Annotated in this window: 58 protein-coding genes; 38 read left to right on the top strand and 20 right to left on the bottom strand. The window is 69.5% G+C overall.

All coding sequences use genetic code 11. From position 1 onward, the window contains the following. A partial coding sequence (locus Aph01nite_RS42170; protein WP_204041896.1) for a glycoside hydrolase family 38 N-terminal domain-containing protein occupies positions 1-3236 on the bottom strand: 3236 nt, incomplete at its 3' end. Positions 3237-3356: 120 nt separating this feature from the next. On the opposite strand from Aph01nite_RS42170, the gene Aph01nite_RS17180 reads away from it, so the two are divergent. Next, a complete protein-coding gene (locus Aph01nite_RS17180) occupies positions 3357-5633 on the top strand; it encodes a glycoside hydrolase family 3 N-terminal domain-containing protein (RefSeq protein ID WP_204041895.1) in 2277 nt (758 codons plus the stop codon). 13 nt (positions 5634-5646) lie between these two features. On the opposite strand, the gene Aph01nite_RS17175 is transcribed toward Aph01nite_RS17180, so the two are convergent. Then, the gene (locus tag Aph01nite_RS17175; protein ID WP_204041894.1) at positions 5647-8577 is read right to left on the bottom strand and encodes an NACHT domain-containing protein; all 2931 of its coding nucleotides are present in this window, start codon (positions 8575-8577) and stop codon (positions 5647-5649) included. A gap of 197 nt (positions 8578-8774) precedes the next feature. Here Aph01nite_RS17175 and Aph01nite_RS17170 point away from each other — a divergent pair, with 197 nt between their 5' ends. Further along, the gene (locus tag Aph01nite_RS17170; RefSeq protein ID WP_204041893.1) at positions 8775-9407 is read left to right on the top strand and encodes a DUF6518 family protein; all 633 of its coding nucleotides are present in this window, start codon (positions 8775-8777) and stop codon (positions 9405-9407) included. A 4-nt stretch (positions 9408-9411) separates the two neighbouring features. Here the strand turns inward: Aph01nite_RS17170 and Aph01nite_RS17165 are convergent, their stop codons facing one another. Continuing rightward, positions 9412-9822 (bottom strand): PH domain-containing protein, encoded by a 411-nt coding sequence (locus Aph01nite_RS17165; RefSeq protein ID WP_204041892.1) that lies wholly within the window; start codon positions 9820-9822, stop codon positions 9412-9414. A gap of 124 nt (positions 9823-9946) precedes the next feature. Between Aph01nite_RS17165 and Aph01nite_RS17160 the strand changes: the two genes are divergently transcribed. The 3 genes from Aph01nite_RS17160 to Aph01nite_RS17150 all read left to right on the top strand — a co-directional run bounded on the left by Aph01nite_RS17160 (position 9947) and on the right by Aph01nite_RS17150 (position 12192). After that, positions 9947-10087, top strand: coding sequence for a hypothetical protein (locus Aph01nite_RS17160; RefSeq protein WP_204041891.1), 141 nt, complete (start codon positions 9947-9949; stop codon positions 10085-10087). Between the two features lie 72 nt (positions 10088-10159). Then, positions 10160-10750, top strand: coding sequence for a VOC family protein (locus Aph01nite_RS17155; RefSeq protein ID WP_204041890.1), 591 nt, complete (start codon positions 10160-10162; stop codon positions 10748-10750). A gap of 17 nt (positions 10751-10767) precedes the next feature. Next, positions 10768-12192 (top strand): AMP-binding protein, encoded by a 1425-nt coding sequence (locus Aph01nite_RS17150; protein WP_204041889.1) that lies wholly within the window; start codon positions 10768-10770, stop codon positions 12190-12192. A gap of 54 nt (positions 12193-12246) precedes the next feature. Here Aph01nite_RS17150 and Aph01nite_RS17145 read toward each other — a convergent pair whose 3' ends face one another. From Aph01nite_RS17145 to Aph01nite_RS17135, 3 genes are read right to left on the bottom strand one after another with little or no spacing between them, the layout of a single operon-like run. Further along, positions 12247-13011: a MerR family transcriptional regulator gene (locus Aph01nite_RS17145; protein ID WP_204041888.1), complete on the bottom strand. Its 765-nt coding sequence runs from the start codon at positions 13009-13011 to the stop codon at positions 12247-12249. A gap of 20 nt (positions 13012-13031) precedes the next feature. Next, positions 13032-13793 (bottom strand): ABC transporter permease, encoded by a 762-nt coding sequence (locus Aph01nite_RS17140; protein ID WP_204041887.1) that lies wholly within the window; start codon positions 13791-13793, stop codon positions 13032-13034. Between the two features lie 10 nt (positions 13794-13803). Beyond that, positions 13804-14634: an ABC transporter ATP-binding protein gene (locus Aph01nite_RS17135; RefSeq protein ID WP_275419247.1), complete on the bottom strand. Its 831-nt coding sequence runs from the start codon at positions 14632-14634 to the stop codon at positions 13804-13806. Between the two features lie 191 nt (positions 14635-14825). On the opposite strand from Aph01nite_RS17135, the gene Aph01nite_RS17130 reads away from it, so the two are divergent. Together Aph01nite_RS17130 and Aph01nite_RS17125 are read left to right on the top strand one after the other, a co-directional pair. Further along, the gene (locus Aph01nite_RS17130; RefSeq protein ID WP_204041886.1) at positions 14826-15869 is read left to right on the top strand and encodes an NmrA family NAD(P)-binding protein; all 1044 of its coding nucleotides are present in this window, start codon (positions 14826-14828) and stop codon (positions 15867-15869) included. A gap of 133 nt (positions 15870-16002) precedes the next feature. Next, positions 16003-16593 carry an HD domain-containing protein gene (locus Aph01nite_RS17125; RefSeq protein WP_204041885.1) on the top strand — a complete coding sequence of 197 codons (591 nt, stop codon included), beginning with the start codon at positions 16003-16005 and terminating at the stop codon, positions 16591-16593. 62 nt (positions 16594-16655) lie between these two features. Here the strand turns inward: Aph01nite_RS17125 and Aph01nite_RS17120 are convergent, their stop codons facing one another. The 10 genes from Aph01nite_RS17120 to Aph01nite_RS17075 form a co-directional block, all read right to left on the bottom strand. Continuing rightward, positions 16656-17459, bottom strand: a complete 804-nt coding sequence (locus Aph01nite_RS17120; RefSeq protein ID WP_204041884.1) for a glutamate ABC transporter substrate-binding protein — start codon at positions 17457-17459, stop codon at positions 16656-16658. Positions 17460-17472: 13 nt separating this feature from the next. After that, positions 17473-18885 (bottom strand): GlnX family signal transduction membrane protein, encoded by a 1413-nt coding sequence (locus Aph01nite_RS17115; protein ID WP_239161760.1) that lies wholly within the window; start codon positions 18883-18885, stop codon positions 17473-17475. 1 nt (position 18886) lies between these two features. Then, positions 18887-19531 carry an FHA domain-containing protein gene (locus Aph01nite_RS17110; RefSeq protein ID WP_204041883.1) on the bottom strand — a complete coding sequence of 215 codons (645 nt, stop codon included), beginning with the start codon at positions 19529-19531 and terminating at the stop codon, positions 18887-18889. Positions 19532-19533: 2 nt separating this feature from the next. Beyond that, complete coding sequence (locus Aph01nite_RS17105) at positions 19534-20823, bottom strand: vWA domain-containing protein (protein WP_204041882.1); 1290 nt, start codon at positions 20821-20823, stop codon at positions 19534-19536. Beyond that, positions 20820-21731: a PP2C family protein-serine/threonine phosphatase gene (locus tag Aph01nite_RS17100; protein ID WP_239161759.1), complete on the bottom strand. Its 912-nt coding sequence runs from the start codon at positions 21729-21731 to the stop codon at positions 20820-20822. Before Aph01nite_RS17100 ends, Aph01nite_RS17105 begins: the two co-directional genes overlap by 4 nt. Continuing rightward, positions 21728-23929, bottom strand: a complete 2202-nt coding sequence (locus tag Aph01nite_RS17095) for a serine/threonine-protein kinase (protein WP_204041880.1) — start codon at positions 23927-23929, stop codon at positions 21728-21730. The genes Aph01nite_RS17100 and Aph01nite_RS17095 overlap by 4 nt, the downstream gene beginning before the upstream one ends. Further along, positions 23926-25089 carry a hypothetical protein gene (locus tag Aph01nite_RS17090; RefSeq protein ID WP_204041879.1) on the bottom strand — a complete coding sequence of 388 codons (1164 nt, stop codon included), beginning with the start codon at positions 25087-25089 and terminating at the stop codon, positions 23926-23928. The genes Aph01nite_RS17095 and Aph01nite_RS17090 overlap by 4 nt, the downstream gene beginning before the upstream one ends. Before the next feature lie 594 nt (positions 25090-25683). Next, positions 25684-26175, bottom strand: coding sequence for a hypothetical protein (locus Aph01nite_RS17085; protein ID WP_204041878.1), 492 nt, complete (start codon positions 26173-26175; stop codon positions 25684-25686). Positions 26176-26379: 204 nt separating this feature from the next. Further along, a complete protein-coding gene (locus Aph01nite_RS17080) occupies positions 26380-27663 on the bottom strand; it encodes a tyrosine-type recombinase/integrase (RefSeq protein ID WP_204041877.1) in 1284 nt (427 codons plus the stop codon). 55 nt (positions 27664-27718) lie between these two features. Then, positions 27719-28444: a helix-turn-helix transcriptional regulator gene (locus Aph01nite_RS17075; protein WP_204041876.1), complete on the bottom strand. Its 726-nt coding sequence runs from the start codon at positions 28442-28444 to the stop codon at positions 27719-27721. A gap of 214 nt (positions 28445-28658) precedes the next feature. Here Aph01nite_RS17075 and Aph01nite_RS17070 point away from each other — a divergent pair, with 214 nt between their 5' ends. From Aph01nite_RS17070 to Aph01nite_RS17000, 15 genes are all read left to right on the top strand, one after another. Continuing rightward, positions 28659-28937: a helix-turn-helix transcriptional regulator gene (locus Aph01nite_RS17070; protein WP_204041875.1), complete on the top strand. Its 279-nt coding sequence runs from the start codon at positions 28659-28661 to the stop codon at positions 28935-28937. Between the two features lie 306 nt (positions 28938-29243). After that, complete coding sequence (locus Aph01nite_RS17065) at positions 29244-29528, top strand: hypothetical protein (RefSeq protein WP_204041874.1); 285 nt, start codon at positions 29244-29246, stop codon at positions 29526-29528. Beyond that, a complete protein-coding gene (locus tag Aph01nite_RS17060) occupies positions 29515-30024 on the top strand; it encodes a hypothetical protein (RefSeq protein ID WP_204041873.1) in 510 nt (169 codons plus the stop codon). Before Aph01nite_RS17065 ends, Aph01nite_RS17060 begins: the two co-directional genes overlap by 14 nt. Then, positions 30024-30887, top strand: coding sequence for a bifunctional DNA primase/polymerase (locus Aph01nite_RS17055; RefSeq protein WP_204041872.1), 864 nt, complete (start codon positions 30024-30026; stop codon positions 30885-30887). Before Aph01nite_RS17060 ends, Aph01nite_RS17055 begins: the two co-directional genes overlap by 1 nt. Beyond that, entirely contained in the window at positions 30887-32551 is a 1665-nt protein-coding gene (locus tag Aph01nite_RS17050; RefSeq protein ID WP_204041871.1) for an AICE element replication initiation protein, read from the top strand. The genes Aph01nite_RS17055 and Aph01nite_RS17050 overlap by 1 nt, the downstream gene beginning before the upstream one ends. A gap of 12 nt (positions 32552-32563) precedes the next feature. Next, positions 32564-33001: a hypothetical protein gene (locus tag Aph01nite_RS17045; protein WP_204041870.1), complete on the top strand. Its 438-nt coding sequence runs from the start codon at positions 32564-32566 to the stop codon at positions 32999-33001. Between the two features lie 32 nt (positions 33002-33033). Continuing rightward, positions 33034-33648: a hypothetical protein gene (locus Aph01nite_RS17040; RefSeq protein ID WP_204041869.1), complete on the top strand. Its 615-nt coding sequence runs from the start codon at positions 33034-33036 to the stop codon at positions 33646-33648. 190 nt (positions 33649-33838) lie between these two features. After that, positions 33839-34372 (top strand): hypothetical protein, encoded by a 534-nt coding sequence (locus Aph01nite_RS17035; RefSeq protein WP_204041868.1) that lies wholly within the window; start codon positions 33839-33841, stop codon positions 34370-34372. Positions 34373-34438: 66 nt separating this feature from the next. Then, positions 34439-34990, top strand: coding sequence for a hypothetical protein (locus tag Aph01nite_RS17030; protein ID WP_204041867.1), 552 nt, complete (start codon positions 34439-34441; stop codon positions 34988-34990). An 83-nt stretch (positions 34991-35073) separates the two neighbouring features. Continuing rightward, on the top strand, positions 35074-35214 hold the full coding sequence (locus Aph01nite_RS17025; protein WP_204041866.1) for a hypothetical protein: 141 nt from the start codon (positions 35074-35076) through the stop codon (positions 35212-35214). A 77-nt stretch (positions 35215-35291) separates the two neighbouring features. Then, a complete protein-coding gene (locus Aph01nite_RS17020; protein ID WP_204041865.1) occupies positions 35292-35594 on the top strand; it encodes a hypothetical protein in 303 nt (100 codons plus the stop codon). 81 nt (positions 35595-35675) lie between these two features. Next, positions 35676-38873 (top strand): phage tail protein, encoded by a 3198-nt coding sequence (locus Aph01nite_RS17015; protein ID WP_204041864.1) that lies wholly within the window; start codon positions 35676-35678, stop codon positions 38871-38873. 375 nt (positions 38874-39248) lie between these two features. After that, positions 39249-39437: a hypothetical protein gene (locus Aph01nite_RS17010; RefSeq protein WP_204041863.1), complete on the top strand. Its 189-nt coding sequence runs from the start codon at positions 39249-39251 to the stop codon at positions 39435-39437. A 704-nt stretch (positions 39438-40141) separates the two neighbouring features. After that, positions 40142-40480, top strand: a complete 339-nt coding sequence (locus Aph01nite_RS17005) for a PadR family transcriptional regulator (RefSeq protein ID WP_239161758.1) — start codon at positions 40142-40144, stop codon at positions 40478-40480. Beyond that, positions 40473-40694 (top strand): hypothetical protein, encoded by a 222-nt coding sequence (locus tag Aph01nite_RS17000; protein ID WP_204041862.1) that lies wholly within the window; start codon positions 40473-40475, stop codon positions 40692-40694. Before Aph01nite_RS17005 ends, Aph01nite_RS17000 begins: the two co-directional genes overlap by 8 nt. Here Aph01nite_RS17000 and Aph01nite_RS16995 read toward each other — a convergent pair. Next, positions 40687-40953, bottom strand: a complete 267-nt coding sequence (locus Aph01nite_RS16995; protein ID WP_239161757.1) for a transposase family protein — start codon at positions 40951-40953, stop codon at positions 40687-40689. The two genes, Aph01nite_RS17000 and Aph01nite_RS16995, sit on opposite strands and share 8 nt — an antisense overlap. 71 nt (positions 40954-41024) lie before the next feature. On the opposite strand from Aph01nite_RS16995, the gene Aph01nite_RS16990 reads away from it, so the two are divergent. Then, entirely contained in the window at positions 41025-41258 is a 234-nt protein-coding gene (locus tag Aph01nite_RS16990; RefSeq protein WP_204041861.1) for a hypothetical protein, read from the top strand. A gap of 206 nt (positions 41259-41464) precedes the next feature. On the opposite strand, the gene Aph01nite_RS16985 is transcribed toward Aph01nite_RS16990, so the two are convergent. Next, a complete protein-coding gene (locus Aph01nite_RS16985) occupies positions 41465-41908 on the bottom strand; it encodes a hypothetical protein (protein ID WP_204041860.1) in 444 nt (147 codons plus the stop codon). A 150-nt stretch (positions 41909-42058) separates the two neighbouring features. Between Aph01nite_RS16985 and Aph01nite_RS16980 the strand changes: the two genes are divergently transcribed. Next, the gene (locus Aph01nite_RS16980; RefSeq protein WP_239161756.1) at positions 42059-42559 is read left to right on the top strand and encodes a hypothetical protein; all 501 of its coding nucleotides are present in this window, start codon (positions 42059-42061) and stop codon (positions 42557-42559) included. Positions 42560-42576: 17 nt separating this feature from the next. Here Aph01nite_RS16980 and Aph01nite_RS16975 read toward each other — a convergent pair whose 3' ends face one another. Further along, entirely contained in the window at positions 42577-43905 is a 1329-nt protein-coding gene (locus Aph01nite_RS16975; RefSeq protein WP_507762532.1) for a helix-turn-helix domain-containing protein, read from the bottom strand. 502 nt (positions 43906-44407) lie between these two features. Here Aph01nite_RS16975 and Aph01nite_RS16970 point away from each other — a divergent pair. From Aph01nite_RS16970 to Aph01nite_RS16905, 14 genes are all read left to right on the top strand, one after another. Beyond that, entirely contained in the window at positions 44408-44779 is a 372-nt protein-coding gene (locus Aph01nite_RS16970; protein ID WP_204041858.1) for a DUF6011 domain-containing protein, read from the top strand. After that, a complete protein-coding gene (locus Aph01nite_RS16965; RefSeq protein WP_204041857.1) occupies positions 44776-45174 on the top strand; it encodes a hypothetical protein in 399 nt (132 codons plus the stop codon). The genes Aph01nite_RS16970 and Aph01nite_RS16965 overlap by 4 nt, the downstream gene beginning before the upstream one ends. Beyond that, entirely contained in the window at positions 45171-45398 is a 228-nt protein-coding gene (locus tag Aph01nite_RS16960) for a hypothetical protein (protein ID WP_204041856.1), read from the top strand. The genes Aph01nite_RS16965 and Aph01nite_RS16960 overlap by 4 nt, the downstream gene beginning before the upstream one ends. Beyond that, the gene (locus Aph01nite_RS16955; RefSeq protein ID WP_204041855.1) at positions 45395-45679 is read left to right on the top strand and encodes a hypothetical protein; all 285 of its coding nucleotides are present in this window, start codon (positions 45395-45397) and stop codon (positions 45677-45679) included. The genes Aph01nite_RS16960 and Aph01nite_RS16955 overlap by 4 nt, the downstream gene beginning before the upstream one ends. Then, a complete protein-coding gene (locus Aph01nite_RS16950) occupies positions 45676-45951 on the top strand; it encodes a hypothetical protein (protein ID WP_204041854.1) in 276 nt (91 codons plus the stop codon). Before Aph01nite_RS16955 ends, Aph01nite_RS16950 begins: the two co-directional genes overlap by 4 nt. Beyond that, complete coding sequence (locus Aph01nite_RS16945) at positions 45948-46256, top strand: hypothetical protein (protein ID WP_204041853.1); 309 nt, start codon at positions 45948-45950, stop codon at positions 46254-46256. The genes Aph01nite_RS16950 and Aph01nite_RS16945 overlap by 4 nt, the downstream gene beginning before the upstream one ends. Further along, on the top strand, positions 46256-46459 hold the full coding sequence (locus Aph01nite_RS16940; protein WP_204041852.1) for a hypothetical protein: 204 nt from the start codon (positions 46256-46258) through the stop codon (positions 46457-46459). Before Aph01nite_RS16945 ends, Aph01nite_RS16940 begins: the two co-directional genes overlap by 1 nt. After that, entirely contained in the window at positions 46456-46797 is a 342-nt protein-coding gene (locus Aph01nite_RS16935) for a hypothetical protein (RefSeq protein WP_204041851.1), read from the top strand. The genes Aph01nite_RS16940 and Aph01nite_RS16935 overlap by 4 nt, the downstream gene beginning before the upstream one ends. Beyond that, positions 46794-47702 carry a DUF2637 domain-containing protein gene (locus tag Aph01nite_RS16930; RefSeq protein WP_204041850.1) on the top strand — a complete coding sequence of 303 codons (909 nt, stop codon included), beginning with the start codon at positions 46794-46796 and terminating at the stop codon, positions 47700-47702. The genes Aph01nite_RS16935 and Aph01nite_RS16930 overlap by 4 nt, the downstream gene beginning before the upstream one ends. Then, the gene (locus tag Aph01nite_RS16925; RefSeq protein WP_204041849.1) at positions 47702-47953 is read left to right on the top strand and encodes a hypothetical protein; all 252 of its coding nucleotides are present in this window, start codon (positions 47702-47704) and stop codon (positions 47951-47953) included. The genes Aph01nite_RS16930 and Aph01nite_RS16925 overlap by 1 nt, the downstream gene beginning before the upstream one ends. Then, positions 47950-48135, top strand: a complete 186-nt coding sequence (locus Aph01nite_RS16920) for a hypothetical protein (RefSeq protein WP_204041848.1) — start codon at positions 47950-47952, stop codon at positions 48133-48135. The genes Aph01nite_RS16925 and Aph01nite_RS16920 overlap by 4 nt, the downstream gene beginning before the upstream one ends. After that, positions 48132-48527, top strand: a complete 396-nt coding sequence (locus tag Aph01nite_RS16915) for a TraA-like protein (RefSeq protein WP_204041847.1) — start codon at positions 48132-48134, stop codon at positions 48525-48527. The genes Aph01nite_RS16920 and Aph01nite_RS16915 overlap by 4 nt, the downstream gene beginning before the upstream one ends. Then, positions 48527-50788 (top strand): DNA translocase FtsK, encoded by a 2262-nt coding sequence (locus Aph01nite_RS16910; protein ID WP_204041846.1) that lies wholly within the window; start codon positions 48527-48529, stop codon positions 50786-50788. Before Aph01nite_RS16915 ends, Aph01nite_RS16910 begins: the two co-directional genes overlap by 1 nt. A gap of 215 nt (positions 50789-51003) precedes the next feature. Continuing rightward, complete coding sequence (locus tag Aph01nite_RS16905) at positions 51004-51243, top strand: hypothetical protein (protein ID WP_204041845.1); 240 nt, start codon at positions 51004-51006, stop codon at positions 51241-51243. Between the two features lie 49 nt (positions 51244-51292). Here the strand turns inward: Aph01nite_RS16905 and Aph01nite_RS16900 are convergent, their stop codons facing one another. After that, complete coding sequence (locus Aph01nite_RS16900) at positions 51293-52687, bottom strand: AlbA family DNA-binding domain-containing protein (RefSeq protein ID WP_204041844.1); 1395 nt, start codon at positions 52685-52687, stop codon at positions 51293-51295. Positions 52688-52834: the final 147 nt, after the last annotated feature.

Raw genomic sequence — 52834 nt, 5'->3', positions numbered from 1 at the left:
AGTGAAAATGTGATCTTCGCGGACGTGTCGCGGTCGCCGGGGGCATCCTCCGGGCGATGCACGCCCTCCTCCTCGCCCGGGGAGGTTGTGATCTTCGCGGAGGCTGTGCGGCCGTGGGCTTCGTAGAGGCGGAGGGTGATGCCTGGGACTTGGGTGGGGATGCGGCCGGAGGCCAGGGGGTTGCCGGTGGCCTTCAGGGCGGTGAGGACGACGCCGGGGGCGGTGGACAGGAAGGAGTGGGAGCGGGCGGGGCCGGTCGGGGTGGTGGCGACGGGGAGGAGGGGGTGGTTGGTGTCGTGGGCGTGGTGGACGAGGGCGGTGTCGCGCCAGTCGCCGTCCCCGGCGACGAGGGTGTAGTCGAAGGTGTGGGTCCAGTGCTGGAGCTGGAAGTTGGAGCCGTCGGGGGTGGTGCGGCGGGGTGGGTCGATCCAGATTCCGGAGGGCCAGCCGGTGCAGGAGCGCATGAGCGACATGTGCATCGTGCCTTCCGAGTCCACGGCGAACCCGGGGATGCCCCGGTTTATCAGGGCGACGGTGTAGTCGTCGTGGTCGTCAGGGTCGGCTTCGCCGGGGGTTTCGATCACCGCGTCGGCGAGGTCGTCGATGAGGGCGTCGATGGCGTCGGGGCCGTTGACGATGAGGACGGGGAGCGCGTGCGGGTCCGAGAGGTCGGCGCCGGGGGTCCAGACCTTGTGCAGGGGTTCGGCGGCGGGGATCCAGAGGCGGGTCCAGCCCTCCGCCGGGGGCTCCCGGTCGGCGAGTACGGCGGCGACGAAGGGGTTCGTCGCGGGGGTGCCGAGGGCGATCCGTACGTCGGGCAGGTTGGAGTCGACGGCCAGGTTGCCGTAGCGGGGGCCGGAGCCGGTGGAGCACGTGGCGGTGACGCCTTGGCGTACCAGGGCGGCGGAGAGGGCGCGGAGCCGGTCGGCGGGGGTGTCGGCGGCGGCGATGATCTCGGCCACGCCGATGGGCCGGGAGCCGGCGCGGCAGGTGCTGGAGAGGGCGAACCAGTTGTGGGCGGGGTTGTCGAGCGTCCAGGGATGCTCGGCGGAGTCCACGTCGATGAGGGCGAAGCCGCGGCCGACGACGGCGTTGCCGACCTCGCTGACGGGCAGGGCGCCGGGCACGCGTACCGGCCAGCGGAGCCGTACGAGCTGGTCGGAGCCGTCGAAGTCGGTGTGGGTGACCATATCGACGCGGGGCAGGCCGTCCCAGAGGGTGATCTCCTGCCGGTAGGTCAGCGGCCCGGTCCGGCCGGTGACGAGGATGCGGCGGCCGATCGCGCACTCCGCCACGGCGACCTCGGCGACGGTCTCCGCCGAGCCGGTCGAGGTGCCCTTCGGGACCAGGTGCCAGGGGCCTTCGTGGAAGGAGGGGTGGGCGGGGTACTCGTCGTACACGACGAGTTCGTTGCCGACGCGGCCGGGACGGAGCAGTTCGCGGCCGCGCACCCGCAGGCTGGAGACGCAGCCGCCGCGGCCGGGGTCGACTTCGACGGCGTGGGTGGCGTTCGCGATGCCGTGGCCGTCGCGCGCGGTCCAGCCGACCGGCGTGCCGCCCGGGGCGAAGGAGAAGGTGCGGTAGCCGAGGGCGGGCACGTCGCGCGCCAGGAAGACGACGTCGACCTCGCGCAGGCTGCCGTCGTCGTGGTGTTCGGGGTTCTCCAGCAGGACGTCGCCGGCCAGGCCGTACCAGCCGGGAGGGAGGGTGAGGCGGGCGCGGACCAGGTCGGTGCGCGGCCAGGAGGAGGGGTTCCAGACGACGACGCCGTCCAGGCCGGCGCTGAGCGCGCGCAGCGAGCGGTCCAGCACGTTCCAGGACAGGTCGTGGGCCTCGCGCCAGCCGGTGAGCAGGTCCAGGTAGACCTGGTCGGACTCGGAGCCGGTGATCGCGTCGTGGTGCGCGCCGTAGACCAGCTGCCGCCAGGCTTTGTCGAGTTCCGCGTACGGGTAGGGGGCGCCCGCCGTGACGGACGCGAGGGTGGCGAACTTCTCGGCGTCCGCGAGCAGGACCTCGGCGTGCCGCTGGGCCTGCTTGGTGTCGATGAACGACACGTCCTTGCCGGTGTAGACGGGGTTCATGTCGCGGGTCTGCGGGGTGGGGGCGGGGAGCTCGCTCCGTACGGCCGCGAAGAACTCCTTCGGGAGACCGCAGACGACGCGCGGCGAGACGTAGCGGGCGTTCCAGTCCCGCTGGATGTCCATGATCCACCGGTTCGGCGGGGTGTAGTCGGTGCCGACGGGCAGCAGCACGTTGCGGGTGGCGGCGACCGTCTTGAGCCGCAGGAACAGCCGGTAGACCGCGTCCTCGGCCAGCCGGAGGGAGGCGGCCGAGTCCATCCACCAGCCCGCGCTGTAGTGGCCGGGCATGTAGTGCGTCAGCACGCCCCGGCCGGACGGCGAGACCCACTCGAACTCGGCCGGGAACTGCATCCGGGCCGGATCGCCGCCGCCCAGCATCGGCCCCCACTGGTGGAACGGCCCGCGCGCCCACGAGCTGGACGTCAGCCCGGCGTCCGCGGCCAGGCCGGGGAACTGCGGGTCGTGCCCGAAGGCGTCCAGCTGCCAGGCGGTCCGCGGGTCGCCGCCGAGCACGTCCCGCTGGAAGCCGATGCCGTGCACGAGGTTGCGGATCGTCGACTCGGCGCTGGTCAGGTTGGTGTTGGGCTCGTTGTAGGTGCCGCCCATGATCTCGACCCGCCCGTCCCCGACGAGCTGCCGCAGATACGCCCGGTGCTCCGGATGCGCGTCCCAGAACGGCTTGAGATAGTCCACCTCGGCCAGCACGAACTTGTACTCCGGCTCCCGCCTCGCGGTCGCCAGGTGCAGCTTGACCAGCTCGAACCCGGCGTGCTGGAACGCCGACCTGGTCGCCTGCGCGGCCTCCCCCGCGTGGTCCCAGGTCGCCGTGTACGCGGCCTGGGTGTTCCACCACACCGGGTCGTAGTGGAAATGCGACACCATCCACACCGTCCACCCCGGCTCGGCCACCACCAGTTCGCCCGCCGCCTCCGCGTCCCCGGCGGTGACCGTGATCGGCACCCGCGCCCCCGGCGGATGCGCGCACTCCACCGGCACCTCGGCCGTCTCCCCCTCCCCCGTACGGCTCTCGCCCGCCACCCCCGGCCCCGCCACCCGCACCAGGGCACCGGGCACGACCTCCTCGAACGTGATCCGCACGATCTGCCGCGGGCCCTCGGTGAACAGCTCGGTCGACTCCACCTCGACGATGCGCATTACCCGATCATGCCTTGAAACTTTCCGGGAAAGCAGCAGGTCACCGGGAGCGGAATGCACCCCTTCATTGACCCCTAACTACCGCGTTCGTACGTTCCTCGGGATATCTAGGGAGGATCCATGACATTCCGCCTCGCGCGCCTGAGCTTGGCCGGCGTGCTCCTGGGTGCGGCGCTGACCGTCGTCCCCAGCCGGGTGGCGACGGCGGCGGCGCTGCCGTACCAGGACCCGAGCCTGCCGGTGGCGACCCGGGTGAACGACCTGCTGTCCAGGATGACGCTGGACGACAAGGCCGGCCAGATGACCCAGGCCGACCGGGCCGCCATCAACCCCGTGTCGGACGTGCTCACCTACCGGCTGGGCTCGATCCTGTCCGGCGGCGGCTCCGCGCCCTCGCCCAACAACGCCACGTCCTGGGCGGACATGTACGACAACTTCCAGCGGCAGGCCCTGGGCACGCTCCTGGCCATCCCGATGATCTACGGCATCGACGCGGTGCACGGGCACAACAACGTGGTCGGGGCGACGATCTTCCCGCACAACATCGGCCTCGGCGCGTCCAGGGACGCCGACCTGGTCCAGCGCATCGGCCAGGCCACCGCCGAAGAGGTCGCCGGGACCGGCATCGACTGGACGTTCGCGCCCTGCCTGTGCGTGGCGCGCAACGACCGCTGGGGCCGCACGTACGAGTCCTTCGGCGAGGAACCCGCCCTCGTCACCCCCATGACGTCCGTTATCACGGGCTTGCAGGGCAAGGGGATCCTCGCCACCGCCAAGCACTACCTCGGCGACGGCGGCACCACCGGCGGCGACGACCAGGGCAACACCCAGGTCACCGAGGCCGAACTGCGCGCCGTCCACCTGCCGCCGTTCCAGGCGGCCGTGCAGCGCGGCGTCGGCTCGGTGATGGTCTCCTACAGCAGCTGGAACGGCCAGAAACTGCACGGCCACCGCTACCTGCTCACCGACGTCCTCAAGACCGAACTCGGCTTCAGCGGCTTCATCGTCTCCGACTGGGCCGGCGTCGACCAGATCGAGGGCGGCACCGGCTTCACCGCCTCCGAGGTCACTGCGGCCGTCAACGCCGGCATCGACATGGTCATGGTCCCCAACGACTACCGCCGCTTCATCACCCTGCTCAAGCAGGAGGTCACCGCCGGCCGCATCCCCATGTCCCGCATCGACGACGCCAACCGCCGCATCCTCACCAAGAAGTTCGAGTACGGCCTCTTCGAACGCCCGCTGGCCGACCGCACCCTCACCGGCACCGTGGGCAACGCCGCGCACCGCGCCCTGGGCCGGGAGGCGGTACGCAAGTCCCAGGTCCTGCTCAAGAACCAGGGCGGCGTCCTGCCGCTGGCCAAGACCGGCGGGAAGATCTTCGTGGCGGGCAAGAGCGCGGACAACATCGGCAACCAGAGCGGCGGCTGGACGATCTCCTGGCAGGGCGCCTCGGGGAACACGACCCCGGGGACGACCATCCTGCAGGGCATCAGGGACGCGGTCGGGTCGGGGACGCAGATCGTCTACAACCAGACCGGGACGGGCATCGACTCGACCTTCCGGGCCGCGATCGCGGTGGTCGGCGAGACGCCGTACGCGGAGGGCGCGGGTGACCGTACGGGGGCCATGGGCCTGGACAGCACCGACCTGACCACGTTGCAGCGGCTCCAGGCGTCCGGGGTGCCGGTGATCGTGGTCCTCGTCTCCGGGCGGCCGATGGAGATCTCCTCGCAGCTGGCGAACTGGCGAGCCCTCGTCGCGGCCTGGTTGCCGGGCACCGAGGGGCGCGGCGTGGCGGACGTGCTCTTCGGCGACTACGCGCCGACCGGCAGGCTCCCGATGACGTGGATGAACACGGCAAGCCAGCAGCCGATCAACCCCGGCGACGGCAAAACCCCCCTCTTCGCCCAAGGCTTCGGCCTCACCTACAACGGCCCCTCCCCCTCCCCTTCTCCGTCGCCTTCCCCTTCCCCGTCACCTTCCCCGTCCCCCTCGCCGTCTCCGTCTCCCTCTCCATCGCCTTCCCCTTCCCCATCGCCTTCGCCGTCACCGTCTCCCAGCCCCTCCCCCTCCACCGGCTGCTCGGTGACATATCGCGCGAATTCCTGGAATACCGGATTCACGGCTGAGGTGACGATCACCAACAGATCCAGCACCACGATCAACGGCTGGACCCTGCTCTGGACGTTCCCCGGCAACCAGCAGGTCACCAACGCCTGGAACGCCACCGTCACCCAGTCCGGCCAGCAGGTCACCGCCCGCAACGTCGACCACAACCGCACCATCAACGCCAACGGCGGCACCGCCGCCTTCGGCTTCCAGGCCGGCTACTCCGGCACCAACACCAACCCCACCACCTTCACCCTGAACGGCACCACCTGCACCGTGGCCTGACCAGCGGGAACTTCTACACTGCTCCGCCGGACTGCGTGCGGAGGTGGCGGTCGCGTGTGAAATCGACCGCCCCCTCCGCCCACCGGCGGAACAGCACCGCGAAATGCGCGCCGACCCGAAGGGCAGGCAGCTCGCGGCCCTGCTGGAAGCGACCCCGCAGGTACGGGACGAAGTCACGCAGCCAGCCGGCCTCCTCGGCGAGGTCGATGAGCGAGGCGATCTCGCCCATCTCCAGCTCGGCCCAGGTGAACAGGACGATCCCGAGCCCTGCCCGGCTCTCGTCCGACTGCGGCGCCAGACGGCCGCGGGCGAGATCGGGGAGGTAGCGGTGGCTGAAGGTGTCCATGTGGGACACGCTCGCGTCGGTCCACGGCGGCTCGCCCAGTCCTGTCGTCACGGCGGCCAATTCGGCCAGCATGGAGTCCACCGCGTCCCACCAGCCGTCGCCGTCGTACCTCGTGGGGCCGCCGAGCAACTCCGATGCCACCGGCCGGTGCCGGGAGGTGCCCAGGCCGGTCTCCAAGCGATAAGTGATACGCGGTGAGGAACGGAACAAGGGGGCCAGGTCGGGGCCGTGCCAGTCGTGGAACCGGGCCAAGCCGATGCGGCGGGTGAGGAGGGCTTCGACCGCGATGTCCTCCGCCTGGGGTGCCATCGCCTCGATGGCGTCGCCGTACGCGCGCCGGTGCCGGTCGGCGAGGGCGATGGACGCATCCCACGCGAGCCCATCGCGGTTGCCTGTCGCGTCAAGCGCCTCCCTGAGGTACAACGCGAGGCGCAGCGCACCCAGTCGCGGTCCCTCCTCGCTGAGGATCCGGTCGGCGAGAGCGCCGGAGATCTCGCGGCTCAGGAAAGCCCGGTTCTCCCCGGCGGTGTACATCAGCCACCCCAGGGGCGCGAGGCGGACGGCGCCGTCCTCGCCGGGCCGCAGGGCGATCTCGATCGCGCGCCCCACCAGGGTCCGCAGCTGGCGTTGCGGCACGGAGGTGTACCCGGGGGCCCGGCAGAGGAAGGTGAGCAGGTTCTCGCGCTCGTCGTCGGACAGCCGCCGGTCGCGGAGGAGTTCGGCCACGATCCGTTCTGCGCCCTTCCGGGCGGTCCTGTCCTTGATCTGTACGGCCAGCTGGGCGACGACGTCCCATTCCCTGCGGGCGATCCGCGGGACGAGCCGGCGGGCGAGCGTCACCGGCGAGTCGTACCTGCCGGCGATCTCCGCCGCGGCGTAGTACTCCATGAACGTCCGGTGGGTGAAGGCGTACAGGTCCGCGCCGTGGCGGTCGACGCCGACGCTGCTGAACACCCAGGCCCGGCCCCGGCAGAACTCGATGATCTCCTCGGCGGCCGCCAGCGCCTCGTCGGCGTCCTCCATGCCGCGGCCGAGCAGGAACCGCCGGGTGCTGGCGACCAGGGCCCGCCGCGACACGGCCGGCGACCCGTCGCTCCTGGTGTGGAGCCAGTACGCCAGGTGGCGCAGCAGCGCGTCGACCTGCGCCCATGCCCGGACGGACGTGTGGATCCTGCGGCGGGCGTCCCAGCGGCGCGAGAACAGGGTCGTGCACTGCTCGTACACTTCGGGCCGGGTGTAGGGGATGGATCCCTGGCCCCGGTACAGGATGCACATCAGCGCCAGCATCAACGGGTTGGACCGCAGGTCCGGCACCGAGACGGTGGCCGTCATGAAGTCCTCGGCCGCCGCCTCGGCCGTGTCCGCCTGTTCGAGCGCGAACCACTTCCTGACGTACTCCTCCGTCTCCTCCGGGCCGAAGCCGCTGATCCGGTAGGTCGTGAACATCTTCTGGTCCAGCCGGGCCTGCGCGTAGCCGACGACGCGGGAGGTGACCATCACCGCGGTCAGCGGGAACTCGGTGGAGAAGCGCTCCAGCATCGAGGCGACGTCGGCCCGGCGGGCGCTGTCGGTGAGTTCGTCCAGCCCATCGAAGATCACAATCGCCTGGCCGGTGAGCAGGAGCCGTTCGACCAGGTCGGCGGGTGGGCGGCAGCTGTGGAAGACCTCCAGGACGTACTCGATGTGAGCGATGATCGACCGCGTCGGCGGGTAGGCGGCGGCGTACTCGTGCAGCGAGACGTAGAAGGGTGTGCGAGTGCCCTCACGCGAGGCGTGCAGGTGCATCAGCGCGTGCGACGTGCTCGTCTTGCCGCCGCCGGGGTCCCCCAGCAGGACCGTGCGATCCACGGCCCGCGCGAAGGATTCCAGATCGACGGGGTCCGCCGGCTCGTCCTCGTCCGTCTCCACCGCGGGCGCCGGGACGATCCGCGGCGTCACATAGATGTCGGCCAGCGGGACGCGCTGCCGCCGGTCGAAGTCGGGGGGTTCGATGCTGCCGTGGTAGTCGGCGGCCTGGCGGCGGTACCGGCGCAGGAACAGTTCCTCGGCGGCGGGGTCCGCGCGCCCGCTGACGGCGGCGGCGTGCCGTTCGAGGGCGGTCGTCGTGGCGTGCAGGCGGGCCAGGTGCGCGTCCTGGCGGACCGCCTGGAACAGATCGGGCTCGTCGGCGGCCAGCCGTTCCGCGAGATCACGGATCATGGCGTCGAACTGGTCGAACACGGCGTCGGCGGCCTGCTCCCCACCGCCGGTCTCCTGGGTGATGATCGCCGAGAAGGTCCGCCGGATCTTGCCGATGTCGCCGTCCGGGGCGCCGACCAGCCGCGCCGCGACCAGTTCGTGGACCACGGCGCGCACGTGGAGGCTGCCGATCGCCTCGGTGATCTCCGCGGCGGTCTCGGCCGTGAGCCCGGCGACGCCGCGGGAGAGTTCGCGCGCCAGCGGCCGACCCACACGCGGCGTGAACGCGGCGATGACCTCGTCCCGCCTCTCCTTGCGCGAGCGCGCGCCGCCCCACACGGCGGTGGCGATCCGCCGTCCCGCCGTGGTCGCCACCTCCGCCACCACGCCTGCCATGACCTCGGCCAGGACCTCGAGCATGCGCCTCCCCGTGATCGAGTCGTGGCCCTCATGAAAACCCAGACCGGAACCGGTGTCATGACGAACTGATGACCGACTATGGGCGGCACCCCGGGCTTCCGCGCGCTTGACCCGGGAGCCGGAAGGTCGCCCGGCATCGGGTAGTCTTCGCGCCTCGGAAGGGCAATGCGCAGGTCAATCGAAGCTGGAGTCACATCTTGGACGCGAGTGCGCTCGCCCCCGCGCGGAACGCGTGGACGTGGGCGATCCCGACGGCGCTGGCCGCAGGGCTGCTGCTGGGGGTGCTCACCAATCTCGCCCAGGGGTGGCTGCCCGGCGCCTGGAATCAGATCGCGAACTCCGGTGCCGTGTGGTCGGTGGCCGCGTTCGCCGCCGGGGCGCTGCTGGCCGGGCGGGTCGCCTTGCCGGTGGCGGCTTTCGGGGGACTGTGCGCCGAGGCGGGCCTGGTGGCCGGGTACTACGGCTACGCGGAGTTCGGGCGGGACGGCATGGGCAGCCTGGTGTTCCCGCTGGTGTGGCTGGGGATCGCGTTCGTCGCGGGGCCGATCTTCGGGGTCGCCGGGGTGTGGTGGCGGAGGGGAACCGCCGCGTGGCAGCGGGTGGGCGCGCTCGGGGCGCTGGCGGGGGTGTTCGGGATGGAGGGCATCCACTACGCGTGGGTTCTGGGTTACGCCGCGCAGGCGTGGGCCTGTCTGGGCGTTCTCCTGGTCGTTCCGCTGCTCATGGCCCGTACGCACAAGGAACGGGGGCTGGCGCTTCTGGCGGCGGTGCCTTTCTCGCTGCTGGCGTACGCGGCGGTGATGGTGCCGTTGCGGTTCGTGTCCGGGTGAGGGCTCAGGGGCGCATGCGCATCAGGGTCTCGGCGACGGGGACGACCGGTTCGCCGAGGTCGAACTTGCTGAACAGGTGGACGTCGTCGCCGGTGTCCAGTTCGAGGAGTTCCATCCGGGTGCCGTAGCGGGCGCGGGAGTCGACGCGGATGCGTTCGATCTGGGGCCACGGGATGTGCCGGCGCCCGGAGAAGCCGGTGACGACGGTGACGCCGCGGGAGTCGGCGGAGAGCCGTACCCGGGCGAGAAGGTCACGGGCGGCGAGGAAGGCGAAACCGAGGGCGGCCACGCCGGCCAGGAAGAGGCCGCGGCCGTCCGCGGTCAGGGCCAGAACGGCGAGCAGCAGGGCGCCGGCGGCCTTGAGCACGATGATCACCGGAGCGACGCGCCATTCGCGCGGCGGTAGATCAACCATGGGGAGAGCCTATCCGCACACCGCCTGACCTTCCGATTTGAGGTGCGAAGGCGGATATTTAGGGTATAGGGAAACCCACGCGCGCTGCCCCGCGCGCGTCACGATATGCACCGCCGGAGGGTCGATGAGCAGGCAGATCGGCAATGCGTTCCAGACCCCCACGCTCGTCGAGCTGGAGGCGCGCGTCCGGGGTCTCGAAACCCAGGTGGCTCATCTCACGGAGATGCTGGAGGCGCTGACCGAGGAGGGTCCCGCCCCCAATTGACCCACCCATTTGGTTGAAATTTCTACGGGTTCGAGGCTCCCCAGATCGGCTACGGGGGCGTAGCGTCGAGGCATGGCTGCGACACCTGACACCATGCACTGGCGTGGCGTGCATCACCTGGCCCTGGTCACCCCGGACATGGACGCCACCGTGCGGTTCTGGCACGGGGTCCTGGACGCGCGACTGGTGACCACACTCGCCACCCCGGACTTCCGCCACTACTTCTTCGAGGTGGCGCCCGGCAACACGATCGCCTTCTTCGAGTTCACCGGGAAGGATCTGGACACCTACGCGAAACCGGCGGGCGTGCCGTACGAGAAGGCGTCGCAGTTCGATCACCTCTCCCTGCACCTCGTGGACGAGGCCGCGCTGGAGCGCATGCGGGACCGGCTGAAGGCGCACGGCTGCGAGGTCACCGACGTGATCGACCACGGCTTCCTGCGGTCGATCTACTTCAGCGACCCGAACGGGATCGCGCTGGAGGCGTCCTGGTGGACGGTCGATCCGACCGGCAGGCCGGTGGACTACAGCGATCCCGCGCTGTTCGCCGACCCCGACCCGGTTCCGGCCGTGGTCGAGCTGCGCGAGAACGGCGTGCTGGACCACACGGTCCCGACCGTGCTGGTCGACGCGATCATCGAGGACATCCGGCGGTCGTCGTAGGAACCGTCCCCGGGCTGTTGCGGGCGGCGGCGGACCGCGACCCCGAGGGCGTCTGGCTGCGTACTGACGCGGGGACCCTCACGTTCGCGGCGGCGGCCGGCCAGGTGGCCGGGGTCGCCGCCGCGCTGCGCGCCGCCGGGGTGAGGCGTGGCGATCTCGTGCTGGTCACCGGGCGTAACACCCCGGCGTACCTGCTGTGCTGGCTGGCGCTGACGTCGATGGGCGCGGTCGCCGTGTACGTCAACCCGGCGAGCACCGCGGCCGAGCTGGCCGGACTGGTCGCGCAGACGCGGCCCCGGATGATCGTCAGCGACGATCCCTGGGAGCTGGGCGTGCCCCGGGTCGGCGTCGGCGAGCTGGCCGGCGGGAGCGAGGAGCTGCGGGTCGAGGCGAAGCCGGACGATCTGGCCACGCTGATCCCGACCTCCGGGACCACCGGCCGGTCCAAACTGGTCATGCAGACCCACCGGGCGTACGCGCTGGCCGGGGAGGGTTTCCCGTTCTGGATGGGCCTGACCCGCGAGGACCGGTTGATGACCTCGCTGCCGCTGTTCCACATCAACGCCCCGGCGTACTCGGTGCTCGGGTCGCTGGCCTGCGGCGCGGGCCTGATCCTGCTGGAGCGCTTCTCGGCGAGCGGTTTCCTGGACGCGGCCCGCCGCCACGGCGCGACCGAGTTCAACGCGATCGGCGCCATGCTGGAGATCCTGATGCGGCGGCCGGAACAGCCCGGCGACGCCGGCACGCCGCTGCGGCTCTGCTACACCGGCCCGGCCCCCGCCCGGGAACGGCAACTGGAGATCGAAAGCCGCTTCGGCCTGCGCATCGTCGTCGGCTACGCCCTGTCGGAGTCCCCCTACGGCCTCATCTGGCCGCGCGGCTCCCGCCCGTACGGGACCCTCGGCACGGTGCGGCAGCATCCGTCGGGCACGATCAACCACGCCCGGGTGGAGGACGGCGAGCTGCTGCTGCGCAATCCCGCGGTGACGCCCGGCTACTGGGAGATGCCCGAGGAGACCGCCGAGGTCCTCACCGAGGACGGCTGGCTGCGCACCGGCGACCTGGTGACCGTGGACGAGGACGGCGTCTACACCTTCGTCTCCCGCCGCAAGGAGGTCCTGCGCCGCCGCGGCGAGAACCTCTCCCCCCTGGAGGTCGAGGAGGTCCTGACGGCCCACCCGGACGTCCTCGAATGCGCGGTCGTCGGCGTCCCCTCCGACCTGTCCGAGGAAGAGGTGAAAGCGTTCATCGTCCCGGCCAACGGAACCCCCGACTTCCCCGCCCTGCACGCCTGGGCGTCCGAACACCTGGCCGCCTTCAAGGTCCCCCGCTTCTGGCAGGCCGTCCCGTCGCTTCCCCGCACACCCACCTCCCGCGTGGCCAAACACCTCCTCCCGCGCGACAACCCACCCGGCGAGTACGACGCGGAGAACCCGGCCTGACCCAGTTTCCGGCTCCCCGGGACCAGCAGTTCCCGAATGGTGCGCGCTTGAGCGTCAACCGGGCGGCTCCGGCAGCCGTTTCGGGCGGGTCCAGCCGGTCCAGCCACGTTCGCGCATCAGGTCCAGCAGCCGCTCCATCCGCGGGTCCGACTCGACGGGAAGCGCGTCGATAAGGTCGAACGCCAGATCGTCCTCCACCATCTCGCCGGAGGTGTGCGCCTGCTCGGCCAGGCCGGCCAGGATGTCGGCGATCTCCTCCAGACGCGGGTCGTCGCCCACGCCGTTCTCCAGGAGCTCCGACCCGACCTGGTAGAGCCGGACGATTCGCGGGTCATCGAGCTGCGCGAGTTTCCAGGGTATGACCTCGTGGATGCCGTCGGGCCAGCGCGCCGCGACCAGGATCCACCCGTCCCGCTCAGCCTCCACCATCCGCTCGGACGCTCCGATCTCCCGCAGCCGATCGAGATAGGACACCACCTCCGGCGGGAGCGCCAGGCTGTCCCCGGCGGCGAGCTGCGCGATCTGCTTGCGACTGGTCTCGAGCCGGTCGATCTCGTCGAGCAGGTGGCTGTCGATCCTCTGGACCGCTTCGATGAAGGCCGGCGCGTCGGCTTCGAGCATCCGGCCGATCTGAGACAGCGGCACGCCGGCGTTGGCGAGGGTGCGGATCTTGATGAGGGACACGGCCGCCTTCGCGCCGTACCGCCGGTAGCCCGACGCGTCCCGCTCCGGCTCGGGCAGCAGTCCGATCTGGTGGTAGTGCCGCACCGCCCGTACCGTGACGCCGGCGTACGCCGCCAGTTGACCGATCGTCAGCATGCTCTGATCCTGCCCTCGACTCAGGAGATCCTTCGACGGTAGGCGATGCCGGCGAAGATGTAGGCGACGACGAGGATGCCGGCGCACCAGGCGAGGGCGGTCCAGATTTCGGTGCCGACCGGTTGCCGGGTGAGCAGGTCGCGGATCGTGTTGACGATGGAGGTGACCGGCTGGTGTTCGGCGAAGGCGCGTACGGGGCCGGGCATGGTGTCGGTGGGCACGAAGGCCGAGCTGATGAACGGCAGGAAGACGAGCGGGTAGGAGAACGCGCTCCCGCCGTCCACGCTCTTCGCGGTGAGCCCGGCGATGACGGCGAGCCACGTCAACGCCAGGGTGAACAGGACGAGGATGCCGGCGACCCCGAGCCAGGCCGGCAATCCGGCGCCCGAGCGGAAGCCCATGAGCAGCGCGACCCCGACGACCACCACGAGCGAGATCACATTGGCGGCCAGCGAGGTCAGCACGTGCGCCCACAGCACGGACGACCGTGCGATCGGCATGGACTGGAATCGCTCGAAGAGCCCGCCCTGCATGTCCATCATGAGCCTCAATGCCGTGTACGCGATGCCCGACGCGATGGTGATGAGCAGGATGCCCGGAAGCATGTAGGTCACGTACGAGACCGGCCCGGTGTCGATCGCGCCGCCGAACACGTAGGCGAACAGCAGCATCATGACGATCGGCGTGATCGCGGTCGTGATGATGGTGTCCAGGCTGCGCGTGACGTGACGCATGGTCCGTCCGGTGAGCACGACGGTATCGCCCAGGAAATGCGTGGCCATTCTCGTTCCCCTATTCCTTGTCGTCTTCGCCGGCATGGCCCACGACCGCGAAGAAGACGTCCTCGAGGGAGGGCTGCTTCTCGACGTATTCGACCTTGGCGGGCGGCAACAGCTGCTTGAGTTCGGCCAGAGTGCCGTTGACGATGATCCGGCCCTCGTGGAGGATCGCGATCCGGTCGGCGAACTGCTCGGCCTCATCCAGGTACTGCGTGGTGAGCAGCACAGTCGTGCCGCCCTGGGCGAGCTCCTTGACGGCCTGCCACACCTCGGCGCGCGCCTGCGGATCCAGCCCGGCCGTCGGCTCGTCGAGAAAGATGACCGGCGGATTCCCGACGAGACTCATGGCGATGTCCAGACGACGCCGCATCCCACCGGAGTACGTCGCCACCTTCCGGTTGCCCGCCTCGGTCAGCGCGAAGCGCCTCAGCAGCTCGTCCGCGATCCCACCCGGATCCTTGAGATGCCACAACCTGGCGATCAGAACGAGGTTCTCCCGCCCGCTCAGGATCCCGTCGACCGCCGCGAACTGCCCCGTGAGACTGATGGACTCGCGTACGCCGGCGGCCTCCGTCACGACATCGAAACCGTTGACCCGGGCAGCCCCCGCATCGGCCTTGAGCAGCGTGGAAAGGATCTTCACCACCGTGGTCTTGCCCGCCCCGTTCGAGCCGAGCAGAGCGAAAATGCTGCCCCGCGCCACCTCGAAGTCCACACCGCGCAACACACGCAGTTCCTTGTACGCCTTCTCCAAGCCCTGCACATGAATCGCGGGTCCCTGGGCCTGATCTGTCGCTGGAGGGATGCTCATGCCGGCCAGCATGAAGGGTTGACGCAGCGTCATAGTCAAGCCCGCAGATCAGATCCGCCCAGCCATGGCTCAGCGACCTCCCGGCACCCCCACCGGCAGGTCACGAAGGCGCAGATCAGGGCTAGATGCGGGGGCCGGGTCCGACTTGGACAAACCTTTACGCGCGAACGCCATGGCCATCTCTGGGGCCGTCTGCGGCTGGGCGCAATCGAGGTTGCCCGGAAGTGTCCGCGATCAACGACCGCCCAGCACCGGGATGGACCGGCAGGCGGGAGTCGTTCTACTCGGTGGACGTCGGGGCGCTCGACCAGTCGCGCTATCCCGGCCGAGCCGGCTCGGAAGGAGAACGACCGATGATTGCCAGCGACCTTGTTCTCATCGCCGGCGCCGGTGGCACGGGCCGCACGGTGCTCGAGCAGCTTCGGGCGCGGGACTGGCCAGTGCGCGCGATGGTCCGCCGCGACGACGAGCGCGCGGCCGAGTTGCGTGCCCTCGGGGCGGACGTCGTCGTCGGCGATCTGACCCGGCCCGAGAACGTCGCGGCCGCGCTGGAGGGCGTCGGGCGGATGTACTTCGCGATGCCCGTGTCGCCGGACCATCTGCTGGCGGCGACCGTGGTGGCCACCGTGGCGCGGGAACGCGGGCAGCTGGATGCTCTGGTCGGCATGTCGCAGATGGCGGTGTCGGAGATGGCCGCCACCGGCGCTGGCAAGGCGGAGTCGCACCAGCACCGGCTGCACTGGCTGGCGGAGCAGGTGTTCGAATGGTCGGGCCAGCCGGTGGTACACATCCGGCCTACGGTTTTCCTGGAGAATCCGCTGTTCACCACGTTGACAGCCCGGTCGATCCGGGAAAACGGCACGATCGCGCTGCCGTTCGGCACCGGGCGCACAGCGCCGGTCGCCGTGGAGGACGTCGCCCGGGTGGTCACCACCGTGCTCCGCGACCCGGCTCCGCACGTCGGGCACGCGTATGAGCTCGCCGGGCCACGAATGGTCGACATGACCGAGATGGCAGAGGACTTCTCACGGGCACTGGGGCGTCCGGTGTCCTACGTGGATGTGCCGCTGGACCAGTGGCGGGCCGAGGTGCTCGCCAAGGCGGGCCTGCCGCCGCACGTTGAGCAACACCTCGCCACCATCTTGATCCGACTCCACCAGGAGAACCGCTACGACGCCGCGTCCGACGACGTCGAACGCGTGACGGGCGTACCCGCCCGAACGATCGAGGCGTTCGTGGCCGCCCACAGGGACTTCTACCTGGGCTGAGCCGCCTGTGAGACACGTCGGAGATAATCCAGTACAAAGCCCCTGCGCCTATGGTGGCCATGGCCGAATCCCCGCAACCCCCGGACCTCGTACGCTGACCCTTCGTGGACGCCTGTCCGCCTATCGTGACAGCGTGGCCACTTCACCAGGGCTCCACCAGGCCCTCACAAAATCGCCGCCGCGGCCGCTTCCCCACCGGGCGGAGGAGTTGTTACGCGAGCTGGATGCGCCGCCCCGCCTGGCAGCGCATTTGCGCGCCGTCCACGACACGGCCCTCGACCTGGTCTCCTGGCTGGCCGAGCACCACCCCGAAGTGGCGGTGGACACGGAGGCGGTGTTGTTCGGCGCCGCCACCCACGACATCGGCAAATGCCTCCATCCGGGAGAACTATCGGGCCCGGGGTCGCGGCACGAGCCCGACGGCCACCGCCTGCTTCTGTCCATGGGCGTGCCGGAGCGCCTGGCCCGCTTCGCCCGCACCCATGCAAGCTGGGACGATCCGGGAACGACGCTGGAGGACCACCTGGTAAGCCTGGCTGACAAGGTGTGGAAGGCCAAGCGCACACCAGACCTGGAGCAGCTCATCGTGGACCGGCTTGCGGGCGAGGCGCCACCCTGGCAAGTCTTCATGGAACTGGACGACCTGCTCACCGCGATCGCCGACGGTGCCGACGCCCGCCTCGCCTTCCAGAACGCCTACCCGGTCACCACGGGAACGCTATGACTCGACAGACGCCCGTGTCCGCGTCCTTGGCCGCGTTCGGCACCAACCGGACGTTCGCGAGGTCAGCCGCAGCCTTCGAACTGGGGGACGGTGAAAGTGAGGGCCAGGCCGGACTTGCCGAACCACTTCTCCAGGAGCTTCTTGGCGGTTCCGTCCTGGTACATCTCGGTGATGGCCTTGTTGACCGCCTCGCAGCCGTCCAGGTCCCCCGCCTGGATGCCCACGCCGTACCGCTCGTCGGTGAACGGGGCGTTGACGATCTTCAGGTCGGCGGTGGCGAAGCCGGCCAGGATCAGGTCGTCAGTGGAAACCGCGTCCACCCTCCCCGCCGTCAGACCGGATACGCACTCGCTGTAGGAGGCGGCTTCGACCAGCTTTACGGCGATCTTGCGTTCCTCCTTCACCCGGCGCCAGGAGTTCGAACCGGTCACCTGGCACAGCTTGCGCCCCTTCAGGTCACGCACATTGTCGACCGCGCTCTCCGTGCCCCGTACCAGAGTGTCCTGGTGGGCGACGTAGTACGGCCCGCCGAAGGCCACCTTCGTCTTCCGTTCCGGAGTGATCGAATAGGTGGCGACGACCAGATCCACCGAGCCGTCCATGAGCACCTTCTCCCGCACGGACGAGGGCGTCTCGACGAACCTGGCGTTCTTCCCCAGCTTGCCGGCGATGTAGGCGGCCACATCGACGTCGAAACCGACGAACTCGCCCTCCGCCTTCTTCATGCCCAGCCCGGGCTGGTCCGGCTTCACCCCGATGACCAGCGAATCCTTGCCGAGGATCGACGAGTCGGCGCCGCAGGCCGTCGCCGACAGCAGCGCCACGGCCCCAACCAGCACCAAGGCGGTCACACGCCGCGCGGCCATGAGCATCTTCCCTTCACCGGTATTCGGCGAGCCGCGGCCGGACGCCGACCAGGATCAGCAGGGCGGCGGCGAGCGCCGCCCCCGGCACCAGCAGGTTCCAGCCGTCGATGGCACGGTCGCCCGCCGCCACGGCGTCGCCGAACGCCTGGCGGCGCAGTTCGGTCAGCTCGACCAGGGCGTCGTCGTAGACCCCGAACGACGTACCCATGGCCTGCCGTACGGCGTCGCTGTTCTTGCCCGCGGTGGCGAACTGCCGCATCTTCCGGTCGTCACGCTGGAACTGCTGGTAATGCTTGAGTACCTCGGCCAGTGCCTCGCGCTGGCCGGGCAGGGTGACGCGGTCGGCCTCCGAGCCGTAGAAGCCGAGGAAGTCCGACTTGCCGGGGAAAGCGGGGACGGTCTCGTCCACCGCGGCGTAGTACTTGTCCAGGTTCCCGCCGGGAACGTAGAGCAGCGACTGCGACTTGTCGAGGTAGACCTGCTCGTAGGTGTCCGCCCGCTGCGGGTCGAGCAGATACCTGCTCTCGTCACCGTGCAGGCTGTTTCCGATCGCGCGTGCCCGGGACAGCACGAGAACCGAGTCGAAACCGTCCTCCTTGGCCGTCCGCATCTCGTCGGACGCCCGCTGCAGGACGAGCACTCCCGCGACGGTGAGCACGCCGACGACGACGGTGGCCGCCAGCAGCGCCGGGTTGGTCGCCCGGCGGAACCTGCGGACCAGGAAGACCTGCAACGCGACCAGGACGGCCAGCGCGACCGCCCCGCCGAGCATCACCCAGAACCGGCCCGCCAGCACGGCGGACGACTCGGCCGCGTACGCGTGCCTGACGACGGTTCCGCTGTCGAGCGTGAGGTTGTACGCCTTGGGCAGCAGGTCCAGCCGCATCAGGTCGGTGGCCTGGCGGTAGACGTCGAGAGCCTGCTGCGAGGGCGGACCGGCGGCGTGCGGGGACTGCTCGTCCAGGAGCAGGGCACGCGCCGCGAGCCGCTCGTAGCGGCCGAGCCCGTCGAGTACGGCGCGAACGGTCAGCTGCCCCGTCGGGTCGCCGCGAGCCAGGTCGGCGGCCTGCAGCACGGCGCTGTCGGCCTGGGCGCGGCGCTGGTCGTAGCGGTCCAGCGCGGCCTGGCGGCCGGGACCGCCCTCGGCGCCGGACAGCAGCACGGTGGCCACCTGAGCGTCCATGTCGCTCAGCGCGAAGTAGAGGTCGGCGGTGGCCACCACCTGCGGGCCGGCTGTGTGCCCGATCGCCCGCAGCCCGTCCCCGGCGTGTCCCAGGGCCACGCCCATCAGCGCGGAGAGCAGGCCGACGGCGAGGACGGCGGCGCCGGCGCCGGCGCGGATCCGCCCGGGAACCGTTCGCAGCCGCGGGGCGCGCGGCGGCGAAGGGGCGGGCGCGGGGCCGGTGGCGGGGACGACGACGGCCATCTCAGCCCTTCCGCACCGTGATGCTGGTCCAGGCGCCGACGTGGATGCGGTCCCCGTCGGCGAGCGGGAGCAGCGCGTTGTGCTCCACCGCCTTGCCGTTGAGCAGGGTTCCGTTGGCGGATCCCGGGTCGACGAGCTGCCATGTCCTGTCGGCCTGGGCGAGCAGCACCGCGTGCAGGTGGGAGACGCCGGGATCCTCGGGCGGGCCGGCCAGGTCGATCTCGGGGACCAGCGCCCGCGACTGGCTGCGCCGCCCGATCCTGACCTCGGGCCCGACCAGGGGCACCCGCCGCTCCGGGCAGTACGGCGGGAACGTGACGCGGGCCGCGTCGGGGCCGCCCTGCGCGATCATCGCCTCGTAGTGGTCACGGTCCGACGCGATCACGGCCACCCACGCGGAGGCAGGCCCCGACGGGGTGGACGGGGTGGACTGCGGTGTCCCCCGGTTCCCGCCGCCGAGGACGAAGTCATACCCGCAGCTCTCGCAGAATCGGCCGCCGCGTGAGGTCCCGCAGTCGGGACAGTCGTCCAGTTGGCCGGGGACCGGAGCCGGAGCGGCCGGGGCCGGGGTGCCCGCCAGCAGCGCGCCGCAGACGTCGCAGTACTCCTCGTCCGCGGAGTCGTGCCCTACCGGACAGATCGCCATACTCAGGCCTCCGGGTCCTTGCGCATCCGGACGGTGCGGACCGACCGCGTGTCGAGCGCGATCTCGTCCGCCTTGTCAACGTTCCGCCGGAGGCGAGCGGTTCCCGTCTCCGGGTCGACCTCGATCACCCTGTCGAGCAGCTTGGCGGTCTCCTCGTTGCCGGCCTTCTCGGCGATGCCGCGGGCCTTGCCGAGCCGGGCGGTCGCGGTGTCCAGGTCGCCTTCGTAGCGGGCCTGCAGGCCCTCCTGGATGAGCGAGGCGAGTTCCTGCTGGCCGGTGTAGTGGGCCACCCGGGGGTTGATGCGGGTCGACTGGACGGGGTCGTCGCTCCACTGCGCCAGGATGTTCCCCTTGGCCAGCACCTCCCCGGAATCGGGCAGGACCAGCCGCACCAGGCCGGCGCGCATCTCCTGGCCGACGTTCCCGGCGGGCACCCGCATGCTGATGTGGTACTCGCGGGATTCACCGCCCCACGCCCCGGTGGGGTAGTCGCCGGTCAGCGCGTCCACCTCGGTGCGGCGGCCGGTCAGGTCCTCCAGCGCCGGCGACACCTGCTTGACGAAGTTCAGCGTCGCCGCCCGCGGTGTCCACAGGCGCAGCGCCACGTCCGCGACCGTCTTGCCCATCGACGCCTGGGTCATCGCCCGGAAGTCGGCCTCCAGGTCCTCGGGCCGCCGGATGTCCATCACGCTGCCGAGCAGGGTGGAGGCGATCTGGCGAAGCTCGGCGACCACCCAGTCGACGCCCACACCACGGCAGTCGCAGACGAACTTCCCCGTGCAGTACGACAGGTTCGCGGCGAATTCCGGAGCGCGCTCGTACTCGTTCTTGCCGTCCGTCAGCAGGATGGCGTGCTTGATCGCGCCAGGGTGGGCCCGCTGGTACTCGCTGAACAGGTCGGCCGCGCAGCGCAGCCACCGGCCCATCGCGGTCCCCCCGCCGGCCACCAGCCGGCCGACGGCCTCCTTGGCGGCGCGCCTGCTCTGCGGGGTCGCCGGCACCAGCATCGTGCGGTCGGGAAAGACGATCTCGGCTTCGTGGGTGCCCGCGACGACCGCGAAGTGCACGCCGTCGCGGAGGGTGTCGATGGCGGCCTGCGCGGCCTTCCTCGCCTGGGCGATCTTGTCGTACGACATCGAGCCCGAGGTGTCGACGATGATGACCTCGGCGGCCTCGACCGCGGGGGCACGCTCGATCGGGCCGCTCGCCTCGACCGTGACGATCGCGTGCACGTCCTCGCTTCCCGAGGGAAGGTACTTGTTCTGGTCCACTCGCAAGGTGAAGTCGGTCACTGCTGCTCCTTCGGGAAGACCACGGTGGTCTCGGCCTGCTCGCCCTGCCCGAAAGGGATCACCAGGACGGTTACGTTGTCGTGGCCCCCGGCCTCCAGCGCGAGCCGTACGAGCCGCTGGGCCGCCGCGCGAGGGGTGGCGTTGAGGGCGACGGCGGCGAGCGCCGCCGGCTCGGGGTGGTAACCCCACAGGCCGTCGCTGCACAGCAGGACCACGCCCGGCCCGTCCGGCGTGAACGTACGGATGTGCGGCACGACCTCGCCCGCGTCCGCGCCCAGCCAGGCGGTCAGCAGGTGCGTCCCCGGGGTCGCGTCGTCACCGGTCAGCACCTCGGACCCGGATCCGAGCCAGTAGGCCCGGCTGTCGCCCACCCAGCCGATCGTGACCTGCCGTCCTCCGGCCACCGCCGACACGTACGTGCAGGCGGGCGCGTCCTCGCCCGGCTCGGCCAGGGCGGCGACGGCCTCGGCGGCGAGCCGTACCGCCTCCCGGGTGGCGGTCTCGGGGTCGGCTCCCTCCTCCAGCTGCTTGGCGAGGGCCGCCAGGGCGGTGTCGGCGGCGGTCTCGGACGCCTCCTCCGGGCGCGGCGAGGTGGACACCCCGTCACAGACCACTCCCACGACCGCCGTGTTCGCCGCCGTGCTCACCGCCGTCAGCGCCATGGCGTCCTCGTTGCGGCTGTGCCGCAGGCCGCGGTCGCTCACCCCGGCCCCGACCTCCAGCTCGATCTCCACGTGGTCGCGGCCGGAGGGCTGGAGCATGCCGCAGTTCTCGCAGTAACCGTCGGCCCCGACCGCCGGAGTGCCGCAGGAGGTGCAGCCGACGGCTCCCAGGCCGTGACCGCACTGCTCGCAGTACGCCTCGCCCAGCAGGACGAGCGTCCCGCAGGCGGGACAGGCGGCGCTCACCACAGCGTCCTCGGGCGGACGGAGTTGGCCAGATCGACGAAGTCGCGCCGTTCCGCGGTGGATCGCGCCGATCTGGCCAGCGCCCGGTAGACGCGCTCCAGCTCGGCGCGTACGCCCTTCTCGTGCAGTGGGGTGCCCAGCAACGTCGCCGGCCCGGACGAGGCGGACCGGCCGATGGCGACCCGGCCGAGAGCGCTCCGCAGCACCTCCGAGAGCAGCCCGTCGCGGTCCCGGGCGTCGAGCTTCAGGTTCCGCAGCCGCTCACCCGCGGCGACGAGCTCGCCCTCGGCGGGATCATGTCCCCGTACGGTCGCCGCCACCGCGGCCGCCTGCGCGGCGGTGCGGTGGATGGAGGTCGCGGGCACCTCGTCCAGACCGGCGGTCGCCCCGGCGCGGTCGCCCTCCGCCAGCCGGAGCCTGGCCAGGCCGAAGCCGGCGCTCACGTACGACCGGTCGGTCCGCCAGATGGCGGCGTAGTGGGAAGCCGCCTCCCGGGGCGCTCCGCCGGCTTCGAGGGCGAACGCGAGGGCCAGCCTGGGCGCGGTCTCCCCGGGGAGCCACGAGTAGAGCCCGTCGAAGATACGCGCCGCTTCGGCCGGGTCCCCCGAGGCCAGTTGCGCGGCCCCCCGGTACCACCAGATCCGCCAGTCCCCCGGCAGCTGCCCGGCGGCGTCCGCGAACAACTGGTCCGGGACCGGACGGCCGAGTTCGCCGAGCACCCTGATCAGCGCGAGCGTGGTCTCCGGGGTGGACGGCGCGGATTCGAGCAGGGCGACCAGTTCGGCGGGGTTCCCGGAGGTGAGGCCCGCGAGCAGGCCGGCGGCGGGGTCGAGCGGGTCCACGAGCGGGACGGGCAGCGCGGACGCGGCGTCGAGCCGGTCGAGCGGGCCGAAGACCTGCCCCGTGACGGCCGGGGCGAGTTCGGTTCCGACGGCCTGCCGCTCCGGGCCGAACAGCCGGGACTGCGCGGGGTGCGGGACGCCCTCCTCCGCGGCGCGCACTTCCCTGAGCACGCCGACGAGCTGGTCGGACATCTCCGCCGTGTCCTCGAACCGCCGGCCGGGCTCCGCGTCGGTCGCCCGTTCCAGAAACCGCCGATAGGACTCGTACCTCGGGTCGATGGCCGGCAGCGGAGCGGCGGACCCGCCGCTGGCCGGGCTGAACGGGAAGCTCAGCACGGCGAGCGTGCGCCCCACCGTGTAGAGGTCGGAGGCGACCGACGGCCCGTCGGACGCGATCTCCGGAGCCTGGTATCCGACCGTCCCGTAGATCGCGCTGTCCGCGTCGTCGATCCGCCGCACGGCGCCGAGGTCGATGAGCTTGAGCTGCTCCTCCACCTGGATGACGTTGCCCGGCTTCAGGTCGCAGTACAGCAGGCTCTGGTCGTGCAGATAGCCGAAGGCCTTGAGGACCTCCAGCCCGAAGGCGATGGCCTGCGCGACCGGGAGAGCCTGGCGGTTGTCGCTCTCCCGCAGCCGCGCGCGCAGCATCTCCTGGAGCGGCACACCGCCGATGTACTCCATCACGATGTAGCCCACCATCGTCCCGGTGCCGGGATCCGGATGGGTGACGAAGTTGAAGATCTTCACGATGTTCGGATGGTCTATCGCGGTGAGGAAACGCCGCTCGGCCTCCGCCGCGGCCAGCGCCTCCACGTCCCCGGTGTCGAGCAGCCCCTTCAGGACCACCCACCGGCCCTCCAGGTTCCGGTCGGCCGCCAGGTAGATCCAGCCGAGACCACCGTGCGCCAGGCAGCCCTTGACCTCGTACTGCCCGCCGACGAGGTCGCCCCCGGCGAGTTTGGGCGTGAACGAGAACCGCCAGCCGCAGTGCGGGCAGAACCCGTCCGTACGCCCCGGCTGATCGCCTCTGCGGCGGCCCACCGGCTTGCCGCAGTCGGGATTGCCGCAGAAGCGCCGGTCCTCCGGCACCTGGGCGTCGGCCAGCACCACCCCGGCCGGGTCCCGGTACGGCACGGCCGGCACCTCGACCAGGCCCATCCCGAGGTGGCCCCGGCTCGAACGGCGGCTCGAACGGCTCGAACCGGTGTGGGCCGTACCCGACATGTCCAGCTGGACGGATGGTCTGGTCAGCGGCGCCGATGGCGGTGCCTGCTCCGGCTGCGGGGCCAGGCCGCAGAGGTCGCAGTACCCGTCCTCCACCGTGCCGCCGCAGCCCGGCTGGGCGCATCCGATCACCCCGCCACTCCGATCCGGCTGATCGCCTGCTGGTACGCGGCGACCGCGACGGTGGCCTGCCGCAGATCGCACGGTGCCGTCCAGAGCAGGGTGCGGGCCCTGCCGTACAGTTCGCCGAGCGCGGCGTCCTCGCCATGCCCGAGCCGTACCACCTTGGCGTGGTAGGCCCCCAGCCGGCCGCGCAGCTCGTCCCGGCGGCCGAGGAGGCCCGCCATCGATTCGGTCGCGCTCCGCGCCCGCGCCAGCGCCTCGTCCACGGCCCCTTCCAGCTCGGTCAGCCGCCCGGCCAGCTCCAGCCAGCGGTCGCGGGCCGTCCTCAGCGCGCCCAGCCGGTCCCGCAACGCGGCGGCCTGGTCCGGTAACGCCGGCAGCGCGGGTGAGGCGATCTTGACGAGCACCGTGTCCCGGATCGAGCGGGCCTCGTTCTCCGCCTCGGCGACCCGCGCGATGCGGTCGCCGAGGCGGCGGGCCCGGTCGCCGTAATCCGCTCGGATCCGCGCGGCCTGCTCCAGCAGTGCGCGGCGGGCGGTGAGGTCGGCGATCAATCCGTCGAGTTCGCCGCCGAGGGCGGCCGAGCCGAGTGGGTCGGCGGTTATTTCCGCCCGGACACGGTCGATCCCGGCGCCGATGCGATCCAGCTCCGGATCATCGCCGTCCAGGTCGCGCAGCAGGTCCTGAGCCGAGCGGCGGGCGGCATCGGCCTCGTCGAGCCGCGGGAGCAGCGCGCCCCAGGCGGTGTCCGCGGCCGCGACCGTCTCGGCGACGTCGCGGTAGGCGGCGTCCATTCGCGCCACCACCGTGTCCAGCGTGATCCACTCGCCCGCGGCCCGCAACAGCGACCGTTTCTCGACGGGCACGTTCTCCGGCTTCAGCTCCACCGAAGGGCCGGCTAACAGCCCGGTCAGCGCGGCCAGGTCGGGCTTGCCGGCTCTGAGCTTCTGCGCGCGATCGAGCACCCCCCGGTAGGCGTCGAACAACCACCACAGGGTCACCGCTCTGGCCTGGGCCTCGTCCCAGTGGCGCCGGGTCTCCCCGGTCAGCCGCGCCCCCTCGAGCAGCTGGTAGGCCGGGTGCGAGTCGAGGTCCAGCAGGTCGTCCGAGATCCTGTCGCGTTCCTCGGCACGGCGGCGCAGCGCGAAGTCGAGCGCTTCGATGCTCATCGGCGGGCCACCGGCCCTTGGCATGGTCAACGTTGCTTGCGCCTCCCCAACATGGGACGTACAAGATTGTTACCACCCATTCTTTACAAATTTTCGCGATCCGCGCGCGACGCCCGCCCCCCCTGCGCCGGTCGGGCGCCCGGAGAATTCTCACGGTTGCGGTCACGGTGACGTACACCCAGCTCACCATTGGGGCCGGACCCCCCGAGTGGTCATCGCCTGGCGTGATACGCCGCCTTGCGTGCCTCTCGCTGTTCCCGCACGAACTGCGCGCGCGCCGACATCTCCTCCTGGGCCGTGGCCGCTCGGCGGTTGCCGTGGCTAGTCACCCAGCTCGCGATTACCGCTGTCGCGCCGGTAAGAACCGCGACCCAAACCGTGCCGTCCATACACACCTCCGGGAGGCACCGTCGCGTCGTCCAACGAGCTGTTTGGACGCGGGGCTCCCTTCCCGGCTGGCCTCTACGGACATGTCACCCTTCGGTGGTCAGGCGGTGCAGCATCGAGACAAGGACCCGTCGTCCGGTCCGCTGGCTGTTCCGTCGCTATTCCGCCCCGTTCATGAGCATGCTCTCCACCGTGCCCCGGCCCAAGTTAGTACTGAGAAGCGTCACTCGTGGCCTTGACGACAACGGGGTCCGCAGGGAGCGCGGGCCATATCTGAAGGTAGTGGTCATCGACGGCGTCTTCCGTGCCCTCCAGGTCCATGCCCTTGACGTGATACCGGATGCGATAGGTTCCAGGCCCGGCCGGGAGAGGGGGAAGGCGGGACATCACAGCCTCGTCGAAAGTGAACCCCGTCATCTCCACTTCGCCCGACATAGACACGTAGCCAATTTCCACGATGTCTTCGTAACCGGCAAGATCTGCCCCGGGGTCCCGGTCGGCAATTGTCACGGTGAAGTTGGCCGGGCCCCACTGGTGAGTGATGTGAAGAGTGACACACCCTTGCTCAACCGCGATGAATCCAATGGACTGAGCCGGTGTATCGGCATATCCGCCAGGGTCTTTGTCCAACAGATGAGCGATACCACAATCCTGAACTTCGACCGTCAGACGTACGGTGCTGGTCTCGTTGTTGCTCATGAAGGGGAAGCGTAAACGCTGCCACCGACAAGACGGACAGTCCGACAACGTAACCAATGGAAACTCGCGAAACGCTTCCAACAGCATCGCCGCAGCTCAGTGGCCTGCCAGTCCCCGTCATCGGCAGGCCACGAAGCCGCGGGTCGGGGCTAGATGCGGAAGAAGAGGTTGAGGCAACATCACACCTCTGATCTGGTACAACGCTCACCTCCCACCCTCCTGGGCCGTCTGTGGGCCGTCGGACGAAGGACGATCTTTCTCTGTGGGCCGTCGCAGGGCCGCGTCTATGGTCCTACGCATCCGCTGTTCCGAGCTCGGCAGGATCGCAGCGTAGACCTTCAGCAACAGCGCGCCGCCGTCCTTGTGGCCCAGCCACTCCGCGACCGCCTTCGGGCTCTCCCCCTCGGCCAGGAGCGCGCTGGTGAAGTACTTGCGAAGCATGTGCATTCCGTGCTCACGGTACCGTGCCCCCCGCGCCTCCCCTTCCTCCAGCCGTGGCACGATCCCCGCACGGGTCAGGGCCCGCTGCCACACCTGTGTGTAGGCCGGCAGCAGCACCGGGCCGCCATCCCGGTTGCTCACGAACAGCCGGACCTTGACCGACTTCCCGTCCGGCTTTTGCCAGGGCAACGTGACTGTGATCGGCGGGAACAGCCGCATGTGCTCGGCCAGAGCGAACTTCACCATCTCCGACAGCGGGACTGTACGTGTTTGATCCCCTTTCGGCAGAGCGAAGACCAGCCGTCCACCTAGCATCTTGAGCTGGCGATTCACCCCCGCCACCCCGCGGAACCAGTCGACGTCATCCGGGCCGAAGCCCAGAATCTCCCCTCTGCGCATCCCGAGGCCGGCGCCAATGTCCACCGTGATCTGGTAGCGCTCGGATAAGGCATCCTGCATGTCGAAGACCTGGTCGGGCGTCCACACAACCAGCTTCTTCGCCACGACCTTCGGCAGCGTGATGGTCTTGCTCAGCACCGGGTTCTTCGCGACCAACTCGTCTTCCACGGCCACGGAGAACACGAGCGAGACGTGCGCCATGATGACCTCGATGGTGACCGGCGCGAGAGTGGCCTCCATCTTCCGTACTAGGCCCTGAATGAGGCTCGGGCGCTTCGACAGGAGGCCGATCTCGTGGGAGCCGATCACCGGATAGACGTGATTCCCGAGCCGCTGGCGCATCTTCTCGCGGCTGCTCGGGTTCAGAACGCGGTTCTCGATGACTTCCTCGGCCTGCTTGCGGAAGGTGACCTTCCCGGCCTTGGGGTCGATGAAGGTGCCCTTGAGGAGATCGGCCTCGACCTGGATCTTCCGGTTTTCCGCGTCGGCCTTCCGCTCGAAGGACTCGTTGTCCTCCTTGCCGTCCGGGCCGATGTAGCGCAGGCGCCAGCGCGAGCCCTTGCCATAGCGGACAGGGTCGCGCTCCATGACCGGCTTGCCCTTGTCGTCTAGAAGCACCTTGCCATCTGGTCCGCGCGCTTTCCGCATCCATCGGTCTTCTACATGTGCCATCGGAGAAACCTCCATTGAGTCAGCCGAACCCCTACCCCCCGGGGAACTCCTTCATTAACTGTGCTGGAGATACTGGCGAATCCAGTTCAGAGCCTCTGAACCTCTCACACCACACTAGGAGGAGTCGGACCGAATCGTGAAGTACGGAGTGCTCGTATTCAACAAGCTGTTCGGTTGGCGTCTCGTAAATCGACGGCGAATAGCCAGCGATCCGCGCCAACGACGTGACACTAGACGCCAGGTCGTTGTAGATACTCTCCACCCTGTATGCCCAGGCCAAGCCCCACCTGGTCACCTGGTCAAGGTCATCGGCCGTTGCCGTGTCGGCGTACTGACTCAAGCGCTCCTTCATGGCGTTTATGAAGGGGAGAAGGTGTTCGATCCAGTCATCAAATGCCACGCCCACCTTGTCGACAAGCCAGGAGGATGCGACGTTTATTCGCTGGACGGCACCGTACACCTCGTAATTCAGCGGAGTATCCGGCTTTATAAGCTCGGGGAAATCGACCTTAAGGATCTCCGCGATTACAAAAGCCTCATTTAGCCGGATTGGGCGCTCACCGGCCTCGATGCGCTGAACGGTTGGCTGGTGAAAGGGGAGGTTGTACTTGCTCACCTGTCGAGCAAGATCGGTCTGCGTCATCCCCCGAGCCTCGCGCATGCGCTTCATCCGCTGGGCGAAGTTGGCTTCCCAGGAGACCGCGAGCTGGGGGCGGCCCGTGTCGGGTGCGGCTGGTGGTTCTTGGCGGTTGTCCACGGAGCCCACGGTATAACGTTTTGCAGATGGTGGCGAGCGTGATGTTTTTCGTGTAGAACGGTGACGGAGGTTCTGTTGCAGATGGAGATCTTCAGATCGTTATCGCGCAGGGTGACCCCCACTACGCAGGACAGCCCGACAGGGATCGTCGCCAAACATCCCCCTGCCGGGCTGCACGCCTCACCCGTCACCTCGAAAGCTTCAGGAAGGCCAGATGAAGACTACCCAGGCCCAAGCCGCCATTCAGCCGCCTGCGGACCGCCGCGCCACCCGCGTCGCGCGCCCCGCAGATGACCGGCTCCTCCTGCTGCCGGAGATCGCCAAGTACATCCGGCGCGAAGAAGAGACCATCCGGTGGTGGCGCAAGACCCGCTACAAGGACGCTCCTCCCGTCTGGAAGCAGGCCGGCCGCATCGTCGCCTGGAAGTCCGAGATCGACGCCTGGCTCGACGCCCAGCGTGACGCCGACCTGGAGAACGCCAACGCCGAGTGAGCCCCGACGCGGTCCGGATGCGTACGGCCGTGCGCCTGCGGAGGGATCGCGCGGGGAGCCGACGTCCGCTTGCACAACATACGCGTTGTGACGATCTCCCAATGTGACGGATCCCGGACGGGAACCAGGCAGCACTGAGGCCGGACGGCCTACCGACGAGAACGTTCAACCTCCCGACGAGAACGTTCAACCTCCCGCGACGCCCCGGACGGGGAATCGAGCAACACCGACCGGACGGTCGAGCAGGCGAGCCGGACAGTTCGCCGACGAGCGCCACACTTCCCTCCGAACGGAAACCCCAAGCCCATGGAACAGGACAAGCCCGCCACGATCCTGGCCCGCCACGCTGCGCAACGGCGCTGGGACGACCTCACCCCCGAACAGCGGACAGAGGCAACCGCAGCCGCCTGTGCCCGCAACCCCTCTTCCCTCAGCTATTGGGCGCTCAAGGTCGATCCCGATGGGGTGCTCGATGAGGACGAGCGGGACCGGCAGGCCCGAGAGAAGCGGCGGACGTACTGCCGCGAGATGGCGCTCGCGCGGGAAGCCCGCCGACGCGAACAGAAAGGAGCGGGCGATGCCGCCGCCTGACACGAAAGGCGGGCCCCGGCTCCACCCGGAAAGCCCGCCCTCTGAAACTCAGCCGCCCAGCAACGGCAACGTGTCTTCCCCCACCGTACGGCACGAAGCCGACAACCGGAATCCGGTCGACGAGATGCGCCTCCTGGTGTCCACCGTCGACAGTCAGTGGCGTGCCATCGACGCCGCTCACGGCACCGGGTACCGGCACGGCTTCCTCGACGGTTTCGCCGCTGGCCAGGAGGTCGGGTACGGCCGCCGCGCCTACGAAGAAACCCAGGAGTGGCAGGCGCACAAAGCAATGATCACCGGGACTGCCGACAGGCCAGACGACGAGCGCAAAGCCGCCCTCGACCGCGCGTACGCGGCTGGCGAGCCGTGCGCCACCTACCACCCGACCGGCTGCTCGCGGTGCCATCGTGCGGCGATGGTCGCCCGCCGCGGCGCCGACTACCAGGGCGGGCCGGCGGAGTGGGAACCCAGCGAACCGGCCCGGGAGGTCGCGTAGTGGACGACACCACGTCGTGGGTGCGATGGTTGTGGCAGAGCCACGGCTTCCACATGTTCCCGGCCGACCACCCGGGCAATCCGGAATGCGTCGGGGCGCACCATCCCGAGCGGCCCTGCAACGGGCAGCGCGGGAAGCATCCGTGCGGTCGCTGGTCGGTGCTGGCGAGCGACGGGCCGGTCAAGCTGCGCGCGATGTTCTCCCGGGGCATGCGCAACATCGGCGTGGCCTGCAAGGCGTCGGGCCTGCTGGTGGTGGACGAGGATCAGCCGGGAGCGTTCCGCGAGTACGCCGCAGGCGTCGGCCAGGTCGTCGAGGACACGTTCACGGTGACGACGGCGAAAGGCTGCCACCGGTACTACCGGCAACCCGAGGGCGTCGAACTCGGCAACGGCGTCGGGGCGCTGAAGGGCCGCGGCATCGACGTTCGCGGCGCCCGAGGGCTGGGCGGCTACGTCATCGGCCCCGGATCGGTGCACGAGACCGGCGTCATCTATCAGCCCGTCGACATGGCTGCCCCGATCCTGCCCGCGCCGGCCTGGCTCGTCGAAGCCCTACAGGCTCAACCCGTCGCGGCCTTTTCCGGTGACCACCGAAAAAGCCTGGTCAGCGATGGTAAGGGCCGTCCGTACAAGGTGTTGACCGGGCTCGTGCAGACCGTCCTCGAGGCGACGCCGGGAAGCGACCGAAACAGCCGCCTGTTCTGGAGCGCCTCCCGCATGTTCGAGCACGCCGGCCAAGGCCTGTTCCCCTCCGAGAGCGGACGGGCCGCACTGCTGGAAGCCGCCCGGCGGGTGGGCCTGGCCGACGGCGAGGCGGAAGCGACTCTCAACAGCGCCCACCGGAACGCGAGGGGACGCTGATGACCGAAGCGGAAGAGATCGTGGCGGGGGCGGGAGTCGCCGTTCCGGATGCGGCCGATGGCGAGCAGGCCAAGGAGGAGAAGAAGTCCGCCTCCACGGTGCTGGTGGAGCTTGCGCAGGCGTCGTACCGGTTCGGTGTGTCGGAGGCCGGCGAGACGTTCGGCGTTCCGCGCGTCGGCTCGCCGGTCGTGTTTCTCCTGCGCGGCGGCAAGACCTCACTGCGCGCCCAGTTGGCCCGCGCCTACTTCGCCCGGGTCCGCAAGGCGGCACCTCAGCAGGCGTTGGCTGACGCGCTGCTCGTCATCGAGGGGTTCGCCCAGGAGGAGAACCCCGAACGGTTAGAAATCCGGGTCGCGCGCAGCGACGGCGCGTTCTGGCTCGACCTCGGCGACCCGACCGGCCGGGCCGTTCGGATCAAGCCCGGTGGGTGGACGATCGAGGACGAGCCGCCCGTACTGTTCAAGCGGACCGCCCTCACACTGCCACTGCCACTGCCGGTACGCGGCGGCAGCCTCGACGAGCTGTGGGAGTGGCTCAACTTCGACCCGGCAGACCGGCCGCTGGTGGTGGCCTGGCTGGTGAGCCTGTTCTTCCCGGAGATGCCGCACCCCGTGCCCAACTTGTCGGGAGAGCAGGGAAGCGGGAAGTCGACGGCGGGCAAGGTCATGTCGCTGATCGTCGACCCGACCGGGGCGCCTGCGCGCAAGGCGCCGCGTGATCCCGAGTCGTGGGTGACCGCGGCCACCGGTTCGTGGGTGGTCAGCCTCGACAACCTCTCGGACATGCCGCCCTGGCTGTCAGATGCCATCTGCCGCGCAGTCACCGGAGATGGCGACGTACGGCGCAAGCTGTACACCAACACCGACCTTGAGGTGATCTCCTTCCGCCGCTGCGTGATTCTCAACGGCATCGATCTCGGGGCGGTCCGTGGTGACCTGGCCGACCGGCTGATCCCCCTCGACCTTCTGATCATTGGCGAGGACAACCGGCTCGAAGAGGAAGAGTTGTGGCCCTCGTGGCAGGAGGCCCACCCCCGAATCCTCGGTGCCGTCCTGGACATGCTCGCGAGTGTTGCGAGTCAACTGCCCTCTGTTCGTCTAGCTCGCAAGCCTCGCATGGCGGACTTCGCCCGCATCCTCAAGGCTGTCGACGAGCTCTCGGGGACAGATGGCCTAGCCCGGTACTTGTCCAAGCAGAAGGCGCTCGCGACCGATTCCCTGACTGCGGACGTGTTCATCGTGGCCGTGGCCGAGAAGATCGATACCACCTTTACAGGTACGGCCTCGGAGCTATTGGTCCTGGTCACACCCGACGACGACGGGAAGTGGAGAGCCCCGAAGGGCTGGCCCGGTACGGCCCGAGCGGTGACCACGCGGCTTCGCCGTCAGGCGCCCCCGATGCGCAAGGCGGGGTGGATGGTCGAGGACGACGGCGGCGCGAACCACTCCAACGCCGTCCGCTGGACTCTTACCCCTCCTCCTAGAGAGGTCGGGGATTCTGGCTCGCTTGGCTCGCATAGCTCGCGCTCGCTGCAGGGCCGCGAGTTTGCGAGCCAAGCGAGCCAGGAAAACGGGCCATCTCAGGTCGTGCCGTGCACCAGGTGCGGCCTGCCTCTCCACCCGGCCGCCGCCGCTGGTGGCCACACAACCCACCCAAGCTGCTGAAAAGGAACCGGCATGACCACGACCATGGACCGCGCCGACGCGGTCAAGCAGATCGCTGGCCACCTTGCCAGCCGCGACCGGTGGATCATCACCGCGCCGCCCGACGCCCTACACGCCCTCAGCCAGGCCCTCACGGAACTGCCGGAGTGCACCGCCTACATCGACGCCGGAATCCCCACGGTGATGTGCACCGAAGCCGCTGAAGTCCTCCAGGTGGCGGACGCGGTGGTCGAGGCCACCGCTGTGATCATGGTTCCGAAGACGGTCGCCCCTGCCGACCTCGCCAAGGTGGTGCGTCAGCACGTACCCGACGACGGCACTCGGGACGTCATCGTCCTGCGCACGGGGCGGGGTCGGCAGATCTGCTGGCCGGTCATCTTCGTTGACGCGCTCGCCCTGGTGGATCCCCGCTCCGCCGCGGCCCTGCGAGCGCAGACGAACGTGTCGTAAAGCCCCATCAAACCGACGAGAAGGACGCCCTCATGACCTCCCTCACTCAATCCGAACGCCGTCACGACATCTGGACGACCATCGCTGTGACCGCGCTGCCGGCGGGCTGGCGCAACGCCTTCACCGACGACGACGATGACGACGCCGACGGCAGCCTCTTCATCAACCCGTGCCCCGCGATCCTCCTGCAGGAGTGCCGAGCGGTCCGCGTGCTCAACGAGATCCCGGGCGGTGACGTGTTCCGCTACGAACCGCGGATCGAACTCAAGGACTCGCCCTACGAGACGCGCGCGGTGTTCGCCGACAACGACCAGGGCGAGCTCAGGCCCGTGGCCGACATCAGCAACTACGCGGGCACGTACGCGCCGGACGCCGAACTACCGACCGCCCCGCAGGCACCGGAGACGAGCGGCGTCCGAAAGCAGCAGGCGGTGGACATAACCGAGTTCAGCCTCGACAAGACACCCGACGTGCTCAAGAAGCTCTGTGCAGCCGTTGGCGGCGACTGGGACGCCTTTCTTGCCGAGATTCGCGACCCCGCCTGTGACCGCTCCATGAGCGACGCCGTCTTGGAGATCACCGGTCACGTGCAGCACTCCGTCGACCAGCTCAGGGCGTGGGCGGCCTGGCTGAAAAGCGGCTCGTGATAACCCCGTGCGCGCGACTCACTCCCGCAAAGCCCGGCGGACCGGCACCTGCCCGCTCTGCCGAGGACTGATCCGGATCGGGCAGCGGATCGCGCGCGTCGGCCGCGGCGGCAGCTGGGTGCACTCCCGATGTTTCCTCGCCCGCTTTCGACCAACCCCCGACCAGCGCCCCACCGAAGGGACCAATCCCATGGAACGACTCTCCGCAACCCTCCAACTCAGCCTCCGCCACCACGCGGCCGTCCTGAACCTGCCCGACGTCGAGGAGTACGGGCACCCGCGCCTCGTCGAGGCGTACCGGCGCCTGGTCGAAGCCCACACCGACGCCAAGGAGGCCGCCGACACCCTGCACGGCATCGAGGCCGCCGCCCGCCGGCTCCAAAGCCACGACGCCGAACAGCACGCGAGCGCCCAAGCCGACGTCGCCGACACCTCCCGGCGGCTCGACAAGGAGTGGGCCGCGTTCGCCGCCGCCCTCGCCGACCCCGGCATCACCGCCCACCACGCCGGACAGCAGCGGGAAGCCGCCCAGCGCGTCCGCGAACTCACCGGCGAACTCCGGGAGGCGATCGTGGACTACATCGCCCACGCCGCGCTCTCCCTCGGCCGTCAGCACGTCCGGGCGAGCGACGTCCCCGCCCTCCAGGCCCTGGACCATGCCTTCCACGGTGAGGGGATCGGCTCCAAGGTCGGGCTTGTCGCCGCGCTGGACGCCCTCAACTGACCAGCCCGGACGCGCCAGGGCGGTCGAACGCTGAATCCCGAACACCCGAGGAAAGGGGGGCCGGGCATGAACGCCGGACCCACACCAAGCAGGAAATCCAACGACGCCAAGATCGCAGAACAGACGGTGGCCGCGTACGAGCTGCGGCTGACCGGTAAGTCGCTGCGGGAGATCGGCAAGGAACTGGGGCTCGCGCCCAGCACCGTGTCCGTGCGAATCTCGGACGCGCTCCGGGAGCGCGTCGACCCGCTCGTGGACCACTACCGCGCGATGCTGCTGGACCGGCTCGACATGTACGCCGTCCGCGCCTACAAGGTGATGACCAGCCGGCACATCCTCGTCCAGCAGGGCAAGGTCATCTACGACCCTTCCACGGGCGAGCCGCTCATCGACTCGGCGCCCGTGCTGGCCGCGATCGACCGGCTGACCCGGATCGCCGAGGCGGTCGCCAAGCTGGTCGGCGCGAACGCGGTCATCAAGGCTGACGTGACGGTCACTCCGGTGGATCCGACCGACCTGGCGCTGTGGCGGCTGGTCGAGGACGCGAAGGCGAAGAACGCGGCCGAAGAGGCGCGGCTGAGGGGCGAGGACCCCGGCGCGTCCGGCGGTGGGTCATGACGGCCCGCCGGCGGCGGACGGCTACCGAGCGGCAGGCCCTGAAGCTGCTCGGCCGGGCCGCTCCCGATGGCGAGCAAGGACCCTTGCCAGACAGTACCCCTGGCGGTGAGCAGTGGGACGACACCGGTCCCGCGCCGACCGCCTCCGAACTCCAGGCGGCGAAGCTTCTCCGCCGCGCCTGGAAGCCCGTGAAGCCCGGCGGTTCGGGGGACGACGCGGCCTGACCAGTCCCCTCCCGGGGGCCGTCATCGCGATGGGGACAGCTCCCGGGAGGCCACGCCAGCTGGAAGGAGCAGGGGACGTGAACGCCCTGGACCGCCTGGTAGCGGAGTTCAGCCACACCGATCCCACCATCGGCCGCGTTGTCCTGGCGGCCATGAAGCACCTGCGCGATCCCGACGTGCCCGACGCCGCGCACGTCCTGCTTGAGGACGAGGTGCTCAGGGTGCCGGGCCAGGAAGGCGCCGTCATGGCGGCGCTGTGCTCGGCCCTCCTGCGGACCGCGCTGGCGCTGCTGGATGAGCTGGCCGGCGGGGAGGCGGATGAGCTGCTGTCGCGGGCCATCGCCGAACTGGTGCTGGTGGAGGCTTCGCCTCGCGGATGAGGCGCGGAAGCGTTCGATTGTCGATCTCCCAGGTAGGGCGGGCTCTCTCCCGGTGAGCCCGCCCCTTCACCGGGAGTTCGAATGCCTGAAGGCTTCAAGATCGCAGACGCTTGGGTCGACATCCACGCGCGCGGTCACGAGGACGTCGGCCGGGAGGTCCGCGACGAGATCCGCGGGGACCGCAACTTCCAGCAGGCCGGCACGACGGCGGGCGCGGAGTTCGGCGCCGGGTTCACCCGCTCCGCTGATGGCCGCCTGAGGGACGCGCGAGGCAGGTTCGCCGCTGCGCACCGCGAGATGGGCCGCGACAGCGGGCAGGAGTTCGGCCGCGGCCTCGGCGACGGCATCGACCGCCAGCGGGGGCGGCTGCTCGCCCGGCTGGGGGATCTGGGTTCCGGGCTCGGCCGGTCGCTGATCGGCGGCCTGACCGGATCCCTGGCTGGCCTCGGCGGCGTCCTGACCGGCAGCCTCAAGCTGACCACGCTGGCGGGCGGGGTCGCCGCCATCGGCGCCGCGGCGGCATCGGCGGCCGGGTTCGTGACCCTGTTCGTCGCCGAGCTCATGCCGCTGCTCGGCATCACGGCCGCGCTGCCGGGCCTGGCCCTGAGCGCTGCCGCCGCGATCAGCGTGTGGAAGCTGGCGACGGGCGGACTCGGCGAAGCCATGGCGGCGGCCCGGTCCGGGAACCTGGAGGCGCTGGCCGCCGCGGTGAGCAAGCTGTCGGACAGCGGCCGGGCGTTCATCAACGAGTACGACGCGCTGATCCCGCGCATCCACGAGTTCAAAGCCGCCGCGCAGGACGCGTTCCTGTCCCAGATCAACGGCCAGCTGGCCCGCTGGCTGACCGCCCTGTCCGCGCTCCAGCCCGCGATTGCCGCGCTGGGCCAGGAGTTCGGCGGCCTGGTACGGCGCTTCCTGGACTTCGGCACCGCCCCGGGCACCATCGGCCAGGTCAACGCCGTCCTGGGGGATACCCGGACGCTGGTGGCCGCGGTCGGCGCCGCCCTGACCCCGCTGCTCACGGGCTTCACGGATCTGGGGGTGGCCGGGTCGTCCTGGCTGGCTTCCTTCGCGCCCGGTCTGCAGAACATGCTGACCACCTTCGGCGAGTGGATGTCGCAGATCGCGGCCTCCGGTCAGGCGACGGCGTGGATGAACTCCGCGGTCGACGTGCTCAAGCAGGTCGGCGCCGTCCTGGGCGACATCGGCGGCATCGGCGCCTCGGTGTTCAAGGCGATGGAGACCGCCGGCGGCAGCGCGCTCGGCGTGGTCGGCCAGCTGCTGGACGGCGTCAACCAGTTCCTGGCATCCGCCGAGGGCCAGACGGCGCTGGTTGAGATCTTCGGCGCGCTGGGGGCGGCTGGCCGCGCCTTCATGCCGGTGCTCAAGGACGTGTTCGGCGCGCTCGGCCAGCTGGCCCCCACCGTGGCGGGCCTGGCCGAGGTGGTCGGGCCGGTCCTGTCCGGTGCCGTCCAGGCCGTCACGCCCGCCCTGCAAGCGCTCGGGCCCGGCATCGCCGCGGTGTTCGGCGCGTTGGGCGTCACGGTGCGGCAGCTGGCCGACTCGGGCGCGCTGACCACGATGGCCGAGGCGTTCGGAGCGTTGCTGATCGCGCTGGCCCCGCTCCTGCCCGCCCTCGCTCAGGTGCTGATCCCGGTCTTGAACGGGTTGGCGGTGCTGACCCGCGACGTGGTGGCACCCGCCCTGTCGACCCTGGTCGGCTGGATCAGGCAGGGCGTGGACTGGCTGACCGGCAAGGGGTTGTCGGAGGATTCCTGGCTCGGCCGGATGATCGCCAACATCCGGGACACGGTGCTGCCGATCGCGTCCAAGGCGTTCGAGACCGTCAAGACGATCTTCACGGACGTGGTCGCGTGGTTTACCGACAACCAGGAGACCGTCTCCGGGTGGGGCGAGAAACTCGGCTCGATCTTCTCCAAGATCGGCGAAATCGTCACCTCCGTCTTCGAGCTGATCGGCGCCGTGTGGAACCGGATCGGGCAACCGCTGCTGGACGCGGTCGGCGGCATCTTCGGCGGCATCCTCGACGTGGTCGACGGCATCCTCACCGCCATCGGCGGCGTGTTCGACGTCTTCATCGGCATCTTCACCGGCGACTGGTCCAAGGCATGGGAAGGCGTCAAGAAGATCTTCAGCGGGGTGTGGGACGCGCTCAAGGGCCTGTTCACCACCGCCTGGGAGGCGCTCAAGGGCGTCGTCAACGTGGCGCTGGCCGCGTTCGGCACCACCTGGGAGAAAGTCTGGAACGGGATCAAGGACTTCTTCACCGACACCTGGGACAAAATCACCGGGGCGATCGGCCGCGCCAAAGACTTCGCGGTCGAGAAGTTCACCCAGCTCCTCACCTGGATCAAAGAGCTGCCCGGCAAGGTGCTGACCGCGATCGGCGACCTGGGCGCCCTGCTGGTGGACACCGGCAAGAACCTGGTCACCGGCCTGTGGAACGGCATCCTCGGCGCCTGGGACTGGTTCAAAACCAAGATCGGGGAGTTCTTCGGGGCGCTGCTGCCCGACTGGGCCAAAGACCTGCTCGGCATCGCCAGCCCTTCGACGGTGTTCGCGGAGATGGGCGGGCAGATCCCGGCCGGCCTGGTGCAGGGCATCCAGGGCCAGGCCGGGCAGGTGGCCGCCGCCGCGGCGCAGATGGCCGAGGCCGCGATGCGGGGCGCGCAGGCGGCCGGTGAGGGCCTGGTGGCGGTGCTGCGCCAGCTGGCCGACGGTCTGCCGGTCATCGCCCGCGCGATCACGTCCGTGTTCTCGGGGGTGCTGGACTGGCTGAACGCCGCCGTCACGGCGGTGAGCCGGGCCGCCCACGTCATCGGCCAGAACCTGATCATCGGGTTCTGGAACGGCATGAACTCCCAGTTCGACTGGCTGCGAAGCGCGATCCACAACTTCTTCTCCGCGATCATGCCGCAGTGGGTGCGGGACGCCCTCGGCATCCGCTCCCCGTCCGTCCTGTTCGCCGAGAAGGTCGGCCGCTGGATCCCGCCCGGCGTCGCCAAGGGCATCTCCGACAACTCGGCGGTGGTCCGCTCAGCCGGCCGGGACATGGTCGAGCAGGCGATGGCCGGCGCCGCGGCCGTGATGTCCGGCGCGGGACCGGTTGCCGGTGCCACGGCGGCTGGCGCCCGGACTGTCAACATCGACCGGATCGAAATCCGGGGCGTCTGGGACTTCACCGACCCGATCGCCGCCCGGAACATCGTGCGGTGGCTGCGGGAGGAACTGCGCCGCATGGAAGCCGAGTACGGGTGATTTGGATGGTCTGGGGGACGCATTGCGCCTAGGCCGTTAAAATGATCAACGTCCCTGATGTCTCCCCGCCAGCCCAGGAAAAGTCGCCGGGGGAGCCGCAGATCGAAGGGCCAAGTCGGTGACTTTGTCCCCATGCGCACCTTAAGCGGTGATTGAAGGCTGAGTCGGCGGTGCGTTCGACTCCCGGCAGGCACAACTGCCCCCTGAGTTTCAGCTAGAGTCGTTCTATGTGATCGCGTGGCCACGTCAGACGAGCCGTACGGACGTCTGGCAAAGGGCCCGCCGGCGCCCGCCCGGTTTCCCGACCCGCGGAACCCGGGCTCGCCTCCTCACAGGGGGCAGGAGGGCTTAGATCACTGATCAAAGGGGACAGTGATGGACCCGAGCAAGAACCTGGACTCGTCCAGGCGTACAACCCCCGAAGCAGCGTCGACCGACGCGGGCGAGGGGGGAAACCCTTCGCGAACCCCTGCGGACAAGGCCATGAAGAGGTGGCTGGCCTTCCAGGCCCTCACCTCGGCAGGCCGGTTCATCCAGGACATCGTGATGGAGTTCGTGGGCTAGCAGCCCTGGGCTAAGCACTCCAGAAGGGTGCAAAGGCCCAGGGCCGCCTTCCGGGAGGGCCTGCTGTTCTCCGAGTTCTCGCGAAACTCGGTGCGGGTCCTCCCTTTTCCGTACCCCTCAACGTAACAATCTGTAGTCGAGATGTCACGATGAGGAATCCTAGTGTCTCGCGGGTGGCATCGCGGAAGGATCGCAGATCCATCGGTGATTTCGGACTCCCCATGAGATAGATTGCCCGATCCCGCATGTTGGTTAGGGTATGTCACTCGTGTCAGACGTGACACAACTCCTCAGTGGTATGTCCCACTTTCGGGGTGCTTTATGTAGGTTTTCCGAGATGTTCTGGACATGCTACATGCCCAGAACAAGGGGGGCCGAAATACATCTGGCCATGACAGCGTCGCGCCGACGCGCGCCCCGGCCAGTCAACCCCGCTGAGCGAGTGGCCGTTCGGGAACAAGAGATCGCATCGAGCGAAACCCCCGGATCGTCTCCCCTACGGAAGTGCCAGACCACCGTAGGAGTGCCCAGGATCGCCGTAGGTGTGCGAGCGCTCGTTCGGGTAGCCGAAGCCTCCCGAACGTATGTACGGGCCGTTTGCGGCCCGCACGGTGCCCGGAATGCTTGACTCGGCGGGCACGAGGCCGTCGCGGGTTAGGTCGCTCTCACCCCCGCGAAAGACTGACCCTAGTTAGAGTTCAGGTATGGGTACTCCGCGCATGACCCTCCAGACGCAGCTCGTCCTGCGCGCCCTCCTGGAGGACCCCACCCGCGAGATGTACGGCCTGGAAATCTGCCACGCCGCCGGACTCCAGCCCGGGACTATCCACCCGATTCTGGTCAGGTTCGAGGGCATCGGCTGGCTGGAGTCGCATTTCGAGGATATCGACCCACACGCCGCCGGTCGGCCCCGCCGCCGCTACTACCGTCTCACTCCGGACGGAGCGGAACAGGCGCACAAGGCTCTCGCCCAGGCACCGACCAAGATCGCCAATTTGTTCGGGCTTCGTTCCCGGCTGCTCCCCGCGGTGCCTCGTGACTGATCGCGCCTTCGTCAGCATCGTCAGCGACAGCTTCTATCGCGCCTCCGAACTCACCAGCAACGTGACTGGCGAGCTCATATACGCCCGCGACTTCGCCCGCGACGACGAGTTCACCGACAGCCTCGCGCTCGGCCATGCTGTCCCCTATGCGCACGAGCTCGCCGATGCTCTCGACCGTGCAATCAGTGAGGTAATCCCAGCAACTTCTACGTGATCTTGCCGTGCTCGAAGTGCAGCAGAACGAGTGCGGATTTGGCGAGGTCTCCGACACGGCTGGGGCTGAGAGAAACATGCTGAAGGATCCGCCACCGCTGCTTCAGCAATGCGAACCCCCGTTCTCCCAAGCAACGGAGAGAACGCAGAAGCGCGTTTCTGGTACGCGTGTCAATGTCCAGCTCACGGCCATCGGCGGGCTGCTTGACCGGAGTGTGGACGCCGTGACCGGCCCCTTCGTAAGCCGGATCTGCCAGCAACGGCGGACACTGGCGATTTCAAGGACTTCCCAGCGGTCTTCTCGGTCGAGGGGCGGAAGGCGGTCGAGATCGTGGTGGACTTCGGTTCGCCGAACAGCGGGTTCAAGTTCCAGCCCAGGGAATACACCGTGGAGATCGAAGCTAAGTTGGGCCACTTCGACCACTGGACCCCTCTCGTCAGGTTCGCCCTCCATCTGGAAAACGCCATCCATCCCGGGAGCTACATCGCCTACAGCAACAACCCCGACCAGGTCACCCCCGAAGAGCAGGCTCGGGCGGATCAACTCATCCGTTCGACGGAGTGAGGGCCAGTCCTTAGCAAGTTGCTAGCCGTTTGCTACGGCGTTGCCATCGGAGAAGACACCGACCTGCTCCTCCTAGAGAGGCCGCGAACCGTGGCTCGCATGGCTCGCATGGCTCGCAGACACCCACCCACGCGAGCTTGCGAGTCACGCGAGCCACGAAAACGGACCATCTCAGGACGACGAGAGGTCGCCACGTAGAGACCTGATCACAACCCGATGCCTTTCGACAGCGCGTTACCGACCACGCCGAGCGCAACGGCCTGGCCGTTCTCCCGCAGCCACAGCGCCGTCTTGCGGAGATGGCCAGCTTGCTCGGGCTCGGCGTCGGCCGCGGCCTTCTCCAACGCAGCGACAAGCCGCTCGGCCAGAGACTCCGGTGTCGGCCACGCACCCACGGCCCGGCGCGCATGACCTGTCGGACTGTGGATTCCGCTGATCTCCTGTCCGTCGCTATCGAAGTCGGTGGTGTCGGTGAACTCGAAGAAGGGCGGGCGCTCGCCGGCGAGCGCGACGAGAGAGCGCTGGACGGTGAGCTCATCCCAGCCGAGGTACTCGGCGATCTCGTAGCCGTCCATGGGTGCGCGGCCCTTCTCGGCCATTTCCAGGACGGCCGTGAGGACGGGCAGGTCTCTGTCTTCCCAAGTGGTCATGCGGGTGAATCTGCCGCATCCGGTCCGCGGGTGCCAGTCCGTACCACGACCTGCCCGGCCATCAAAGCGCGAGCCTACTGATCGTCCAGCGACAGATTTTGAGCGCCGCCGCGAGCAGACGAATGGCAGCGCTCAATCTACGGTCTGTTGGTGGGGAATCTAGGCTGCCTGCGGCTCGCCAGGCGAATACTTCAAGCGCTCGCGCTCGCCATTCTGGCGATCAGCCTCGCCGGTTGCGGCTCTTACCCTGAGCAGCATGATGAGCGCCTTCGCAAAGCCGCCGGCGTCGTGACGTTCCGGATCACATGCGCGAAGGATCTCTGGGAGCGCACCAGCAAGCAGCCGGGGTTTGTCGAGGTCAAGGCGAAATCCGTCAAGGACACGGGGGTGGGCGATAGCACCGTGGTCGTGGAGCTAAGCGGGGCACAACTGGTCGACTACCTGGAACTTCTCGCGGACTGGTCCTTCTCTTCAGCAAGGTCTAGCGATCCTCTCTCGGAGAGGATGTATAACGCCATTGCCCCAGTTGTGGACAAGATCAGCGGACCTCTATCGCCGGGCTCAGAACCGCCGAGCGTGGTCGTAAACGATACGGCGGGTGGTTCAACGTCCACCCCGATCACGACCCCCACCCCGAGCACGTCCCGCTAGCTCACTGAGTCCGACCGTCACGCAAGCCGCGCAGTCGCGTACTCGGCGAACTCCCGGCCGACTGCAGAGGGGCCGCGCGCGGCCAGTTCGCCGCTGAACGTCCGTAACAGGCCCGAACCGCGGCTGGTGTCGACCTGGTCGGCGAGCAGGTCGACCACGCGCCGCGCGGTCATACAGCTCTCGTCGAGGCGCCCTCTCCGCAACTGCGCCGTGGCCACGCGTCCGAGCCACGTCGCCCGATCCCGGGGATACCGCTCCCCGCAGGACGCGACTGCGGCCGTCAGCTCCCGCTCAGCGCCGAGGTAGTCCCCCATGTCGTAGAGCGCGCGGCCGAGCTGTGCTGAGATGCGAGTCTCGTCAACCCAGTAAGCCCACGGCGGTGCATCGCCGACCACCGCGCGGCCGAGCAACTCGCTCGCACGGTTGAGCGCGGCCCGTGCCGTGTTCTGGTCGGCCACCTTCGCGTACGCCCGACCGAGCCGAGCCCACGTCATCGCCTGCACGGCTTCCGGCGTCTTGGCCGACTCGGCGGCGGCCAGGTCCATGAGCTTGGTCGCGTCATCGAGGCGGCCCGTCGCGTACGAGAGCGTGCCCATGAAGCCGACGACATTCACGCCCAACGCGCGGTCGCCGACGGCGCTCGTGGCTCGCAGCGCGGCCAGGTAGTAGGACTGGGCCGCCGCGTACCGGCCGCTCTCTGCGGCGGCCCATCCGGCGAGGCGCGCGGCCTCGGCCGCCGTGGCGTAGAGGCGGCGGCCGGTCTCGTTCTGGTAGCTGCCGTTCTTGAGCAGGTCGGTGATGAACCGGAGATCCGCGTTCAGCGCGGAGAGCAGCGCCCCGCCGCCGTGCTCGTCGTCCATCCGCCGGCGCGTGGCCATCAGCTGTTCGATCTCGTCAACGAGCGCCGTACTGACCTGGCGGCCGTCCTCCTGGTAGGCGATCCACGGCCCGGGGTTCAGGCGCCATTGGAAGACGGGGAGGAGGATCTCGGCCCCCGCGAGAACGATGAACCTCCGGCGGTCCACAGGCGCCTCCTCCGTGACGTTGTCGAGTGCTCGGACGGTTCCTTCCCGATCCCACGTCTCTGTCGCCCCCGCCACTGCCCCGGTTGGTAGCCAGCGCGGCCAACTCGTACGGGCGTACGCCTCGCGGCTCACCTCGAACAGCTCGCGTAGTACAGCCTGAGCCGCCGCGTCGGGGACTACCCCACGTTCCCATCGGGTGACGGTCTTGCGGGTCGTGCCGAGGCCACGGGCGCGCATGAGTGCGGCCAGGGTCTCCTGGGACCATCCTCGTTGACGACGTGCATCGGCGAGCGGATGCGCCGGTGGTTCGAGATCGGCCACTGGAGACCCCTCCTGACCCCTACCTGCCCCTGCTAGACCCGTTGGTCACCCGTCCGACTCGGCTCTCAATGGCGGTATGAGCGCGCTATTCCTTCAGACGTCCCGTTTTACGCGCCCATTCGAGGACGTCAGCGAGCCACCACCATGCCCTGTTGGAGATCTTTCCCGCTGGCTCGGGGAACTTCTCGACGGTCACCCACTCCTTGGCCGAACGGTGCCGCCAGGTAACGACTGTATGCACGGAGACGCCGAGAGCGTCGGCGATACCGTCGATGCCTACTGGAGTCCAAGGATGCTGTGGGCGTCCGCTCATGGGCGAAGTGTAAGCCTTCCCCTCGCGTATGTCTCTATTGCGCGAGTGCGACAAACACCCGAGTGTCTGCCGTTGACAGGTGAGTGGGTTAGGCATACGGTCAAGGCACAACAAAAGAGCGGGCCTGCCCGGTGTTGGAGCACCAGAACAGGCCCTCATCGACCACCTGCCACAACAGGAGGAAGACGTATGCCCGATCTTAGGGCCTCGACTGCGTCGTGCCTGCGCTGCGGTCGCAACTTAACGTCGCCGGAGAGCATCCAGCGCGGCTACGGCCGACAGTGCCGGACGCTCATGTCCCTGGCCACGACCAAGCCCACCCCTGAGGGTTTCAGCGCCACCCAGATGGACAAGGCGTGGGAGGCCATCGAGCAGGGTGCGATCGTCCGGACGTCCCGGTTCGAGATGTTCACCGCCGTGTCGACGGACGGCACCACCCACTATCTGATCAGGCCGGGCTCCTGCACGTGCCCGGCCGGTCAGCGCGGCCACCTCTGCTACCACCGCTTGGCCGTGCACATCATCACAGCCACCGTTGGCCGGAAGGTGGTGGCCTCGTGAACGACATGTCCCCGCCGTGCCCCGCCTGGTGCGCGCCCGGCAGCAACACCGCGGCCGCCATCGGCCACGGCTCCCAGGACGGCCGCCGTGTCCACTGGCGCGACCTCGGCCAGGCCACCAGACGCCTCGACGTCAGCGCCGAAGCCGGCCTCATCCAGGTCGAGTACGCCGCCGTCGAGGGCGAACCCTTCCAGTCCGACGCCAGCGAGAAGCCCGCCAACGTGCGCGTCTACTGGCGCGGCCCCACCCGCGAAGAGCGCGGCCACGGCGACTTCACCGCCGAGCAGGCGGCCGTCCTCGCGTGGCTGCTGGAACGGCTGACCCTGCGCGAGCTCCGCACGCTCGGCGAGCGGCTGAACCAGGGCGCCGCCCTGCTGGCAGGTGAGGCCCGATGAGTGCCGAACTCGCCCTCGCCACCCGCGAACTGGAGCGCCGTCTCGCCGCCGGCGAGGTCGCTTCCCCCGAGATGGCCGCGATCTACCGCCAGCTGATCGCCAACAGCTACACCCTGGCCAGCATGCGCCTGGAGATCGAGGCGATGCAGCAGCCGTACACCCCGTCCCGCCCGCTGGCCCCCGTCGTCGAGCTGGCCGAGCGCCGCAAGGCGGTGACGTCGTGAAGGACCTGAACGAGAACGTGTACGCGATCGGCATCGCCGCCGGCTCCGCGCTGACCCTGGAACTGGTCGGCCTCTACGGCTTCGACGCCGCCGTATTCTCCACCGACCGGAGTATCTCGGCAGTCCTGTCCGAGGAAGAGCACGAGATCCTTTACGACGCCGTGCAGCGGATCGTGGCCCTGCGCCTCCCGCCCGACGACCTGGCCGGGGTGGTCTGCCCGCCCGGCGCGTGCACCCGCGAGGACTGCGCCTCCCCGACCTGCCGGGGGTGGGGTCGATGAAAGCCGACCGATACAGGCTGGGCATGTTCAGCGGCGCCGTACTGGCCCTGGAGATGATCGACCGCCACGGCATCGAGGGCGCGGTCACGCCCACCAAGCAGGTGGTCTCCAACGGCTTGACCGCCACCGAGCAGGAGATCATGAACGAGGCCGTGATGCGCGTCATGGCCCTGCGCGCCGCCCCGGACGACGTCTCCACGGTCGTGGCCACGTCGCCCGACTGTGGCCGCCCCGGATGCACCTCTCCGACGTGTGGGAGGGCCGCGCGATGACGTGCCTGACTCCGTGGTGCGCCGACCACTCGCCCGAGCTCGACATGTGCGACGCCGCGCCCATCCCCGTGCCGCTCTTCCAGCGTCAGATGTCCGGGGGCATCCCGGGCGCCGTGTACCTGTCCGTGGTGGCCGGCGGGTCGCCCACGGTGGCCCTGTACGGCAGCGCCGACGAGATGAGCCTGGAGCAGGCCGACGCCGTCGCGTACGCGCTGCTGGCCATGACCGCCCGCGCCCGCGCGGCTGACCAGTCCCACCGTAACCGAGGTTACGGTGCGCCGACCTGCGGAGAAGGGGCGGTCTGATGGACGAGATCGTGTCCCTGATCGTGGGCGACGACCCCGGCCAGAACTTCCGCGAGTTCCTCAACAACCTCAGCGAGGCGCAGGAGATGGCCGTGCTCGCCTACCTGGCCGCCAACCTGGCCGAGGTGACCGCGACCCGCCTGGCCCTGATCGGTGCCGAGATGGAGCGCGCGGCGCGCGAGGAAGCGGGGGCCGCGCGATGACGACGCCGCAATGCCAGACCTTCGCGTGGTGTATCGAACCGGACGGCCACGAACGCCGGGCCGAGCCCACCGTGCACTGGCGGAAGCTGGCCGCGCTCGAAAGCCGCACCGGCGCGCTTCACGTCGAGGTGAGCCTGCGCGGCGACGCCGAACGTGAGCACGTGCACCTGGTGCTGTCCGACGGCTACCTGGGGCCGGCCGTGCGGCAGACCTTCGACCTCGCCGACGACCTCGCCGAGGCCCTCGGCAGTCTCCTGCTGACCCTGTCACCCGACGACACCCTGAAGTTCGGCGAGGCCCTCATGCACGGCGGCCTGGCGATTGGAGGCCGCTGGTGAACACCAACCAGCCACCGCACGGACCGGAGACCACACACCCGTCACCGCCGGTCACGAACCCGGCCACGCGCCGCGCCGCGATCCTCGTCGTGAGCGTCATCGCCGCCGTCGCCGCCTACGTCAGCTTCCGGCACCAGTTCGGGTTGGCCCGCAAGGCAGGCGACCCGGTCGAACTGGCATGGACGCTGCCCGTCCTCATCGACGGCATGATCGCCATGGCCAGCCTGGTGATGCTGGACTCGTCCAAGCGCGGCCAGTCCGCGCCATGGCTCGCCCGGATCACCCTCGCCGCCGGCGCTCTCGCAACCCTCGCCGCCAACGTGGCTCACGGCTGGTCGGGCGGACCGGAATCCCGCCTGATCAGCGCCGTCGCGCCGCTGGTCCTGGTGGTGGCGTACGAACTCCTGATGGGCATGCTCCGCCGGGGTGCGGCGGTCGCCGAACCGGCGGCTGCCGTACGAGAGGATGACCAGCCTGCCGAACCCGAACTCGACATGCCGGTCCTGACGCCTACCGTTCCGCGCACGGCTGTCGAGGCGGCTCGCACCGCTTACGAAGCCTCCGTCGCCGACGGCCACCCAATCTCCGAACGCGGGCTGAGTGACCGGTTCAAACTGACCCGACCCCAGGCCCGCCAGCTGATCGGCGAGGTGGTCGTGGGCGCGGTCCAGGCCGACTACTCCGTGACCGGGGACAGGCCCGAGCCCGGCCAGCTGGTCAGCCGGTACGGCATCAGCCGCCAACGCGCGGCCGCGATCCTCGCGCCGCTGGCCAACGCCGGCCCGGCCGAGCCGACCGACGAGGAGCTGGTGGCCGGGCTCACCCCGGCCGAAGTCCTCGCCGGGCCTGGCCTGACCAAGCTGCGTGAGCGGCACCCCGCCGCAGTGAACGGGACCGGTGCGTGATGGCCACCCGCAGGAAGGCCGCCGGGTGCAAGGCGAGCGCGGGCGACTGGTTCGGCCTGGCCGTCATCGCGCTCACCCTGTGGGCGCTCGGGCTCACCGCCTCCCGCCTCGACCGCATCGCCCCGCTCGTCGCGTTCGGCGTAGGCCTGTTCGCCGGCGCCGCCGGAGTGCTCGCCGCACGCAGCGCAGCATCCCGCCTGCTGGCCCGCGCGAGCATCCGGATCTCCCTCACCCGGAGGGCCAAGCCATGAACCAGGCCCGCTACATCGCGCTGCTGGCGCTGCACCGGTTGATGCTCGCGCTGGTGGACCTCGGCACCGCCGCGATCCTCCTGCTGGGCGCGCTGGACGCGTACGTGTCCGCCGTGTTCGGCACCCGCCGCGTCTCGACCATGGCCCGCCAGTTCGCCGCCTTGATTAAGGAGCACCGTTGACCACCCCCGAACCTCGGCCCGGCCGCAACCGCATCCCCGAACTCGCCAACATCCCGTGGGCGGGCCCGGCCGCCATCACCGCCTACTCCCGCGAGGGCCGCGCGCTCTGCCGGGACCTGAGCGAGGAGTTCGGGATGGGCGCCGACGAGCTGTACGCCGTCCTGATCCGCAGCTTCAAGGGCCACCCGGTGCTCGCCCTGCTCGGCGCGCCCGACGTCCGGCGGAAGGCCAAGCGGACGGTCAAGCGGCTCCAGCGCGCGGCCACCCTTCAGCGCGCCGCGGCGGTCGAGCTGGTGAAGTTCCACGCCCAGTTCCGCAAGGAGTTCGTGGACGTGCTCCCGCAGGCCAAGCCGGAGAACAGGCCGTCCACCTTCAACTGGAAGGACGTGTGATGGCCCGCACCACCAGCATCCGCGTCGAGACGCCGCCGTCCGAGCCGGGCGGCATGAGCCAGGTGGCCGCGCGCGAGGTGAGCAAGGTCCTGCTGTACGCCTCCCCGTGGGCGATCGGCCTGCTGCTGCTCGGGCTCGGCGCGGCCTTCCATTTCACCCTGCGCAGCGACGACCCGCAGGTGGTCGCCTGGACCACGGCAGGGATCACCCTGTGCGCGCTGGTCCTGACGTGGCTGACCTGGCACCAGTCCCACGCCCGCAGCACCACCGGCCGGGCGCACACCACGCTGACCACCGCCCTGGCCGGGATGTGGGTGTGCGCGGCCACCATCAGCGGGCCGCTCTCGACCGCCACCGGCCGCGCCTACGTCATCGGCGGCGTCACCCTCGCGCTCAGCTTCAACATCCGGACGGTCATCAGGGTCAAGCAGGTCGACGTCCCGGCCATCGCCAACGACCCGCTGACCGCGCTGTTCGGCACCGCGGCGGCTAAGGCGGGCATGCCCGCGATTGAGGCCCGCACTACCGCCCGCACCGAGCACAAGATCGAGGCGGACATTCAGCTGGAGGCCGGCAAGCAGGTGGCCGACGACTTCCAGCGGCGGGCGCCCTACATCGAGTCGGGCATGGGCCTGCCGCCCGGGTCGGTGACCACCTCGATTGACCCCGACGACGCCAGCAAGGCCAAGGCCGTCTTCTCCGATCCGCGCGTCATGAAGCGCCCGCTGCCCTGGCCGGGTCCTTCTCTGCCGGGCGGGTCGATCGCGGACGCTCTGCGGATCGGGCTGTGGCAGGACCTGGACGACGTCCTCTACGTCATCGTGGGCCACCACCTCCAGCTGATGGGCATGTCCGGCGCGGGCAAGTCCATCGGCGGCTGCTGGAACATCCTCGGAGACGCCATCACCCGCGTAGACGTCGCGGTGTTCGCCGCCGACGTCACCAAAGGCCGGCAGACGCTCGGGCCGCTGGAGGAGTCCCTGCACCGCTTCGAGGACACCACCGCGGGCGCCCGCGCCATGCTGCGCGACCTTCAGGCGGAGGTGAAGAACCGCACCAACCAGCTGTCCGCGCGCGGGCTCACCAAGTGGCGGCAGGGATGCGGCCTGACGTACTGGATCATCTGGCTGGAGGAGTGCCCCGACATCCTCGACGCGCTCACCGACTCCGAGATGGAACAGTTCCTGTCCCTGGTCAAGGCCCTGCGATCCGCCGGCGGCACCGTCGTGCTGTCCCTCCAGCGCTCCGACTACACCCAGATGCCCACGATCGCGCGCGGCCAGCTCGGCAACATGTGCTTCGGCGTCGCCAACTCCGGTGATGCCTCCTTCGGCCTGTCGGAGGCCATGGAGGAGGCCGGCGCCCGGCCGGAGCTGTGGGAGAACGGGCAGCCGGGCATGGCCTACCTGGGCGCGCCCACGATCCCCCGGGACCGCATCGCGATGCCGCTGCGGACGTTCGCGTGGGGCATGGTCGGCGAGGAGTTCGACGACGAGGTGGCCACCGCGGCGATGCGCGAGCACGCCGCGCTGTTCCCGGCCGCCGCCAAGCAGGTGGACGAAGGCACGGCCCGGCTGGCAAAGCTCGTCCAGTCGCCCGCGTCTGCGCAGGCCACCGCCACGGCGGTGGTGGACCAACCTCCCATTGACCGGGAGCTGCTCGTCCAAGCCGCCGAGCTCGTCGTCACCACCCAGTTCGGCTCTCCCCAGATGCTTCAGCGCAAGCTGCGTGTGCCGTGGGAGCAGGCCCGAGAGCTCGTGGCCGCTCTTCAGGACGCCGGGGTTCTCGGCCCGGCGCGCGAGAACGCAGCGCCCAAGGTGCTGCGCGGCGCCGACGAGCTCGACGAGGTGCTGGACGATCTGCGCGGCCACGAAGACGACGACCAGGAGGAGGACGGTGTGGACGACGACGAGGACGTGGTGGGCGAGTACCTGCCGCCCGGCGACGACCCGGACCCGGACGTGCAGGCCGGGATGGACGACGAGATCCCCGACATCGACGAGGGCGAGCCGCCGTGGACGTTCGATCGCGGCGAGTCGATGACGCCGGAGGCCCGGCACGCCGCGCTCATCACCCTGTTGCAGGACTGGTGGGATGGCGGCCGGCGGGATTTCCAGACCGGCGACCTGTCCCCGCTGTGGTCGAGCACGGACATGACCCGCCAGTGGGCACAGGGCCGCCTGCGGAAGCTGCGCGGGGACGAGGTGCTCGGGTACGACGAGGACGCGCAGCGCCACCTGATGCTCACCCGCCCGGAGTAGCCCGCCCGCGCCCGTTGCACCCTCGCGGAGGGGAGGGGGTGCAACGGGCGAGGGGGTCACAGGTCAGAGGCGGTGTGGCACCCCTGTTGCACCCCGTCGTTGCACCCTTCGTTGCAGGGGGGCGTTGCACCCCCGTTGCACCCCTATTCAAGATCGAAAATCTCGAGAGCGCGCAGCCCACGCGCAGCCGTACGCGCGACCCCAGGAGGCCCCCCATGCGACGAGCTGTTCTCGCCCTGCTCCTCGCCCTGACGCTCACCACCGCCTGCAAGGCGGAGACGTGGTACGCGGTCCCCGGCGGGCCGCCCGGCACCGTGAGCGGGCGAGACGGCCGATGGCTCATCATCAAGCCCGGCCACGGAGGGGCCAAGGTGCGCGTCCTGGTGGACGACGCCGACCAGGGCAGCTGCTCGACCGGGACCGACTACCCGCAGTGTGTGCCCGTCCAGCGATAGGCGCACCACGCGCAGCCGTACGCGCGACCCAGGTCTCTCCGTCGAGGGCTCAGTCGCCCTCGCTGTCCATTGGGATGCTGGCAAACGCGGCCCATTCCTTGGCCTCTCTCGACATTGGGCCCCATCCGTCCAGGCGGATCGTCCCCTCTCGTGAGACCTGGAGAGGCTCGACAGCCCCGTACGCCTGGAACAGATCTCCAGCGAGCTGTGCCGCCGCCGCCGCGAGCGACCGGCCATCCTCGATGAGGTCGTCGAGGATGAACGTGGCGGAACCCGCCGCGAAAGGCAGGGACTCCTTGCCGAGCGGCCGCGTGTTGGAACTCCAGCCCTTGAAGGTGTGGAGCTCGACCAGCCTCGCTGCGTTCCTTAGCTCAGCAGGGTTGGTGACCTTGATTGCCTGGTGCATGGAAGCGTCAGTGACCATGCTTGCGCGCGTAGTGGCCAGGCCGGATGCGCCGGCGCGCTGCTGAGCGTGGCGGGCGAGGTAGCGCAGAGCCGCCGCAGTCCAAACCACCACGCGGGAGTCGAGAACCGCGACCGGCTTGTCACCTTCTTCTCGGCGGTCAGCGACATCAGAAAACTGGACCGCAAAAGTCCCACACCCATCGGCGTGCAGTTCGGCTCGTCGGTGTAGCCCGGAGCCAGCTGACGAGGCGATGAGTCGGCGGTGTCCGATCGATGGCTGATTGGCCTCGGGCCATTGCCCGGCCGGGTTGCCGACCATGACGACTTGCTCTCTGATCTCTTCTGTGAAACGCCGGTAGGAGTCGTTGTCGATGATCAGATCTCCTGGTGCCTCAGGAACGAGGGACACGACAAGGAGCGGTGTGGGGTAAGCGTCCGGGGCTGAGCCCATACGCTCGACGCCGACCATGGAGTCGGTTTCAAGGGTGAGGAGCCGAGCGTCGTTCGCCTCCGCTGCAACGAAGCGGCGCCGGTATGCCGACGCGACCTCGCTCTCGCTCAGCCAGATCTTGCTACTGCCGTTACGTCGTGGATAGCGAAGCCTTTCGTCCCGGGGAGCCAGCACCGCGTGTGGTGCGAGTGCACTGGGCGGCACCATGATCAGCGCTATGCCTGTCTTGTCGCCCTCGGCGGCCGTGACGAACCTGATCTGGTAGACCGGCGTCATAGAGATCCGACCGGAGGCCGCCTGGTCGATGCGTCGGCGCAACTGGTCGCCAACCTCGATCGGGAGAATCTTGGTCGGGACGCCTCTCGCCTCGGCGACTCCAACCACGATCATGCCGCCGCGGTGATTGGCGAACGTGGCGATGTCTACCGCGATGTCTTCGGAGACGTCCTCGCACCCGTCCTCGCCTACCTTGTAGATCCTCTTGTAGTCGAGGTCCTCGGCCTCCGCTGCTTCCGGAACGTCGAGCACCGCCTCGATGTGGCTGTACGTGATCTCGGCGAGACTGGCGACGCCGAACAGCTTCTCCAAGCGTCGTGAGCGAAACATCAAACAACCCCCCTCTTCTTTTCCAAGCCCCAGGATCTCTTCTATCGCTCTTGCCTCTGAAATGTCTGGTCATTTACACAGCACTCGAAGTGAACGGGGGTGCTGGTGACGAATGCCCGCAGGACACGG

Source organism: Acrocarpospora phusangensis (assembly GCF_016862995.1).
Classification (GTDB): domain Bacteria; phylum Actinomycetota; class Actinomycetes; order Streptosporangiales; family Streptosporangiaceae; genus Acrocarpospora; species Acrocarpospora phusangensis.
The sequence above is the reverse complement of the archived record's forward strand: the minus strand, read 5'-3'. Positions and strand labels throughout refer to the sequence as shown.

Coding starts and splice junctions, on each gene's coding strand:
- Aph01nite_RS17180 (WP_204041895.1), top strand. CDS start 3,357: ATGACATTCCGCCTCGCGCGCCTGAGCTTGGCCGGCGTGCTCCTGGGT.
- Aph01nite_RS17175 (WP_204041894.1), bottom strand. CDS start 8,577: ATGCTCGAGGTCCTGGCCGAGGTCATGGCAGGCGTGGTGGCGGAGGTG.
- Aph01nite_RS17165 (WP_204041892.1), bottom strand. CDS start 9,822: ATGGTTGATCTACCGCCGCGCGAATGGCGCGTCGCTCCGGTGATCATC.
- Aph01nite_RS17160 (WP_204041891.1), top strand. CDS start 9,947: ATGAGCAGGCAGATCGGCAATGCGTTCCAGACCCCCACGCTCGTCGAG.
- Aph01nite_RS17155 (WP_204041890.1), top strand. CDS start 10,160: ATGGCTGCGACACCTGACACCATGCACTGGCGTGGCGTGCATCACCTG.
- Aph01nite_RS17145 (WP_204041888.1), bottom strand. CDS start 13,011: ATGCTGACGATCGGTCAACTGGCGGCGTACGCCGGCGTCACGGTACGG.
- Aph01nite_RS17140 (WP_204041887.1), bottom strand. CDS start 13,793: ATGGCCACGCATTTCCTGGGCGATACCGTCGTGCTCACCGGACGGACC.
- Aph01nite_RS17135 (WP_275419247.1), bottom strand. CDS start 14,634: ATGACGCTGCGTCAACCCTTCATGCTGGCCGGCATGAGCATCCCTCCA.
- Aph01nite_RS17120 (WP_204041884.1), bottom strand. CDS start 17,459: ATGGCCGCGCGGCGTGTGACCGCCTTGGTGCTGGTTGGGGCCGTGGCG.
- Aph01nite_RS17115 (WP_239161760.1), bottom strand. CDS start 18,885: ATGGCCGTCGTCGTCCCCGCCACCGGCCCCGCGCCCGCCCCTTCGCCG.
- Aph01nite_RS17110 (WP_204041883.1), bottom strand. CDS start 19,531: ATGGCGATCTGTCCGGTAGGGCACGACTCCGCGGACGAGGAGTACTGC.
- Aph01nite_RS17090 (WP_204041879.1), bottom strand. CDS start 25,089: ATGAGCATCGAAGCGCTCGACTTCGCGCTGCGCCGCCGTGCCGAGGAA.
- Aph01nite_RS17085 (WP_204041878.1), bottom strand. CDS start 26,175: ATGAGCAACAACGAGACCAGCACCGTACGTCTGACGGTCGAAGTTCAG.
- Aph01nite_RS17080 (WP_204041877.1), bottom strand. CDS start 27,663: ATGCGGAAAGCGCGCGGACCAGATGGCAAGGTGCTTCTAGACGACAAG.
- Aph01nite_RS17070 (WP_204041875.1), top strand. CDS start 28,659: ATGAAGACTACCCAGGCCCAAGCCGCCATTCAGCCGCCTGCGGACCGC.
- Aph01nite_RS17065 (WP_204041874.1), top strand. CDS start 29,244: ATGGAACAGGACAAGCCCGCCACGATCCTGGCCCGCCACGCTGCGCAA.
- Aph01nite_RS17060 (WP_204041873.1), top strand. CDS start 29,515: ATGCCGCCGCCTGACACGAAAGGCGGGCCCCGGCTCCACCCGGAAAGC.
- Aph01nite_RS17050 (WP_204041871.1), top strand. CDS start 30,887: ATGACCGAAGCGGAAGAGATCGTGGCGGGGGCGGGAGTCGCCGTTCCG.
- Aph01nite_RS17045 (WP_204041870.1), top strand. CDS start 32,564: ATGACCACGACCATGGACCGCGCCGACGCGGTCAAGCAGATCGCTGGC.
- Aph01nite_RS17040 (WP_204041869.1), top strand. CDS start 33,034: ATGACCTCCCTCACTCAATCCGAACGCCGTCACGACATCTGGACGACC.
- Aph01nite_RS17035 (WP_204041868.1), top strand. CDS start 33,839: ATGGAACGACTCTCCGCAACCCTCCAACTCAGCCTCCGCCACCACGCG.
- Aph01nite_RS17030 (WP_204041867.1), top strand. CDS start 34,439: ATGAACGCCGGACCCACACCAAGCAGGAAATCCAACGACGCCAAGATC.
- Aph01nite_RS17015 (WP_204041864.1), top strand. CDS start 35,676: ATGCCTGAAGGCTTCAAGATCGCAGACGCTTGGGTCGACATCCACGCG.
- Aph01nite_RS17010 (WP_204041863.1), top strand. CDS start 39,249: ATGGACCCGAGCAAGAACCTGGACTCGTCCAGGCGTACAACCCCCGAA.
- Aph01nite_RS17005 (WP_239161758.1), top strand. CDS start 40,142: ATGGGTACTCCGCGCATGACCCTCCAGACGCAGCTCGTCCTGCGCGCC.
- Aph01nite_RS16985 (WP_204041860.1), bottom strand. CDS start 41,908: ATGACCACTTGGGAAGACAGAGACCTGCCCGTCCTCACGGCCGTCCTG.
- Aph01nite_RS16970 (WP_204041858.1), top strand. CDS start 44,408: ATGCCCGATCTTAGGGCCTCGACTGCGTCGTGCCTGCGCTGCGGTCGC.
- Aph01nite_RS16960 (WP_204041856.1), top strand. CDS start 45,171: ATGAGTGCCGAACTCGCCCTCGCCACCCGCGAACTGGAGCGCCGTCTC.
- Aph01nite_RS16950 (WP_204041854.1), top strand. CDS start 45,676: ATGAAAGCCGACCGATACAGGCTGGGCATGTTCAGCGGCGCCGTACTG.
- Aph01nite_RS16945 (WP_204041853.1), top strand. CDS start 45,948: ATGACGTGCCTGACTCCGTGGTGCGCCGACCACTCGCCCGAGCTCGAC.
- Aph01nite_RS16940 (WP_204041852.1), top strand. CDS start 46,256: ATGGACGAGATCGTGTCCCTGATCGTGGGCGACGACCCCGGCCAGAAC.
- Aph01nite_RS16935 (WP_204041851.1), top strand. CDS start 46,456: ATGACGACGCCGCAATGCCAGACCTTCGCGTGGTGTATCGAACCGGAC.
- Aph01nite_RS16925 (WP_204041849.1), top strand. CDS start 47,702: ATGGCCACCCGCAGGAAGGCCGCCGGGTGCAAGGCGAGCGCGGGCGAC.
- Aph01nite_RS16920 (WP_204041848.1), top strand. CDS start 47,950: ATGAACCAGGCCCGCTACATCGCGCTGCTGGCGCTGCACCGGTTGATG.
- Aph01nite_RS16910 (WP_204041846.1), top strand. CDS start 48,527: ATGGCCCGCACCACCAGCATCCGCGTCGAGACGCCGCCGTCCGAGCCG.
- Aph01nite_RS16905 (WP_204041845.1), top strand. CDS start 51,004: ATGCGACGAGCTGTTCTCGCCCTGCTCCTCGCCCTGACGCTCACCACC.